This is a genomic window from Mesorhizobium sp. M1273 (assembly GCF_040318195.1).
Lineage (GTDB): Bacteria > Pseudomonadota > Alphaproteobacteria > Rhizobiales > Rhizobiaceae > Mesorhizobium.
Genome location: NZ_JAMYLV010000023.1, coordinates 1 through 55,518, shown reverse-complemented (window position 1 = coordinate 55,518; position 55,518 = coordinate 1). Strand labels below are relative to the sequence as shown.

At 61.4% G+C, this 55,518-nt stretch carries 55 protein-coding genes and 5 pseudogenes (1 of these 60 only partly in view); 31 read left to right on the top strand and 29 right to left on the bottom strand.

All coding sequences use genetic code 11. The features are described 5' to 3' along the window. Nucleotides 1-120: the beginning of an AbrB/MazE/SpoVT family DNA-binding domain-containing protein gene (locus tag NKH30_RS22380; protein WP_352981059.1), read on the bottom strand. Its footprint begins 147 nt before the window's first position; the window shows 120 of its 267 coding nt (coding positions 1-120); its start codon is at nucleotides 118-120; the stop codon falls past the left edge of the window. Between the two features lie 545 nt (nucleotides 121-665). Here NKH30_RS22380 and NKH30_RS22375 point away from each other — a divergent pair. From NKH30_RS22375 to NKH30_RS22350, 6 genes are all read left to right on the top strand, one after another. Beyond that, nucleotides 666-1,505 carry a succinate dehydrogenase/fumarate reductase transmembrane subunit gene (locus NKH30_RS22375; protein WP_352686130.1) on the top strand — a complete coding sequence of 280 codons (840 nt, stop codon included), beginning with the start codon at nucleotides 666-668 and terminating at the stop codon, nucleotides 1,503-1,505. 641 nt (nucleotides 1,506-2,146) lie between these two features. Further along, nucleotides 2,147-3,193, top strand: a complete 1,047-nt coding sequence (locus NKH30_RS22370) for an NAD(P)-dependent alcohol dehydrogenase (protein ID WP_352981058.1) — start codon at nucleotides 2,147-2,149, stop codon at nucleotides 3,191-3,193. 186 nt (nucleotides 3,194-3,379) lie between these two features. Further along, nucleotides 3,380-3,580 (top strand): CsbD family protein, encoded by a 201-nt coding sequence (locus NKH30_RS22365; RefSeq protein WP_023719429.1) that lies wholly within the window; start codon nucleotides 3,380-3,382, stop codon nucleotides 3,578-3,580. Nucleotides 3,581-4,244: 664 nt separating this feature from the next. Next, a complete protein-coding gene (locus NKH30_RS22360) occupies nucleotides 4,245-4,613 on the top strand; it encodes a hypothetical protein (protein WP_352997082.1) in 369 nt (122 codons plus the stop codon). Between the two features lie 266 nt (nucleotides 4,614-4,879). Continuing rightward, nucleotides 4,880-5,137 carry a hypothetical protein gene (locus NKH30_RS22355; RefSeq protein WP_352589232.1) on the top strand — a complete coding sequence of 86 codons (258 nt, stop codon included), beginning with the start codon at nucleotides 4,880-4,882 and terminating at the stop codon, nucleotides 5,135-5,137. A 97-nt stretch (nucleotides 5,138-5,234) separates the two neighbouring features. Then, nucleotides 5,235-5,744 (top strand): hypothetical protein, encoded by a 510-nt coding sequence (locus NKH30_RS22350; protein ID WP_352997080.1) that lies wholly within the window; start codon nucleotides 5,235-5,237, stop codon nucleotides 5,742-5,744. A gap of 249 nt (nucleotides 5,745-5,993) precedes the next feature. Here the strand turns inward: NKH30_RS22350 and NKH30_RS22345 are convergent, their stop codons facing one another. Beyond that, on the bottom strand, nucleotides 5,994-6,293 hold the full coding sequence (locus NKH30_RS22345) for a DUF1236 domain-containing protein (protein WP_352997078.1): 300 nt from the start codon (nucleotides 6,291-6,293) through the stop codon (nucleotides 5,994-5,996). 202 nt (nucleotides 6,294-6,495) lie between these two features. On the opposite strand from NKH30_RS22345, the gene NKH30_RS22340 reads away from it, so the two are divergent. Further along, nucleotides 6,496-7,395 (top strand): DUF1236 domain-containing protein, encoded by a 900-nt coding sequence (locus NKH30_RS22340; RefSeq protein WP_352997076.1) that lies wholly within the window; start codon nucleotides 6,496-6,498, stop codon nucleotides 7,393-7,395. Between the two features lie 105 nt (nucleotides 7,396-7,500). Here NKH30_RS22340 and NKH30_RS22335 read toward each other — a convergent pair whose 3' ends face one another. Together NKH30_RS22335 and NKH30_RS22330 are read right to left on the bottom strand one after the other, a co-directional pair. Continuing rightward, nucleotides 7,501-7,743, bottom strand: a complete 243-nt coding sequence (locus tag NKH30_RS22335) for a polymerase (protein WP_352997074.1) — start codon at nucleotides 7,741-7,743, stop codon at nucleotides 7,501-7,503. Between the two features lie 188 nt (nucleotides 7,744-7,931). Then, nucleotides 7,932-8,255, bottom strand: coding sequence for a DUF4142 domain-containing protein (locus tag NKH30_RS22330; protein ID WP_352541855.1), 324 nt, complete (start codon nucleotides 8,253-8,255; stop codon nucleotides 7,932-7,934). On the opposite strand from NKH30_RS22330, the pseudogene NKH30_RS33240 reads away from it, so the two are divergent. Together NKH30_RS33240 and NKH30_RS22325 are read left to right on the top strand one after the other, a co-directional pair. Next, nucleotides 8,204-8,411, top strand: a pseudogene (locus NKH30_RS33240) (hypothetical protein); the annotation flags it as partial. The gene NKH30_RS22330 and the pseudogene NKH30_RS33240 overlap by 52 nt on opposite strands. Before the next feature lie 70 nt (nucleotides 8,412-8,481). Continuing rightward, nucleotides 8,482-8,903 (top strand): annotated as a pseudogene (locus NKH30_RS22325) (exopolysaccharide biosynthesis protein). Nucleotides 8,904-9,375: 472 nt separating this feature from the next. Here NKH30_RS22325 and NKH30_RS22320 read toward each other — a convergent pair. Next, entirely contained in the window at nucleotides 9,376-9,843 is a 468-nt protein-coding gene (locus NKH30_RS22320; RefSeq protein WP_352997072.1) for a hypothetical protein, read from the bottom strand. A gap of 1,392 nt (nucleotides 9,844-11,235) precedes the next feature. On the opposite strand from NKH30_RS22320, the gene NKH30_RS22315 reads away from it, so the two are divergent. From NKH30_RS22315 to NKH30_RS22270, 10 genes and pseudogenes are all read left to right on the top strand, one after another. After that, nucleotides 11,236-11,628, top strand: coding sequence for a hypothetical protein (locus tag NKH30_RS22315; protein ID WP_353016357.1), 393 nt, complete (start codon nucleotides 11,236-11,238; stop codon nucleotides 11,626-11,628). 587 nt (nucleotides 11,629-12,215) lie between these two features. Further along, a pseudogene (locus NKH30_RS22310) lies at nucleotides 12,216-12,913 on the top strand (ArdC family protein); the annotation flags it as partial. A gap of 553 nt (nucleotides 12,914-13,466) precedes the next feature. Further along, nucleotides 13,467-14,378, top strand: coding sequence for a carbohydrate ABC transporter permease (locus tag NKH30_RS22305; protein ID WP_352474341.1), 912 nt, complete (start codon nucleotides 13,467-13,469; stop codon nucleotides 14,376-14,378). After that, nucleotides 14,378-15,277, top strand: a complete 900-nt coding sequence (locus NKH30_RS22300) for a carbohydrate ABC transporter permease (RefSeq protein ID WP_352503255.1) — start codon at nucleotides 14,378-14,380, stop codon at nucleotides 15,275-15,277. The genes NKH30_RS22305 and NKH30_RS22300 overlap by 1 nt, the downstream gene beginning before the upstream one ends. Before the next feature lie 47 nt (nucleotides 15,278-15,324). Beyond that, entirely contained in the window at nucleotides 15,325-16,854 is a 1,530-nt protein-coding gene (locus NKH30_RS22295; RefSeq protein WP_352541853.1) for an ABC transporter substrate-binding protein, read from the top strand. Nucleotides 16,855-16,919: 65 nt separating this feature from the next. Continuing rightward, a complete protein-coding gene (locus NKH30_RS22290; RefSeq protein WP_352997070.1) occupies nucleotides 16,920-18,449 on the top strand; it encodes a xylulokinase in 1,530 nt (509 codons plus the stop codon). Next, nucleotides 18,442-19,767 carry an iron-containing alcohol dehydrogenase gene (locus NKH30_RS22285; protein ID WP_352997068.1) on the top strand — a complete coding sequence of 442 codons (1,326 nt, stop codon included), beginning with the start codon at nucleotides 18,442-18,444 and terminating at the stop codon, nucleotides 19,765-19,767. Before NKH30_RS22290 ends, NKH30_RS22285 begins: the two co-directional genes overlap by 8 nt. Nucleotides 19,768-19,844: 77 nt before the next feature. Continuing rightward, complete coding sequence (locus NKH30_RS22280) at nucleotides 19,845-20,927, top strand: ABC transporter ATP-binding protein (protein ID WP_352541850.1); 1,083 nt, start codon at nucleotides 19,845-19,847, stop codon at nucleotides 20,925-20,927. Then, nucleotides 20,928-21,983 (top strand): hypothetical protein, encoded by a 1,056-nt coding sequence (locus NKH30_RS22275; RefSeq protein ID WP_352997066.1) that lies wholly within the window; start codon nucleotides 20,928-20,930, stop codon nucleotides 21,981-21,983. It abuts the gene before it with no gap. A gap of 97 nt (nucleotides 21,984-22,080) precedes the next feature. After that, on the top strand, nucleotides 22,081-23,079 hold the full coding sequence (locus NKH30_RS22270) for a sugar-binding transcriptional regulator (protein ID WP_352541848.1): 999 nt from the start codon (nucleotides 22,081-22,083) through the stop codon (nucleotides 23,077-23,079). Between the two features lie 52 nt (nucleotides 23,080-23,131). Here NKH30_RS22270 and NKH30_RS22265 read toward each other — a convergent pair whose 3' ends face one another. From NKH30_RS22265 to NKH30_RS22245, 5 genes are all read right to left on the bottom strand, one after another. Further along, nucleotides 23,132-23,863: an ATP-binding cassette domain-containing protein gene (locus NKH30_RS22265; RefSeq protein ID WP_254819755.1), complete on the bottom strand. Its 732-nt coding sequence runs from the start codon at nucleotides 23,861-23,863 to the stop codon at nucleotides 23,132-23,134. Between the two features lie 2 nt (nucleotides 23,864-23,865). Next, nucleotides 23,866-24,846, bottom strand: coding sequence for an ABC transporter permease (locus tag NKH30_RS22260; RefSeq protein ID WP_352503300.1), 981 nt, complete (start codon nucleotides 24,844-24,846; stop codon nucleotides 23,866-23,868). A gap of 195 nt (nucleotides 24,847-25,041) precedes the next feature. Beyond that, nucleotides 25,042-26,025, bottom strand: coding sequence for a sugar ABC transporter substrate-binding protein (locus tag NKH30_RS22255; RefSeq protein WP_502895713.1), 984 nt, complete (start codon nucleotides 26,023-26,025; stop codon nucleotides 25,042-25,044). A gap of 39 nt (nucleotides 26,026-26,064) precedes the next feature. Next, a complete protein-coding gene (locus NKH30_RS22250) occupies nucleotides 26,065-27,270 on the bottom strand; it encodes a mandelate racemase/muconate lactonizing enzyme family protein (RefSeq protein ID WP_352541846.1) in 1,206 nt (401 codons plus the stop codon). 14 nt (nucleotides 27,271-27,284) lie between these two features. Further along, nucleotides 27,285-28,004, bottom strand: coding sequence for a FadR/GntR family transcriptional regulator (locus NKH30_RS22245; protein ID WP_352503247.1), 720 nt, complete (start codon nucleotides 28,002-28,004; stop codon nucleotides 27,285-27,287). Between the two features lie 366 nt (nucleotides 28,005-28,370). Between NKH30_RS22245 and NKH30_RS22240 the strand changes: the two genes are divergently transcribed. Next, a complete protein-coding gene (locus tag NKH30_RS22240; protein ID WP_352818841.1) occupies nucleotides 28,371-29,360 on the top strand; it encodes a Tim44 domain-containing protein in 990 nt (329 codons plus the stop codon). Between the two features lie 86 nt (nucleotides 29,361-29,446). Here the strand turns inward: NKH30_RS22240 and NKH30_RS22235 are convergent, their stop codons facing one another. The 4 genes from NKH30_RS22235 to NKH30_RS22220 all read right to left on the bottom strand — a co-directional run bounded on the left by NKH30_RS22235 (nucleotide 29,447) and on the right by NKH30_RS22220 (nucleotide 32,983). Further along, nucleotides 29,447-30,538: an AI-2E family transporter gene (locus NKH30_RS22235; protein WP_352997063.1), complete on the bottom strand. Its 1,092-nt coding sequence runs from the start codon at nucleotides 30,536-30,538 to the stop codon at nucleotides 29,447-29,449. Between the two features lie 225 nt (nucleotides 30,539-30,763). Further along, entirely contained in the window at nucleotides 30,764-31,177 is a 414-nt protein-coding gene (locus NKH30_RS22230) for a type II toxin-antitoxin system VapC family toxin (protein WP_352997061.1), read from the bottom strand. After that, complete coding sequence (locus NKH30_RS22225) at nucleotides 31,174-31,422, bottom strand: plasmid stabilization protein (RefSeq protein WP_352455498.1); 249 nt, start codon at nucleotides 31,420-31,422, stop codon at nucleotides 31,174-31,176. Before NKH30_RS22225 ends, NKH30_RS22230 begins: the two co-directional genes overlap by 4 nt. A gap of 418 nt (nucleotides 31,423-31,840) precedes the next feature. Next, nucleotides 31,841-32,983, bottom strand: a complete 1,143-nt coding sequence (locus tag NKH30_RS22220; RefSeq protein ID WP_352997059.1) for a Fic family protein — start codon at nucleotides 32,981-32,983, stop codon at nucleotides 31,841-31,843. A gap of 204 nt (nucleotides 32,984-33,187) precedes the next feature. Here NKH30_RS22220 and NKH30_RS22215 point away from each other — a divergent pair, with 204 nt between their 5' ends. Next, nucleotides 33,188-33,418, top strand: coding sequence for a hypothetical protein (locus NKH30_RS22215; protein WP_502904314.1), 231 nt, complete (start codon nucleotides 33,188-33,190; stop codon nucleotides 33,416-33,418). A gap of 354 nt (nucleotides 33,419-33,772) precedes the next feature. Next, entirely contained in the window at nucleotides 33,773-34,561 is a 789-nt protein-coding gene (gene xth, locus NKH30_RS22210) for an exodeoxyribonuclease III (protein WP_352541842.1), read from the top strand. A gap of 74 nt (nucleotides 34,562-34,635) precedes the next feature. Here the strand turns inward: xth and ligD are convergent, their stop codons facing one another. Continuing rightward, nucleotides 34,636-36,408 (bottom strand): DNA ligase D, encoded by a 1,773-nt coding sequence (ligD, locus tag NKH30_RS22205; protein WP_352997057.1) that lies wholly within the window; start codon nucleotides 36,406-36,408, stop codon nucleotides 34,636-34,638. 627 nt (nucleotides 36,409-37,035) lie between these two features. Here ligD and NKH30_RS22200 point away from each other — a divergent pair. Beyond that, on the top strand, nucleotides 37,036-38,964 hold the full coding sequence (locus NKH30_RS22200) for an adenylate/guanylate cyclase domain-containing protein (protein WP_352818779.1): 1,929 nt from the start codon (nucleotides 37,036-37,038) through the stop codon (nucleotides 38,962-38,964). A gap of 246 nt (nucleotides 38,965-39,210) precedes the next feature. On the opposite strand, the gene NKH30_RS22195 is transcribed toward NKH30_RS22200, so the two are convergent. From NKH30_RS22195 to NKH30_RS22155, 9 genes are all read right to left on the bottom strand, one after another. After that, on the bottom strand, nucleotides 39,211-39,384 hold the full coding sequence (locus NKH30_RS22195) for a hypothetical protein (RefSeq protein ID WP_352541839.1): 174 nt from the start codon (nucleotides 39,382-39,384) through the stop codon (nucleotides 39,211-39,213). A 23-nt stretch (nucleotides 39,385-39,407) separates the two neighbouring features. After that, entirely contained in the window at nucleotides 39,408-39,797 is a 390-nt protein-coding gene (locus NKH30_RS22190) for a hypothetical protein (RefSeq protein ID WP_352541838.1), read from the bottom strand. Nucleotides 39,798-39,929: 132 nt separating this feature from the next. After that, nucleotides 39,930-41,045 carry an ABC transporter substrate-binding protein gene (locus NKH30_RS22185; RefSeq protein ID WP_352997055.1) on the bottom strand — a complete coding sequence of 372 codons (1,116 nt, stop codon included), beginning with the start codon at nucleotides 41,043-41,045 and terminating at the stop codon, nucleotides 39,930-39,932. Nucleotides 41,046-41,118: 73 nt separating this feature from the next. Continuing rightward, entirely contained in the window at nucleotides 41,119-42,054 is a 936-nt protein-coding gene (locus NKH30_RS22180; protein ID WP_352541836.1) for an SMP-30/gluconolactonase/LRE family protein, read from the bottom strand. Nucleotides 42,055-42,076: 22 nt separating this feature from the next. Beyond that, on the bottom strand, nucleotides 42,077-43,132 hold the full coding sequence (locus NKH30_RS22175; RefSeq protein ID WP_352818785.1) for an ABC transporter permease: 1,056 nt from the start codon (nucleotides 43,130-43,132) through the stop codon (nucleotides 42,077-42,079). A 19-nt stretch (nucleotides 43,133-43,151) separates the two neighbouring features. After that, nucleotides 43,152-44,648 carry a sugar ABC transporter ATP-binding protein gene (locus NKH30_RS22170; protein WP_352541834.1) on the bottom strand — a complete coding sequence of 499 codons (1,497 nt, stop codon included), beginning with the start codon at nucleotides 44,646-44,648 and terminating at the stop codon, nucleotides 43,152-43,154. A gap of 80 nt (nucleotides 44,649-44,728) precedes the next feature. Beyond that, nucleotides 44,729-45,613 carry an NAD(P)-dependent oxidoreductase gene (locus NKH30_RS22165; RefSeq protein WP_352541833.1) on the bottom strand — a complete coding sequence of 295 codons (885 nt, stop codon included), beginning with the start codon at nucleotides 45,611-45,613 and terminating at the stop codon, nucleotides 44,729-44,731. Further along, the gene (locus NKH30_RS22160; RefSeq protein WP_352818790.1) at nucleotides 45,610-46,188 is read right to left on the bottom strand and encodes a gluconokinase; all 579 of its coding nucleotides are present in this window, start codon (nucleotides 46,186-46,188) and stop codon (nucleotides 45,610-45,612) included. Before NKH30_RS22160 ends, NKH30_RS22165 begins: the two co-directional genes overlap by 4 nt. After that, the gene (locus NKH30_RS22155; protein ID WP_352541909.1) at nucleotides 46,157-46,969 is read right to left on the bottom strand and encodes an SDR family oxidoreductase; all 813 of its coding nucleotides are present in this window, start codon (nucleotides 46,967-46,969) and stop codon (nucleotides 46,157-46,159) included. Before NKH30_RS22155 ends, NKH30_RS22160 begins: the two co-directional genes overlap by 32 nt. Before the next feature lie 99 nt (nucleotides 46,970-47,068). Here NKH30_RS22155 and NKH30_RS22150 point away from each other — a divergent pair, with 99 nt between their 5' ends. Both NKH30_RS22150 and NKH30_RS22145 read left to right on the top strand, forming a co-directional pair. Continuing rightward, on the top strand, nucleotides 47,069-47,989 hold the full coding sequence (locus tag NKH30_RS22150) for a 2-hydroxyacid dehydrogenase (protein WP_352541908.1): 921 nt from the start codon (nucleotides 47,069-47,071) through the stop codon (nucleotides 47,987-47,989). Nucleotides 47,990-48,003: 14 nt separating this feature from the next. After that, nucleotides 48,004-49,035, top strand: coding sequence for an L-idonate 5-dehydrogenase (locus tag NKH30_RS22145; RefSeq protein WP_352997052.1), 1,032 nt, complete (start codon nucleotides 48,004-48,006; stop codon nucleotides 49,033-49,035). Nucleotides 49,036-49,075: 40 nt separating this feature from the next. Here NKH30_RS22145 and NKH30_RS22140 read toward each other — a convergent pair whose 3' ends face one another. From NKH30_RS22140 to NKH30_RS22125, 4 genes and pseudogenes are all read right to left on the bottom strand, one after another. Then, nucleotides 49,076-49,489, bottom strand: a complete 414-nt coding sequence (locus NKH30_RS22140) for a heme-binding protein (RefSeq protein ID WP_352818795.1) — start codon at nucleotides 49,487-49,489, stop codon at nucleotides 49,076-49,078. A gap of 44 nt (nucleotides 49,490-49,533) precedes the next feature. Next, nucleotides 49,534-50,526 carry a LacI family DNA-binding transcriptional regulator gene (locus NKH30_RS22135; RefSeq protein ID WP_352474894.1) on the bottom strand — a complete coding sequence of 331 codons (993 nt, stop codon included), beginning with the start codon at nucleotides 50,524-50,526 and terminating at the stop codon, nucleotides 49,534-49,536. Between the two features lie 668 nt (nucleotides 50,527-51,194). Next, nucleotides 51,195-51,371 (bottom strand): helix-turn-helix domain-containing protein, encoded by a 177-nt coding sequence (locus tag NKH30_RS22130; protein WP_352541829.1) that lies wholly within the window; start codon nucleotides 51,369-51,371, stop codon nucleotides 51,195-51,197. A gap of 59 nt (nucleotides 51,372-51,430) precedes the next feature. Continuing rightward, a pseudogene (locus tag NKH30_RS22125) lies at nucleotides 51,431-52,402 on the bottom strand (ParB N-terminal domain-containing protein); the annotation flags it as partial. 337 nt (nucleotides 52,403-52,739) lie between these two features. Here NKH30_RS22125 and NKH30_RS22120 point away from each other — a divergent pair. From NKH30_RS22120 to NKH30_RS22095, 6 genes and pseudogenes are all read left to right on the top strand, one after another. Continuing rightward, the gene (locus NKH30_RS22120) at nucleotides 52,740-53,042 is read left to right on the top strand and encodes a BrnT family toxin (protein ID WP_352818797.1); all 303 of its coding nucleotides are present in this window, start codon (nucleotides 52,740-52,742) and stop codon (nucleotides 53,040-53,042) included. Further along, nucleotides 53,026-53,298, top strand: coding sequence for a BrnA antitoxin family protein (locus NKH30_RS22115; RefSeq protein ID WP_352474883.1), 273 nt, complete (start codon nucleotides 53,026-53,028; stop codon nucleotides 53,296-53,298). Before NKH30_RS22120 ends, NKH30_RS22115 begins: the two co-directional genes overlap by 17 nt. Continuing rightward, nucleotides 53,279-54,046: an ATPase domain-containing protein gene (locus NKH30_RS22110; protein WP_352818800.1), complete on the top strand. Its 768-nt coding sequence runs from the start codon at nucleotides 53,279-53,281 to the stop codon at nucleotides 54,044-54,046. Before NKH30_RS22115 ends, NKH30_RS22110 begins: the two co-directional genes overlap by 20 nt. A 25-nt stretch (nucleotides 54,047-54,071) precedes the next feature. After that, on the top strand, nucleotides 54,072-54,593 hold the full coding sequence (locus NKH30_RS22105; RefSeq protein WP_352818802.1) for a PAS domain-containing protein: 522 nt from the start codon (nucleotides 54,072-54,074) through the stop codon (nucleotides 54,591-54,593). Then, entirely contained in the window at nucleotides 54,542-54,913 is a 372-nt protein-coding gene (locus NKH30_RS22100; RefSeq protein WP_352818805.1) for a hypothetical protein, read from the top strand. Before NKH30_RS22105 ends, NKH30_RS22100 begins: the two co-directional genes overlap by 52 nt. A 137-nt stretch (nucleotides 54,914-55,050) precedes the next feature. Further along, nucleotides 55,051-55,206: pseudogene (locus NKH30_RS22095) on the top strand (hypothetical protein); the annotation flags it as partial. 13 nt (nucleotides 55,207-55,219) lie between these two features. On the opposite strand, the gene NKH30_RS22090 reads toward NKH30_RS22095, so the two are convergent. Next, on the bottom strand, nucleotides 55,220-55,417 hold the full coding sequence (locus NKH30_RS22090) for a hypothetical protein (protein ID WP_352997050.1): 198 nt from the start codon (nucleotides 55,415-55,417) through the stop codon (nucleotides 55,220-55,222). Between the last annotated feature and the right edge of the window lie 101 nt (nucleotides 55,418-55,518).

The window sequence follows — 55,518 nt, the reverse complement described above, 5'->3', positions numbered from 1 at the left end:
CGCCCGACCGTCGGGCAGCAGATCAAGCTCGATCTTCTCGCCCGGTTTGATGCCCAGATGTTGCAGCACGTCCTTGCGGAACGTCACCTGTCCCCTTGTCGTCACTGTCAACGTTGTCATGTTAAACATTCCTGTTCATCGCGATAAGACAATGCAAATCTGCATTATTATCAATGCAAATGGTCGGGGCCAAGCTTGGCGTCCATGCGGCGACTGAATCGCGACCAGCGCTCTGCCAGAGCGAAGTCGCCAAACATCACCTGGAGGTCAGCATGCAAGCCAACACCACGGCCGCTATCCGCGTCGATCTTGCCGCAATGTTTGTCTCGTTAGAACTGTCTCGTTAAAAATGGCTCGTCACTTCGCTTCGGCTGGTGTCGGGAATGGCGCGACCGCCGCCGGGAAGCGAGGAAAGGCAGCGTCAAGTTCGAGCCAGAGATTAACAAGAACGAAGCCATCGCCGCATTGGCGTCTGCCTGCGTGGGTATGGACGGATTCACTCATGCGCAATATGAATTATGAATGGAGATGAGGCCTGCCGTGGCGCTCACATTTTCGCCGTGTCGCTGAGGCAGGTGACGCTCGTTCAATGACGCTGCGCAGGGCGGGTTGGCCTTCTGGTCTAACGCCGCCGGCAGAAGTGTCGATATCAGGGGATCTGGTCAATGACCGACAACAAGCCAGACGTTACCAAGGATTGGCAAGCGACGCAGGGCCAGAAGTCCTCCGCCACACGTCTTCGCCTTTTCGCCGCACTCTCGTGGGTCGTCGCCATTGGCGGCGAGATCTACGGAATTATGCTGCTTCGCCAGAACAAGTTCGACCAGGGACACCTGCCGCTGGTCATCGGCCTTCTGGTCGGCATCGCGATTTTCGCAATCGCCGGCAACTTGCTATGGAAGGCGGCCAACAGGCACGATCCGGCTCGTGCATCCGACGCGGCCAGGTTCTTCTTCCAAAACCAGCTCGGCGCAATCATCACGCTGATTGCCTTCCTCCCGCTGGTTTTCCTGATCCTCACCGACAAAAACATGGATCCGCGGACCAAGAAGGTTGCCGGCGGCGTCGGCGCTGCGCTGGCCGTGCTCGCGACGGTCATGGGGATCAGTTTCAAACCCCCGTCGGTCGAACAGTACACCCAGGATATGAACGCATGCGCAGCCCAGATCAAGTCGGGGCAGCCCACCACGGCCTGTTCGCCCGATGTCGCCGCTCAGGCGCAGGCGATTGCAACGGACACCGCCGCCGTGGCGGCGGCGACGCGGGACGCGAGCCACCCCGCCGGTCAGGATGTCGTCTACTGGATCGCGCCCGAAAACGGAGCCGCGAAGTCCAGCGAGCCGCATGTTTTCCACCTCTGCGCAGGCGTGAGCCCGCTGAAGGACAAGACTGTGAATAGTGGCTCCGTGACGGAGGCCTACGCACAGAACGCCGTCCGCATCACGAAGCAGATCGATATGGAACAGAAGCAGTGCGGGTTCACCGCCACAACCAGCACCAACTGAACCCGTTTGCACTCGATCGGGTCCAGCCGTTGGTCTTGTCGAGAAGGATGGCGCGTAAGCGCAGGCTCAGTATTGACTCGCCGAAGCAACGCCAAACCGGGATCGCCCGGCTGGCCAATATTGTCCAGCTGCAAACTTATCCCCGGCGGGCAATGACCTGGCGTCTTACGCACGGCAGCTTCCGGCCTGAGCGCTTCGAATGAAGAATGACGTTAATGAAGCGCATAGCCGCCGGCAGCATTATGGGCGGGAAGCGAACCGGGAACTTCTTGCGTTCACCTGGTGGGCCGCATCGACCAGAAGCGGATTGGGCAAGCGTTCCATGGCATGTAGCGTCGGGTGTCGCGCACCTGCTGGACCCCTGTTGATGACTGGCCGATGCCGGTCTTCTGGCTTGGAGGCTGGGGAGTGGGGAGTCTCGGGGCGAACGACTATTTCATTCCGCCGAGGGCATTCGGCAGCGGCATGGCCGGCCTTCAAAGTCCTTTGGCCGGGAAGTTCGTACGAATAGTCGGAATCAGGCAACCCCCCTGTTTTCCGAGCTGGATTTTGAAGCTGTGAATGAGCGGCTATGATGAACGCGCCGAGTGCAAGTAAGGTCACGAAGGCCCCTACAATAAGCTTTAGAGGAGACTACGTCGATGACGAACGTGCGCGCCCTTGTCCTTGAACGCCAGCACGAACTCAAGCTGCGTGACATCGATCTGCCACAGACCGTCGGCCCGGGCGAAGTTCGCATCAAGATCCATACGGTGGGCATCTGCGGCTCCGACGTGCACTACTATACGCATGGCCGCATCGGCCCATTCGTGGTCGAAGCGCCGATGGTCTTGGGCCATGAAGCCGCCGGCACCGTCGTCGAAACGGGGGAACGCGTCGAGCATCTGAAGGTCGGCGACCGCGTCTGCATGGAGCCGGGTATCCCCGATCCCAATTCGCGGGCGAGCCGGCTCGGCCTCTACAACATCGATCCAGCGGTCAGGTTCTGGGCAACGCCGCCGATCCACGGCGTGCTGACGCCCTATGTCGTCCACCCCGCCAACTACACTTTCAAACTGCCCGACAATGTCAGCTTCGCCGAAGGCGCCATGGTGGAGCCCTTCGCTGTCGGCATGCAGGCGGCTGCCAAAGCAAAGATCGCGCCGGGCGACACGGCGGTGGTGATTGGCGCAGGGCCAATCGGCACGATGGTGGCGATCGCGGCGCTCGCCGGCGGCTGCGCCCGCGCCGTTGTTGCAGATCTCGCCCAACCCAAGCTCGACATCGCCGGCGGCTATCAAGGCGTGATCCCGATCAACGTCCGCGACAGGAACCTGGCGGCGGAGGTAAAGCGCCTGACCGATGGCTGGGGCGCCGACGTGGTGTTTGAATGCTCGGGCTCGTCCAAGGCATGGGAGACCCTGCTCGATCTGCCGCGGCCCGGTGGCGCGGTAGTGGTCGTCGGCCTGCCGGTGGCGCCGATCGCATTCGATGTCGCCACCGCCTCGACCAAGGAAGTCCGCATCGAGACTGTGTTCCGATATGCCCACCAATATGAGCGGGCAATCGCGCTGATGGGGTCGGGCCGGGTCGACCTAAAGCCACTCATTTCGGCGACCTTCCCCTTCGAAGATTCCATCAACGCCTTCGACCGCGCAGTCGAAGCCCGGCCGGCGGACGTAAAGCTTCAGATTCTGTTGCCGGATTAAGGCGAGTTCCAAAGCCCCCGGGCTGTCCTCCCGATCTCCTCGATGCGTTGCGTAGGCTTCCGGGCTTGTAGCAAGGGCATTGGCAACCCAGTTTTTGTTGGCATCAACCGAGCCTATCGCCTGAGCGGTTTCTCCTGAAAGGTGGCTTTCAACAACGCGAGCTGGCGCGCAAGCAAGGAGGAACACATGAACTGGGATCAAATCAAGGGAAAATGGACGCAGTTCAAAGGCAAGGCGAAAGAGCAGTGGGGTGACCTCACCGACGATGATCTTGATCGGATCGAGGGCAACCGGGACCAGCTCTTGGGGCGTATCCAGGAGCGATATGGCATCGCCAAGGAAGAGGCAGAGCGCCAGGTTGATAACTGGTCCAGAAGCATCAGCTGAGCCTTGGACGCAACGCCGTCTTCTGCCCCCACCGGGGTGAAACTTTGCGTCGCCCGCCGTGCCGACTGGTGCGGTGGGCTCTTTCGAGAGGCCCCGCGAGGAACCTTTAGCCGTATCTAATATTCTACTTGCGTGGCGGGCTTCGCCCCGGCGTGCGCCCCGCCCGGAGGCGAAGGAGCGTAATGATGAACAACATTATCTGGCTGGTCGGCGCGATCGTGATCGTAATCGCCATTTTGAGCTTTTTGGGTCTGCGATAGCATCTGAACCCTCTCTTCGAGCCGGCGACCGTCCCCGCTCGGCATGGCCTCAGCGCGCCCAAGCAGGTCAGACTTAGGTCCCAAGCAAGATACTCCAGGATTGGACCGAAGCCCCGGCTGAGGAACGTAGCCGGCTGGCTTACGTTGTGGTGAGCTTTGGCGCGACGAAGATGCGTCCGGGCGGAAGAGTTCAAGCCAGGGAGGAGAGGCCCGACGCTCCGAACGGGCGTCGGGCCTGGGCGTAAATGCAAACAATCAGCAGACTGTTCAATTCCCATGCCCAGGCAGCACGTGCTGTGGCCAGGCTTCAGGCTGCCGGGATTCGTCGCCGGCAAATCAGCGTGGTCGGATCTTACAACGACAATGATGAACCGATCAGCGTTGCTGGATATTACGACGATGAGATGAGCGCTCTCTGGCGGGGTGCGATTGCTGGTGCCGCACTTGGCGCCACGGCTGGTCTGTTGGCCGGCTTCAGCGCTTTTGGAGCTCAAGACGTTGATCCTGCGGGGATGACCGGCATGGCCCTGGTCGGTGCGGCGTGGGGCGGCTTTGCCGGCGTGCTTCTCGGAACTTTCGCCAATTCTGCCCAGAAGCCGCGCAAGCCGAAGATCGCTGAGGGTGTCGTACTGGTGATGGCCCGCGTCGATGAAAGGCAGGCCGGCGCCGCGCATACGGTGCTCCGGAGTTTCGCGGAGATGCCTTCCGGGCCGATGAAGAGGAGCGCTTTGCCAAGTTCAAGCCGGCTCCGCGTCCGATCTGGTGCCCGATGAAGTTTGTTTCGCGAAACGGCAATTCAAACCGGAGGCGCCCGACGAAAGCTTGGCAAACCAACACTTTGGAAGCATGCGGGCTACTTGCCGTCGTGTTGTCCTTTATTATTACCGTTCTGTTGGTTGGTCTCATCCTTGGCTGAACCCATGCCCCTGCCACCGGCGACACTATGCCGGGCAATTGGCGAAGGTTGTGGCCAGTTCGAAGGATTAAACCATTCGTGCTAAGCGTTAATAGGTTATCGGCAAAAGTAGAGGGCGATCACGTGGACAAACGGGCTGAAGGAGACGCGGAGAAATTGGCTCGAGGCGAGTTCGAGCTCAAAGCCGAACGATATGGTGTGAACGCCTTTCTTCTCGTTGTCGAACTTGTAAATCTGCTGGAAAAGCGCGGAACGATCAGCAGCGACGACGTCGCGAAAATCGCCGAAGCCGCCGCACTTGCCGTTGCCGCATCCAGCGAACCCGACGTGAACAGCATCAATCTGTTGCAGGCCATCGCTGCCGCACGCCGGCCCAAATAGGCTTATATCAAATCCGCCAGCAATCGGCGCCAACCGAGGCGTGGACTACCGAGATCAAAGGGACGGATGCGGAGGGCAAGCGTGTCGAGGACAACGCGTGAACAGTCGCTCCCGATTTATTCCTGGCCTTTTCTGTACTCAATCTCTGAAACCACCCACCCTGCCGGTTGCCGCCACCGATGCACATGCCAGCGTGCCAATGCGCACGACGAGTGCGCTGGTGCGGCGAAGCTTGCGCAGCTACCGCGTGCTCATGCACCGCAGCCTAAGCCTGATGTTGATTACTCAGCCGGTTGAGTTCAGCAGGTACAAACGTCCGCTTGTAGAATGTCCTTCTTGCCCATTAATGCAGACGCTCTACCTCGTCCCGATGATTTGGGCTGCCGCTGGAAGGTTCTGCGATGCCGGCGAAGTCGCCAATCCACCGCCGATGCACGACCTGGTCATTCTGCGGCTGGTCAAAGAAACGGGGATCACCGTCGAACAGGCGCGCGATCTCATCAACCTATTGGGCACCCTCAACTGGGACTCGCTCTTGCGAGAAGCCCGATTCCTTACCAGCGCCGCTGAGGCGATAGGCACTCAGTCACGGATATTGAAATATTGAAAGCGCCACAAAATCCGCTAATCTCAACTGCGGTCGCCTTTGCTTGCCACGGGGTGACCACCTAGCCTAACCCCGCTCCGGCCAAAGCGTCCCCCGCCCTCGCCCCAACGCCGGAGCGGGGCTTTGGTTACCCTGGGCCTTGTCATGCGCATCGTGGTCCTTGCCACGATGGCCAGTAGCCACGGTGTCGGTGCGGTACTTCATTGTCGCTCAACGTCGCCGCATGTCCCTTCAAAGCGACGCGCTTGTTCACTGGATGACCTTCACGATCCTGCGTGTGCCTGGATCGACCAGGACGGTCTGGTTGTCGACGACGACGTAGCGGTATTTGACGTTGGGGACTTCATGAAGCTCGACGGTATCAGGCAGGGTCGAGCCGACATTGAGCTCCACGCCGGGGAGCTGGACGGACGCCAGAGGCTGCTTTTTCACATACTCGCGTACGATCGTCTCCTGCTGCGGTTCGATGACCACATCCTGGGCGGCAGCGGCGCCAATACCCGCAAGCAGCAAAAACCCAGCCGCGGCTGTGGAAAGATGCATTCTCATGATTGTCTCCTTTCCTCGTGAGCCACCTCTGCGCTGCGCTGCGTCATGCCGTTCGCAGCGGGGTGACTAGGCCGGTAACGCTATCGGGTGGAGCTAGTTCCGCCGATCGGATCGCTTGCCGTTTCGCTCCATTAGTTTGGAACAAACTTTTTTAGCCGCAGTTTTGCGGGGTGAAGGGAAGCATTTTCCAAGGAGATCTCTCATGAAAGGCGTTCTGATCACCAGCATGTTAGCAATCAGCGTCAGCTGCGGGGCCGCACTTGCCCAGACGCAGCAGTCGACCGACGACCAGTCCGGCGCCAATTGTGCAGCCGGCACTGCCAATTGCCAGAACGGCGCCAAGATGGGCGAGCAGGCTCAGGGCAAGGCCGCCACCACCACTGATCAACAGGCGCAGGGCAAACCGAAGCTGAAGACCGGCGAGCAGGCACAGGGCAATGCTGGCGCTACGACTGACCAGCAAGCCCAAGGCAAACCGAAACTGAAGACCGATCAGCAAGCCCAAGGCAAGGCTGGCGCCACCACTGACCAGCAGGCCACGGGCAACACGAAGATGACGACCGAGGAGCAAGCCCAGGGCAAGGCTGGAACCACCACCACCGAGCAGGCTCAGGGCAGCTCCAAGATAAAGCCCAATCAGCAGGCTCAGGGCAAGGCTGGAACCACCACAACCACCGAGCAAGCTCAGGGCAAGGCTGGCGCCACGACTGAACAACAGGCCACGGGCAGCACCAAGATGAAGACCGACGAGCAGGCTCAGGGCAAGGCCGGGACCACGACCACCGAGCAGACCCAAGGCAATGCCTCGACGCAGACGCAGGACCAGAGTTCGACCGCTTCCATCAGCAATGTGACCGTTGAACAGAAGACCCAGATTACCCAGGTCATCAAGGAAACGAACGTCCAACCCGTTTCCAATGTCGATTTCGACATCTCCGTCGGCGTCGAGGTTCCGCGAAAGAAGGTCCGGCTGCATCGTCTGCCGGCGCGCATCGTCAAGATCGTTCCGGCTTATGAAAATTACGAGTATTTCGTGCTCGCTGACGGCCGGATCGTCATCGTCGACCCGAATACCTACAAGATCGTGATTATCCTGACCTAGTCGTGGCCAGACGGTCTACCGTGGGTTGATTCACTAAAAAAGCCCGCCGCGCAGCTCGGGCGGCGGGCTTTTCCGTACCCAGCTCCAGCGTCTGCAAATCGCAAATCAAGGTCCGTCCTCGGGGCGAGGAGTGAGCATGGTCTGATCGACGGTCTCGGGCAGGCAGGGACTGGGCAGGCAGCTTGTTCGGACTGACGCGGTGGTCATGGCATCGATATCCGTGACCAGCACCATTCTCGCGTAGTGCCGCGGCCACAGCGGCTCTCCAAACAGGACGAAGACGCCGCCAATCATCAGCGTCACCAACAAGAGTGCCGTTGCGTTTGCAAATATCTCGCCGTAGCGCATGGTAACCTGTCCTGGCCGGAAATCGATTCAGCCTGTGACAGCGGCAATCGGGACGGTGCCGAAACCCAGCTCTACTGCCCTTGGCGCCTCGCGAATGCCGCCTCCCGTTGGATCCTCTCGGGAATAAGCCAGGTGAATAACGGCACTCTCGGTACTTTGTTCCCGGGTCCCGACGACAGCCGCTCCCTTCATGCCGGACGTTTCCGTTTGCGAAGCCGCTGGCGGTCGTCGCCATTGATGCGCGGCAGCGAGATCCTTGACGTGACGTTCGTGCATCTGCAGCACTGGCAGCGTCTTTTTGGCAACTCCTTCATTTCAGCCGGATCGTCGCCGGAATTTGCGTAAGCGGAAAACAGCGCCACCGCTTCCTTATGCGCCTGGGTCTGCATGTCGATATATTTCGATTGGAAGCTGTCACCACTGGCCTCCTTGAGTTGGTCGGAGAGCGCGCGAAGCTTCCGTGGAGATCGTTCGCCAGTCTCAGAACTGCCTGACGTCTCAGGACCCGCCACTCATCGAGCGCGCCGCCGGCGACTACGGCTGGGCGGCGGTCCACCGCCATCAATATAGCGATTGGCCGTACGGCGCCGGCGGAGCTTCTGGATAGCCAGGACCCGCAATGCGCAGCCCTTGTCCGGGCTCTGAACAGAGCCGGCGAGGATGCGTGAGGACCGGCTGCGTGGGTGAGATGTCCGAGCCATCCCAGCGTTGACGCCGATCCCGGGGCCGTTCGGCACGGTGTTCGGCAGCGGGCTCGCGCTGGTCCCGCTCCAGATCGTCGCGGGCAGCCGGAGGGTCTGGTTGCCCGCCATCATCAGAGAGCGCCAGTTTTCGCCTGTGGCGTTCGGTCTTATGGTCCGTCATTCGGTGCCGATGATCAGCCGGGTGGAGAAAGTGGTGCGCACCGGTCGGCTGCAGATCCTGACGGGCCCGACGGTGCAGACCCGCTCGGCGTTCCGGTCTTCCTGCTCGCTGTCGTTATCGCGCTGCTGATTCCCTTCGGCAATATCCTGCCGGTGCTCTCACTGGTAGTCTTGGCCGTCGCATTGATGGAATGCGACGGTCTCGTAACCCTGATTGGACTGCTGCTCGCCTCGACGTCGTTTGTCGCGACTGCGGCTCTGCTTGTTGTTGTGGCATCAGCGGTCCCGACGTCCTAAGCGCGGGATTGCGAGATCACGGGCGCGTCGTCAGGCATTGAGTCCGAGACCCGCCGCTCACTGACGGCCCAGGCCTGCTCTTCGACATTTTCATCTGCCTCAAGTCTGCGCCGCAACTCCCTTATCACGGGGTGCACTGGAGGTGCGAACCAAAGGATTGCTATGGAATTTAGAGAAGGACTTCCTCTGCGACCAGCTTCCGGTCGGGAGCTGGTAAACTTTTTGACCATCGGCCCTAAACAGAGGACCGTAACATCCCCATCTCCTCGGCTGCGCCGCGGTCGCGGTGAGGGATAGGCGCCCAGCCTGGTTCGGTTTCGCCGTTGCGGAGCCACGGAAACGGCAGATTCCCTCACGTTGGCGGTGCGGCGGTGGAACGGGGCGACCGAGAACCGCTGTTGCCGTTAAATCTCAGTCTTCGCTGCAGGCCAACGCGATCAACGTCCACACATATTTCTGAAAGTCTCAGGCTTTAGCAGCCTTCCGCCCGTAGCGATCGCACCATTCGCACGACGACGGGATCGTAGGCGATTTTTTCGGATCTGCTGTAGTTCATTATAAAGAGCGCCGCACCGTCATTGCAGACGGCAATGACGCGTACGTAGCGGATTTGCCCGTCCCTGATACCGGAATAACTGGCCCACGTCGGCTTAACGCGCCGATAGGTCACTTTCCAGCCCGCCTTTTCATCCTCGACAATTCGATGCTCTATTTCGGCGCGGAAACTGGCCTTTCCGAGCCTTGCGCCCCAAACAGCAAGAAAGGCCTCGTTTTTGCCCTGAAAAGCTGCTCCCTGGTCGGAACGCTGAGTTAAAACAAAGCCGGGGGGCGCATCGAATACAAAGCCAAACTGCTTAATGCCGAAGGGCTGCCACTCTTGCGCATAAAGAAGCGTGGTGGAAAATAACAACGAGACCAAGCTAAGCAGCAAGCGGAACATGGCGCTTAATTAGGGTCGAGTAATATACCGTCCATACCCTGCCGGAGTTTTTTGCCAAGCCGACCTAGCATCGGCAAGCTGGCTTAGTCGCAGACGCCGGCGGCGCCGCTCGACACGGCTGCTTAACCCGACTTGGCTCCAAACTCGTACTCGGGCGATCACCTTGGCCCGATGAGGCGCCGTTAGTGAGCTGCCGCTGGCCAGCGCCGCCGCACGCAATCGATGGCAAGATTTTGTGGCCGCAGTTGGTCGGCAATCCAAGGCTTACGAATCCTCGCGTCCAATCCCTGTGCAGATTCCCACTGGAACCAATGCGACCGGGTCCGGTTAACAATCGAAGGGGCCCCTCGGATCTTGAATGATGGTCGATCTTTTGAACATCGAGCTGCCTAAAGCCAGGCAGCGCGTGAAACGAGCGGAGCTGTCTCTCCAGCGTGCGACCGAAATGCTGGACAAAGACTGCGGCGTCGGCATTAACATCGCGCTGTGCGACAGGATTAGGTCTGCACAACGTCGACTGGCCGAGGCCAGAGAACGTCTGGTCAAGATAGATTCCACCTGCACGGACTGCGGTCTGACGCTGAACATCCGGCCGCTTGGCGGAGCATCGCAACAGCCGCAAATTTCCGCGCGATGCGCGATCAGGGCCACTGGTATTCCAGAGCTTCCATGCGTCCACAACCGACGGTTGGAGCGTAAAGGACGAACTCGGCACCGAAATGTCAGGTCGTCCCCCGGTCGCTACCGGCAGCAACAAGGTGGTACCGGAAGTTGTTGCCGATGCGTCGTCGAAATAGCGACCCTGGCGGATGCGGCCCGGAACGCGGCAAAGGTCTCCGGCGGAACGCTGTCAAACTCGGTATGCCTTGGCGCTGGCTACAAACCAGACCGAGAGGATTCTTCTTTCCGGATCAGACCCCGTTTTGCGTATGGAGGTGGAGGGCATGACGGCAACTCGGGTCGAGACGGTCAACGAGCGGAGAGGCAGTCGCGTTCCTTGTCTCCGTCCCTCAGCAATCGGCGCAAACGCCGAACATGGAGCTGGCGCTCCTGCGAGGAAGCGGAAAGAGATCGGAGGGTCGTCTGCGGATGCTGCAGCCGCCCACGCGCCCGCTCAAGGCTTAGTTTCTTCCTGGGGAGGAGCTTGTGGGTCAGGACAATCAGGGACGACGGAGTGGTACGCTTCGTTGGCAGAACGACCGCTTGATCGCAGCCACCTGGAACAGCGTCGAAATCGCAATCATCACCAATATCATCTGTCTCGTGCTTGGTTCGGTCTCACCTTGATTGTCGCCGCGCACGCCGCGGCGCGTTGGAGGATGTCATTGGGATTCCTGTGTGAAAAGATCCGGGTAGGATTGCCGATTGGGCCTGTGCGCCCATAGTCACGGCATGAAGGCGGAGTATGTTGAACTGGTTTTGTTGGAGCAATCACTTGCCAATACAGGCGGTATGAATCGGGCGTTTTCCGACCGAGTGGATGACATCGCGGAGAAAACTGGCGGATCTGTCTTGTTCGACGTTCGCGTGGACGGCGATTCTCGCATTCAGAGGATGGCGGCGATTGGGTACGGCGCAAACGACACCGTGGTAGCAATCATGATGGATAAAAACGGACAACTTAGATCCGCGCCGGTGGACGCAGACAACGACTTTCTGGTGGCCGAACTAACCGTGTGGAGTTCGCTGCCGATGGCAGAGCAGGCCTCTGCCAACTACCACGGCGCGGCAGAGAGCTTGCTTGCGAAGCTTCGCAAATCGGGCCGTTTCGACCGGTCTACCTGATCTTTCTCAAAGTCGGATGGCGGTGGCGTGATGGCGAGACACACGGTAGCGCGTCGTGTGGGTCATGTCCCACGAGTCTGAATGTCCCACGAGTCTGAACCAAAAAGAATGTTTGATGTCAAGCTCTTTACCGCGTCGGTGGCCCGCAAGGGCGAATTGGGACCTACAAGTTCAGCAATGATGGGCAAATTGTCCGCGTCGGTCTGAACGGGTCGACGGCACATGGACGATGCCGTCCGAATCGGTGACATAGCGCTCGCAGCGAGCCCGGATTGACCAGTTCGAGGTACGCGGGCTGATACGAGGCATCGATCACCCGCTGCAGGGTCAGATCGCTAGCGAGCGTCGCGCCGTACACGGTGGAGGCCAAGCCCGTGGCTGTGCCAAGCCCCCGTGGGCACGCTGGGGAAGCATGCCGTAGGGGCCGTCAATATAGGCGCTGCCGCGTGGCGCGCCGCTGCGACCGTGCCTGCTGGCAGGTATAGCTGCCTGCCGTCGCATAGGCCGTGGAGCCTGCATCGTCACCGTATCCAGCCATGCCGATCCTCACTTTGCAACATTCAGGTTCCGCCCACGTTGAGTTCGGCTCAGGCTGCGAGGAAAACACCTGGATGACCTACCGGCAGGCGCAGGACTTCGGTGGTCAAGCCCGTAAGGGCGAAAAAGGCACCCTCGTCGTCAAATATGGCACGTTCACGCCGAAGCATCACGACGATGACGAAGACCGCGCGATTCCATATCTGAAGGGCTACACCGTCTTCAATATTGAGCAGATCGAGAACATACCGGATCGCTTCTTCAGCCCCGCCGAGGAGCTCTCGGCAATCCGGCTCCGCACATCGAGGCCCTCGAGAGCTTCGTCCAGAACATCGGCGCAAGCGTCAGCTACGGTGGTGCCAAAGCTTGCTACCGGCCCAGCATCAACGACATCCTCATGCCTGACCGCGGGCGTTTCGACAGCGAGGTTCACCTTTACTCGACTTTGCTAGACGAGGTTTCGCATTGGTCCGGCGCAAAGCATCGCCTGGACCGCGATCTGACGGGCAGGTTCGGCAGTGAAGGCTACGCCGTGGAGGAGCTTGTTGCGGAGCTCGCGGCATCGTTCCTGTGTGCCGACCTGGGCGTGGCGCATGATCCACGCGACAACACAGCCGCCTATCTGGCGAGCTGGCTCGCCGTCCTTAAGAGTGACAAGAGAGCCATCATCACGGCCGCTGCGAAGGCGCAGGCCGCTGCCGAGTATCTCACAATGCTGCAGCCGGCCGTCGGACTGGAAGCCGCGTAATGAGATGGGGTGTCCGGAGGCCGGCGGTGGACTTCGGCGCCATCATAGCAATCGATCCTTCATCGTTCCACCTGGCGCCATTTGGTTGTCCGCTGACAACCGCTGCTCTGTCTGAGGTGTTCTCCTGCATTCCCTGTGAGTTGTCCGCGGACAACTAAGCTCGAAACGGCATCAGGGTTAAGCATTTGTAAATTCGTAACGAAAAGGGTCTTATTGTAACTGCGCAGTTTATCGCATCTTAGCGCTAATTGCGCAGTTCGAGGGCCAAGGATGTTGCAGCCAAAATTGGCGGCGGCCCTGAGCGCGTTTGAGGCTGGTGCACGGCATTTGCCGGCGGCGTTTCCTCCAAAACAACTCCATACTCGGCGATCACGCATCCTCTGGGACCACGAGCAAATCCCTTGAGCCTGACTGAACCGACACTTGACAAATCGGCGGCCGTCCGACACGTTCTTAACAAAAGGCACAACAAACTTACAAAAGTTCAAGTTGGCACAATCTGGCCGATAGGGAGAGGGCCGATGCGTCTGTGTGACCGAGCGGAGATTTGCGCGTGAGCACGGTGACCGTGACCCGCGAAGCGCCCAGATGGGCCCTTCCCCGGTTCATGACGGCCGAGCATCCTTTCCCCTGGCTCGCGCCGATCACGGTGATGCTTCTCGTTTTCGGCATCTATCCCCTCGCCTATTCGGTCTGGCTGTCGCTTCACAAACGCAATGTCGTTTCCCGTCAGCTCGACTTCGCCGGGCTCCACCAATGGACGCGCGCCTTCTCGGATGCGCGTATGTGGCATTCGCTGGAAACCACGCTGATCTACACCTTCGTCGCGCTTGCGGTTCAGCTTGCGCTCGGCATCCTCATCGCGCTTCTGCTTGACACCGATCGCAAAGGTTACGGCGTGCTGCGGGCGCTGATGACACTGCCGCTGGTGGTGCCGCCTGCGGTGACCGGAATGATGTTCCTGCTGATGCAGGACGGCTCTTTCGGCGTCCTGTCGTTCTACCTCTATGCCCTCGACCTGATCTCGCCGGCACAGCCGATCCTGACGCAGCCCGGAACCGCATTGGCGGCGATCCTGCTGGCGGACATATGGCAATGGACGCCGTTCATGGTGCTCATCATCCTGGCAGGGCTCAGGGCGCTGCCGAAGGAACCTTTCGAGGCAGCCGCGATCGACGGTGCCAACGGCATCCAGACGTTCTTGCGGCTCACATTGCCGATGCTGCGCAAGGTGATAGCGGTCGCGGTGCTGATCCGCGGCGTCGATCTCTTTCGCATCTACGACTACGTCTACATCATCACCGCCGGCGGGCCAGGCACGGCCACCGAGACGCTTTCGTTCTACGCTGGCCGTATCTACTTCACCGGAGACTTCCCCTATGCCGCGACCCTGTCGCTGATCGTGCTCGTCGTCTTGATCGTCGTGTCGAATCTCTTCGTCAGGCTGTTCAAGGTGAGGTTCTGATGGAGTCGTCGCGCGCCCAAACGATCGCCCGCGACGTGCTCGCCGTCCTGGTGGTGGCGATCTTCATGTTCCCCATCGCGTGGTGGGCGCTGTCGTCTATCAAACCCTATTCGGCGATCTTCGACCGCAGCGGACCGGTCTACGTCGGTTTCACACCGACGCCGGACAATTACCGCGTGACGTTGCTTGGCGTCTCACGCGTCGACATCGGCATGGAACAGGGCGGCGAGGCGGCCGGGGTGATCAAGGGTGGCGCCAGTTCATACGATTCCCGCCAGTCGTTGCTCGACAGCGCCATCATAGCCGTCGGATCTACGGCGCTGACGCTGCTGCTGGCCACCCTGGCCGCCTATTGCCTGTCGCGAATGCAGTTCAGCGGCCAGCAGTCCTTCCTGTTCTGGATTCTTTCGCAGCGCTTCATGCCGCCAATCGCGATCGTCATTCCAATCGTTTTCATGTTCCGCGATCTCGGCTTGCGCGATACCTATACGGGCCTCGTCCTCGTTCACAGTTTGATCAACCTGCCGCTGGCGGTTCTGCTTTTGAAGTCGTTCTTCGACGATGTTCCGCGCGAGGTTGATGAGGCGGCGCTTATTGACGGCGCGACGCGCTGGCAGACGTTCCGACGCGTGGTCCTTCCCATGGTCAAGGGCGGCATCGCTGCGACGGCCGTGCTGTGTTTCATCTTTTCGTGGACCGAGTTCCTGCTCTCACTGTTCCTGACAACGTCGATCCGCACTGTGCCGGTGAAGATCTCGACCTTTGTCACCTCGACCGCGACCGAGTGGGGCTACATCACAGCGCTCGGCACGTCCGCGATCATACCCAGCTTCATCTTTATCCTGCTGGTTCAACGGCATCTGGTCCGCGGCCTCACCCTCGGATCGCTGAAGGAGTGAGGCGCTGACGAGAAGAACGACGACAAAAACGCAATGGAGGAACGATCATGAGCTTCAGTGAACACGACAAGAAGACATTCGTAGCCGATACCTGCAATGACTTTACGGCGCGCCGGATAACCAAACGCGACTTCATGAGGAAGATGGCGCTCGCCGGTGTCGGCTTTTCCGCCTTCGGATCGGCCATGCTAGGTGGTGGCCGCACCAGTCGGGGGATGCTGGGCCTCGGGGTTGAAGAAGCCCGCGCCCAGGACGCCGATATGCTGAAGTGGCTGGCCGACGTCGGCAAACCATATGCCGGCACCAAAATCCGCTACACGTCGGAAGCGACGCCGCCAACGATTGTTGCCAACCAGCTTGTCGCGGGTGAATTCACCAAGGCAACCGGCATTGAGGTGGAAGTCGAGATCGTGCCGCTGGAGCAGGTTCTCGCCAAGGCGACGCAAGACGTACAGGGCCAGCTTGGCACCTATGACGTCTACTATCTCGACCAGTCCTGGATGGCGACGTTTGCCCAGGATGTCGTCGATCCGCGCGAGTATTACGACCAGAACAAAGAACTGGCGATGCCGAACTTCGACTGGGACGATTTCTCCAAGCCGTTGGTCGACGGCATCGCCATGTACAACGGCAAACAGTGTGGAATTCCATTCGATATTCCGATCTTCATCCTGATGTACCGCAAGGATCTTTTCGACAAACACAACATTGCGCTGCCGACAGACCTCGACGCCTACCTCAAGGCCGTCCAGGCGCTTACAGAGGCAGAAAAAAGCAACGGAATCTTCGGCACCGCGTGCCAGGCGAAGTCCGGCCACTATTCGCTGGAATGCGACTGGACCTTCGCATTGTGGGGCCATGGCGGTTCTGTCTTCAACAAGGACAAGAAGTTTGTCGGCAATGACGAGCGCGGCGTGGCCGGGCTCAAATTCTATCAGGAGCTGGTCAAGAACTCGCCGCCGTCGGCGACGACTTGGACCTGGGACGGCCAAGGACAGGCCCTGACACAGGGACAAGCCGCCATGGCAATCACCTGGGGCGAGGATTTCCCCGGCTTCGATGCCAAGGATTCCAAGGTCAAAGGCCTGTTCGAGGCCCTGCCCGCGCCCAAGGAAGTTCCTGGTCGTCGCGCCGCTGCCGATTGCGGCTTCAACGAAATCCCGGCCGTCGGCCACCAGGGCGGCTCGACGATCTCGCTGTCGCAATATTCCAAGAACAAGGAAGCGGCATGGCTGTTCATGCAGTGGGTCTGCTCGAAGGATGTCATGGCGCGGGTATCGACGCTCGGCGGCGGCGCCTCGCCGATGCGCAATTCCTCTTTTACAGATCCTCGGGTCAAGGCGAAGGCTGTTGTCGGCCCCGGAACGACACGCCATTTCGACGCGATCAAATACACGATCGACAATCAGATGGGATCTGAGCCGGACATGCCGATCTGGGCGGATCTGTCGAACAACGACATTCCGGTTGAGCTCGGCAAGTTGCTTACGGGCCAAGACTATGGCGGCGATGCCAAGGCGTGCCTCGATGCCATTGCCGGCATTGTCGACGGCAAAGTCAAGGACGCCGGTCTTTAGCGGCTGGTCGGTGATTTGGGCGAAGGCGGCTTCGGCCGCCCTCGCCGGTTGGCAACGTGGCGGCAATGGTTCCTGATCTCGTCATCGGCATTGATTCCTCGACCTCGGCAACCAAGGCGATCGCCTGGGACCGCAATGGTCTGGCCGTGGCCGAAGGTCGTGCACCGCTTGCAATGTCCAACCCGCGTTCGGGCTATTTCGAGCAGGATCCGGCCGAGTGGTGGACCTCGACGGTCGCAGCGCTGCGCGCCGTGACGTCAACGGTTTCGCCGGCACGCATTGCCGCCCTCGCGATTGCCAACCAGCGCGAGAGCTTCGGACTTTTCGACGAGCAAGGCGAAGCGGTTGGGCCGGCGACGCTCTGGCTCGATGAGCGCGCCCGTGGCAAAGCACGCCGCTTCGGCGAGAGTTTCGGCGCGGCACGCGTCCACGCAATATCCGGCAAGCCGCTGGACGTCATTCCTTGCCTTTACCGCATGATCTGGTTTCGCGAGCAAGAGCCCGAGATTTTTGCCCGCGTGGAGCGGATGGCCGAAGTCCACAGCTATCTGGTCTTTCGCTTGAGCGGCCGGTGGGTGACGTCCACCGCATCCGCCGACCCGATGGGCATACTCGATATGCGGGCTATGGACTGGTCGAACGATATACTGGAGGCAGCGGGCGTCGCCCGGCGCATGATGCCGGATCTGGCGCGGCCCGGCACCGTTCTGGGCCAACTGACGTCGCAAGCGGCCATTTCGACGGGCCTGCGCGAGGGCACGCCGATCGTCGCCGGCGGCGGCGACGGTCAATGCGCCGGCACGGGCGCTGGTGTGTTGCAGCCGCGATGCGCTTACATCAACCTCGGCACGGCGGTCGTCTCCGGCAGCTTCGGCACGGACTACGTCCACGACCAGGCCTTCCGCACCGAAACGGCGGTCGCCGATAATGGCTACATCTACGAGACGTGCCTTCGCGCCGGCACTTTTCTTGTCGACTGGATGGCGCGCGAAATGCTTGGCGTCGATCTGCATGGCGCAAGCGATGCGCTGGAGGCGCTCGAGGCCGAAGCCGCTGCCAGCCCGATCGGCGCAGGCGGCATAATGCTCCTGCCCTACTGGCAGGGCGTCATGGACCCGCACTGGGATAGTGCGGCCCGTGGTGTGATTGCCGGGCTTTCGGGCTCGAGCCGCCGCGGCGACATCTATCGCGCCGTGCTCGAAGGCATAGCGCTGCATCAGGCCGCGACAAGTCAGCGGGCGGCTGCGGCTGCCGCCCAGACCATCGACCAGTTCATAGCCATCGGCGGAGGAGCGAAGTCCGACCTGTGGATGCAGATTCTGGCGGATGCACTCGATCGTCCAATAAAGCGTTCGACGACCGTCGAAGCCTCCTCGCTAGGCGCGGCGATGGCGGCGGCAAAGGGGGTGGGCTGGTTTTCCACGATCGCCGAAGCGTCGCTCGCAATGGCCAGCGAGCCGGCCAAAACCTTCGAACCGGACACGAAACGGGCCGCGCTCTACGCCGAACTTCTTGCGATCCATGCTGATCTTTGGCCAACGCTTGCAGCCTGGAACCAACGCCTCGCGGCCTTCATGGAGGCCGATCATGGCTGAAGCGACCAACTGGAGCGCGTTGATCGAGGACGTTGTCGCTGGACGCTGGACAGATCCCAAGACAGGCGCGGCCGCGGTCCTGCCGTTCCAGACCATCGAATTGCTGGAGACGACGGAAGGCCGCGAGGCGGATCTCGTTGCGCCGCTGAAGCTAGGCAGCCGCATCGCCGTGGTCTCCGATATCAACACCGTCGATGTGATGGGCAGGCGCGTCGCGAAGGCGCTGCGTGCCATCGCCGACATCGACGAAATCGTGCTGCCTGACGGCCTCGACTGTGATGAGGCGACGATCCAGATGGTCAGGGAGAAGACACGTCACGCCGAAGGGGTCGTGGCCGTCGGGTCGGGCGTCCTCAATGACAGCTGCAAGCATGCAACCTTCCTCGACGAGCGACCCTATGCCGTCTTCGGCACGGCCGCCTCGATGAATGGCTACGGCGCCTCGACAGCGTCGGTGACCTTGGCCTCCGGGCTCAAGATCTCGCTGCCTTCACACGCGCCCCGGGGCATCTTCCTGGACCTTGGCGTGTCGGCCGCAGCGCCCGCCTGGCTCAGCGCCGCCGGGCTTGGCGACAGCCTCTGCCGCTCCACGGCCCAGATCGACTGGTGGGCTTCGCATCGGCTGTTCGACACTTACTATTCCGAGGTGCCCTACCTGCTGCAGGCGGGCGATGAGGAGCCGATGCTGGCCCATGCGCCTGGCCTTGCCAGGCATGACGTCACCGCTGTCGGGCATCTCCAGCGCGTCTTGACGCTGTGCTCGATGGGCGTGTGCTTTGCCGGCGTTTCCCATCCGGGGTCCATGGGAGAGCACCAGATTTCCCATTGGGTCGACATGTTCGCGCAAGACCATCATCCCGGCACCACGCACGGCCAGCAGGTCGGGGTTGCCTCGCTGGTCATGGCGCGTCTGCAAGCGCGGCTGCTGGACATGAAAGAGCCGCCGCAGGTGAAGCCGACCGCCATCGACGAAGCGGCGATGCTGGCCCGCTATGGCGCGCAGCTTGGACCACTTTGCATTGCCGAGATGAAGAAAACGGCACTCGACGCCAGCCAGTCGGAAATCTTCAACCGCAGGCTTGCGGAAATCTGGCCGGCGCTGCGCCAGGAGGTTCGGCCCATGGCAATGCCGGTCGCCCGCATGGAGGCAGCACTCAAGGCTGCGGGAGGGCCGGTCACCGGCGCGGAACTAGGGCTGCCGCGCGCGCTTTGGCACGACGCCATTCGCTATTCGCGAGAAATCCGCGGCCGATGGTCCTTTGTCAACCTGGCCGCCGATGCGGGACTCTTGGAAGAGTTTCTGGAGAGCGAATGGTGAGAGCGCATCCGATCGCCAATCGCTCGCATGGCGAAAATGAGATCCAACCGGCAAGGGCAATCGAAGGGTAGCAATTTATGGCGTCTGTCACCATCAGCAACATAAAGAAGGACTATGGCGCCCTCTCGATTATCGACGGACTCGATCTCTCGATCGAGGATGGCCAGTTCGTCGTTTTGCTGGGGCCGTCCGGCTGCGGCAAGTCCACTCTGTTGCGCATGATAGCCGGTCTCGAGCCCATCACGTCCGGTGAGATCGCCATAGGCGACAGGGTCGTCAACATGCTCCATCCCAAAGACCGCAATATCGCGATGGTCTTCCAGAATTACGCGCTTTACGCGCACATGACCGTCTTCGACAACATGGCCTTTTCCATGCAGTTGAAGAAGCGCCCCAACGAAGAAATCAAACAGAAGGTCGGGTGGGCGGCATCGATCCTCAACCTGACACCCTATCTGGAACGGTATCCCCGCCAGCTTTCGGGCGGCCAGCGGCAGCGCGTCGCCATGGGTCGCGCCATCGTGCGGGACCCAACTGTGTTCCTGTTCGACGAACCGCTGTCCAATCTCGATGCCAAGCTGCGGGTGCAGATGCGCACCGAAATCAAGGAGCTCCACCAGCGGCTGAAGACCACCACCGTCTATGTCACGCATGACCAGATCGAGGCCATGACCATGGCCGATGTCATCGTCATTATGCGCGACGGCCATATCGAGCAGATCGGGCGCCCGCTCGATGTCTACGATCGCCCGGCAAACCTCTTCGTCGCCTCCTTCATCGGCTCGCCCGCAATGAACATGTTCCATGGCGAGGTGGCTTCCGAGCGCGACGCCTGGGTGGTGCGGACCGACGAGCTATCCCTCCCGCTGCCGCCAGGGGCTGCGGTCCGGCCCGGCCAAAAGGTGATCTACGGCATTCGCCCCGAACATCTTCGACCAGTGGCCGACGGGCGCGGCATTCCAGCGAGGATTACGGTTGTCGAGCCGACTGGCCCCGAAATCCACATCTTTGCCAGCATGGGCAACACCGCGATCTGCTCGGTGCTGCATGACCGCATGGAGGTCTCTCCTGGAGCTGTGATCCATGTGGAGCCGGCGCCTGAGCGAATCCACCTGTTCGACGAAGGCAGCGGCGAGCGGCTGGACAAGGGAAGAAGCTGAATGGCGCGGATCGTTATCCTCGGCGCCGGCGTCATGGGCTCTGCCATGACGCTTCCGGCCGCTCACGCTGGTAACCGCATCACTCTTGTCGGGACCCATCTCGATGAGGAGATCGTCGGCTCCGTGGCCAGCACAAGTCATCACCCACGCCTCAACATCAATCTGCCTGATGTGGTAACCGCCTGTTCCTGGACCGAATTCGGGGCGGCGATGAACGATGGACCCGATCTGCTTGTACTCGGCGTCTCGTCGGCCGGCATTCCTTGGGCGATCGACCGCATTGCAGAAAGCATCAAGTCGCCCGTGCCGATACTGATGATTACGAAAGGGCTTGCGGCAAGCGACGAAGGCGTGGAAATCCTGCCACATCTGCTTGCCCGCGAGATCGAGCAACGCACTGGCTTGTCGGTCCCGGTGATGGCCGTCGGCGGACCGTGCATTGCCGGCGAACTGGCGGCGCAGCGCGACACCTCTGTGATCATGGCCGGGCATGATCCCGACCAGGTCGCCGCGGCGTCCCGCATTCTGCGCGCGCCTTTCTATCATGCGCGATCGTCACCCGATCTCGTTGGGGTCGAGATCTGCGCCGCTTTCAAGAATTTCTACACACTCGCCGTTGGGGCTCCCGTCGGGCTGCTCGAGCGCGACGGCAAGGCGCCCAATGGCGCACTCATGCACAACCTGGCCTCGTCACTTTTCTCGCAGTCCCTCGCCGAGATGGCGATTCTGGTCGAAGCCCTGGGTGGAAAGGTCGAAACAGTGCTGGGGCTGGCCGGCTCCGGCGATCTTTACGTGACCTGCCAGGCGGGCCGTAACGGTCGCATGGGGCGCCTGCTCGGCCGCGGCCTGCCCTATTCCGTGGCGAAGCGCGAACATATGAGTTCAGACACGGTCGAGGGCGCGCAACTGGCGCTGGACCTTGGTCCGACTTTGAAGAATATGATGGCCCGGGGTGTACTTCCCCACGATCGCCTGCCGCTGACGAGCGCCATCATCGACGCAATTTGCCATGATGCTCCGCTGGTTTTGTCCTTCGACCGCTATCATCGAGGCTAGCGGAGCCGGGAAACTCGATTGATGCCTCATATCGATGAGCACATGGCTCCGCCGAGCCGCTCTGGACCCGCTGCCGCGGAGTGGACAGGATGATCTGATGGAGAAACCAGCGCGAAAGAAACGCGATGGCCGCCAAGCCGTAACGAGTTCCGTCACGGCCGATCGCGAGGAAGGGCTGCTCGTGCGCGCCGCCTGGCTTGCTTATGTCGGTGACCTGACGCAGGCGCAAATCGCCAAGTCTCTTGGCCTGACCCGCCTTCGCGTCAACCGGATGCTGGCGCATGCCCGTCAGCGCGGGATCGTTCAGATTCGCATCAATTCCAAGGTGGCGAACTGCATCGAGCTGGAGCACCGGCTGCGGGACGCCTATGGCGTTTCCGACCCAATCGTGGTTCCGACACCGCCCGATCCTACCCTGGTGCCACAGGTGATCGCAGCCGCTGCCGGTGAAGCCCTGTCGCATAGAATCCGTGACGGGATATCGGTGGGCGTGGGATGGGGACGCACGCTCCAGCTTAGTCTGCGCTCAGTGACCGTGCGCCCCGTCAAAGGCATGTCGGTCGTTTCCCTGCTTGGCGGGCTCACGCGTGGATCGGCGATCAACATCTATGAAATCGCCTCGCGGCTCGCGGCGCTCTTCGACGCGGAATGCTACTACATCGCGGCACCGGTGTTCACGGATACGGAGGCCACGCGCGATCTGCTTATGCGCCAGTCCATTCTGGAAGACGCCTTCACCCACGCCCGCGACGTTGACGCCGCTTTCGTTTCGGTGGGCGCGGTGCACAAAGACGCCACCATCTTTCGGATCGGACTGGTAGGAGACAATGATCTCAGATCGCTCCAAAAAGCCGGAGCCGTCGGCGATATCTGCGGTCACTGGATCGGCGCCGACGGACAACTCGTCGATCACCCGCTAAACAGCCGTGTCATCGGCCTCGCCCCCGAACATCTGCGCGACGTCGACACTGTGATCCTGCCCTCCGGCGGCCTCGACAAGGTTCCGGTGCTGCGCGCCGTGTTGCGTCTGGGAGTCGTCGATGTGCTGATCACCGACGAGAAAACCGCCGAGGCGATCCTTGCGGAAAAGCCGTAGCGCAGACTGACCTCTACCAGCCGAACGGCTCGCCAGTGACCGCTTCTTCGCGTCACAGAACCTCGTGGATTTCCTCGATCGAAGTCTCGCCGATCCGCTTGTCGAGAACGATCTCGCCGCGCGCCATCGCCACGACCCGGTCACAGCATTCGAAAACATGATGCATGTTGTGGCTGATGAAGACGCTGGTGATGTTCTGGGCCTTGAGGGCGCGAACGAAGCCGATCACCTTTCGCGTCTCCTTGACCGAGAGATGATTGGTCGGCTCGTCGAGGATCATGACTTTCGACTTGAAGTGCATGGCCCGGGCGATCGCCACGCCTTGGCGCTGGCCGCCCGACAGTTCGCCGACCAGCGCGTCGGGCGACCTCAGATGCAGATCGACGTCGGCGATCGCTTTGACGCTTTCGTCACGCATGCGCTTCTGGTCCAGGATGCCGATGCCGAAAACCGAGCCCTTCACCGGTTCGCGTCCGATGAAAACGTTGCGTGCGATGGTCATGGTCGGGACCATCGAATTGTACTGGTAGATCGTCTCGATACCGCGATCCATGGCGTCGCGCGGGTTCGAGAAGCGGACCGGTTCACCTTCGATCCTGATCTCGCCGCCATCGGGCTTTTGGGTGCCTGACAGGATGTTGATCAGCGTCGATTTGCCGGCGCCGTTATCGCCGACAAGGCCCAGCGCCTCGTCTGGATAAATGTCCAGAGTGACGTTCTTCAAGGCGTGGACGCCGGAATACCATTTCTGGAGCCCCTTGATCGCGATGATGGGTGCCGCCATGATCAGGTCTCCACCTTCATTGCCCTGCCCCGCTTTCGAAGCCAGGCGTTCACGACGACCGCGAAGATAGTCAGGAAGCCGATTGCCATCTTGAACCAGTTGGCGTCAACCTGGCTCAGCACCAGTCCGTTGTCGATGACGCGGATCAGGGCAGCCCCGATGATGCCGCCGAAGATAGTGCCAATGCCGCCAGTCAGCGAGGCGCCACCGATGACGGCAGCCGACACGGCTTGCAACTCCAGCCCCTCGCCGATCGAAGGCAGCGGCGCGCCAAGCCGCATCACCTGAATAGTGCCGGCAAAGCCGGCGAGCACCGAACAGATCATGAAGCAGGCGACCTTCACCCGGGCCGTCGGGATGCCCATCGATTGCGCGGCGGGCAGAAAGCCGCCGGTGGCGCGCACCCAGTTGCCGAAATTCGTGCGCGACAGAAGCACCGTCACCAGGATTGCCACGGCGAGAAACCAGAAGAACGACATGCGAAAGAGGTCGCCCGGCCCCACATAGATCGTAAACAGCCATTTCGGCAGAGCGTTGGCCGGGATGACAGGAGGGAAGCCACCGGAGATTACCACCGTCAGCGAACGCGCGATGAACAGCATGCCAAGCGTGGTGATGAAGCTTGGTATCGCGAAACGAATCGTTATGAACCCGTTGAAGAAGCCAATCAGGGCGGCGATCGCGAGCCCGGCGGCAAAGGCCGGCGCGAACGGCACGCCTGCCGCCAGCATCACCGCCATGGTCATCGGGGTCAGCGCAAATACCGAGCCTACCGAAAGATCAAACTCGCCGCATATCATCAGCAGGGTCACGCCGATCGCGACCAGCCCCATTTCAGGCAGCAGCCCAAGCATTCCGCGCACGTTCTGTGTGTTCAGAAATACGCCGTTCGAGCGAATCTGAAAGACGAGGAGAAGGAGGAGCAGGAACACGACCGCCGCAAGCTCAGGCTTCTCCAGATAAATCTTCATCAAGCGCTTCATCATTCGCTCCGGCTTGGGATTGTTTGCGCTGGCTTGTCGCATCGGCAAGGGGATGGCGGCAGTTTGTCGGCTACCGCCCCTGACATGGGAGATGCCGTTGGAGGATGGGACGGAGCCGACGCCCAAAGCCGTGCTGCCTGGCCCTCCCCTTGCCCCCTCCGCGTAAAGAACGAGGAGAGGACGCTGGCTTCGCGCCTACCGCACGCCTTGTGCGGCCAGTTCCTTGAGCTTCGGCACGTCTTCCTTGACGATGATGCCCTTGCCGGTGTCGATGTCTGCTGGCAGCAGACCGACGTTCTTGGCGAGATAGGCTTCCATCACCGGCATGAAGCCCTGCATGTAGGGCTGCTGGTCGACCTGAACCTGGATGTAACCCGCTTCCATCTGTTGCAGGACTTCCGAGACGATGTCGAAGCCGCCCATCAGCACCTTGCCCGGCTCGATCCCGCGATCGATCAGGACCTGGGCCACGTAGGCATGCCAAAGGCCGGTGTCGAAATACACCGTGGTGTCCGGGTGGGCAGAGAGATAGGCGCCAACACGATCGGCGACGACGGCGCCATCTGTGCCGGTGTCGAGCCGTTCAATGACCACTTCGCGTCCGGCATTCGCCGCCTTGTATTCCTCAAGGAACTTCATGACGCCGGCAGCGCGCTGTTCCGACCAGTTCTGACCGGGCGCGGAGACGCCGACGAGCGCCCTGATCTTGCCTTCCTTGGGGAAGAACTCGGACATCTTCTTGCCGAGTTCGTAGCCGGCGGGAATGAAGCCCTGGCCGATGAAGGCCTGGCGGGCATTGCCGGCTGCACCCTCGGTGTCGTCGACGTTGGACGCGATGACCGTGACGCCGGCAGCGCGGGCGTCGGCGATGATCTGGTCGAAGGCATTGTTGTCGACGATCGAGGTGATCAGCGCGTCCGGTTTTGCCGCGAGTGCCGCCTGCATGTTGGCCGACTGTTGCTCGATCGAACCTTCGGTCTGCGTGAAGACCATCTGGCAATTGGCCTGGATCTTGGCGCAGGCGTCGTCAAAGCCCTTCTTCACCGCCTGCCAGAACGGGTTCGACGCCGACGAATGATGCGTGAAGACGATGTTCATCGGCTCCTGTGCGCGTGAGCCGATTGCCGAGCCTCCAGCCAGTACTGCTGCCAAGGCTGCCGAGATAAGTAGCTTCTTCATGGTTCTCCTCCTCCGTAGAAAGCTGCTTCAGGTTCATTTTCAGAGAGTAGATGCCTCGCTCACCCGTCGAAGCGCCGTGAAGGCGCGATCGATCTCCGGGTTCAGTTCCATGCCGAGGCCCGGTCCGGGAGGCACGGTGATCATGCCGTTCTTCACCTGCGGCAAAGCGGTCACAAGGTCGCGGTACCAGGTCTTGTAAAAGGCCCTGACACTCTCCTGGACAAGCGCGTTCGGCGCATTCAGCGACAGGTGGGTCGATGCGCCGAGCACCACTGGACCTGTGCAGTCGTGTGGCGCGACCGGCAGGTGCCATGCTTCAGCCATGGCAGCGATCTTGCGCGCCTCCGAGAGCCCGCCGCACCAGCTGATATCAAGCATGATGACACCGGCCGCTCCGGTTTCGAGAAGGTCGCGGAAGGCCCACCGGGAACCGAGCGTTTCCGAAGCCGATATCGGCGCCAGCGAAGCCTCGGCATAGCGTTTCAGGCTGGACAGGCTGTCCATCCTGATTGGATCTTCGTGCCAGAAGGTCTTGTGGGGGGCAAGCTCGCGAGCGATCTGCATGGCCGGCAGCAGCTGCCACATTGAATGGAATTCAACCATGATGTCCATCTTGTCGCCGACCGCATTCCGGATTTTCTCGAACGGCGCCAGCGCGGAATTCAAGTCGGGCTGCGATATATACTGGCCGCGCGTTTTCTCGGCGGCCATGTCGAAGGGCCAGATCTTCATGGCCGTGATGCCTTCCTCCAACAACGAATGCGCCAGTTCGTCGGCGCGGTGAAGGAAGCCGTTCAGATCATCATAGGCGTCGCCAGGCTTATCGAGCCCGTAGTTGGCCGTCGTCTGCCCGGTGGCCTTCTTGATGTATTCGGTTCCGGCACAGGTGTTGTAGGTCCTGATCTCGTGCCTGGTGAACCCGCCGAGGAGTTGTGCGATCGGCTGACCCGTCGCCTTTCCGAACAGATCCCAAAGCGCGATGTCGAAAGCGGAATTGCCCCTGACTTCCGCGCCCGTCGATCGGAAACCGAGATAGCCGACGAGGTCGGCGGCAAGCAGGTCGATCTGCAAGGGGTCGCGCCCGATCACGCACGGCGCGACATATTCGTGCAGATAGGTCTCGACGGTTTCAGCCATGAAAAAGGTCTCGCCGAGTCCGACGAGGCCTTCGTCCGTGTGAACCAGGACCCACAGAAGGTTCGGCCGCTCCTTGAGCCGCAGTGTTTCCAGTTTCGTGATCTTCATTGCGCCCCTGCTCCTCAGGCGATGCCGGCCGCCAGTAGGGCCTTGACGCTCTCGTCAAAATGCCTCGCCATCAGGTCACGCGCCGACTGGGGATCACCGGTCTCGATTGCTTCGGCGAGGTCGATATGGATCTGGATCATCGCCAACTGCTCGGCATCCGAAGGGCGGGTCCGCCAGCCGATCGGCCAGGTCTGGCGCGATACGCGCTCGAACGCGCCGACGATGAGGCTGAAAACCGGATTCTTCGCAGCCTTGGCGATTTCGAGGTGAAAGGCGAGATCGTGCTCCATGACCTGTTCCGGCCGCTGGAAATTCTCGAGCATGGCGAGCGCGTGCGTCCTGATCCTTTCCACTTCGTCGGCTGTTCTGCGCAAGGCCGCCAGCATGGCGGTGCGGGTCTCAATCGTGCGGCGCACGTCATAGATTTGCTGCACCGTGATCTGCTCGGTGTGGACGCCATGCTCGATCACCAGTGACATCGCGCCATAATCCAGCTCGGCGACGGTAGCCCGTCTGCCCGCCCTCAGGTCGATAAGCCGCATGGCGGCGAGCGAGCTGAAGGCCTCGCGAACCACGGTACGCGAGACGCTCAATTGTCTCGAAAGCGCGGCCTCGCTGGGCAGCCGGTCGCCGGGCCCGAGCTCATGCGCGCGGATATGGCGCGTGATCTCGCCGATCGTATTGCTGACCAGGCTCGCTGCGTCGGAATGTTTTGCGGATACGGCCGTGCTCACGCAATCTCCCGTTCAGGAGTGGGCAAACCTGTATGGCAGGTTTTCCAGATATGTTGATAGTACATAGGAAAGCTGTAAGTCAATCGAGTCTTCGCCGGGAGACCTCGGCATCATCGCCGGGGACATCGATGACCAGAGGCTTGCATGAGCGATGCTGTTGACGCGACCGATGCCGGTCGGCCGGGTGCGGGAGCCTGCGTGGTCGAACAGCGATCATCGCGCTTGGGTAGGGCAGACATTCTCGTCGTGAACACCGGCGGGCGGCCGACCATGCCGCCCGAAAATATCTCGACGGACGATTCACTGCTATTTCGATCGACGCACCCCATATGAGCGGAAAGAGTGTCACTTGAGGACTTGCCTATGCTGATTTCGCGTTGGGGACGGTTTGCAGTTTTGTTTGTGGGGTTGTTCCTGGCATTTTCCATGGTCGCTGTGGATCACGCCGATGCGCGCCGTGGCGGCAGCTTCGGCAGTCGCGGCATGCGCACTTTCCAGCCGGTCCCGCCGACCAGAGTTGCGCCGCAACCGGCCGCACCGGTCGAGCGCTCGATGACGCCCAATGCGGCCACGAACAATGCGGCCCGTCAGCCGCAGGCATTCCAGCGCCCGGGCTTCTTCAACGGCCTCGGCGGATCGATGATACGTGGGCTGCTTCTCGGCGGTTTGATCGGCGTTCTTCTGGGTCATGGGTTCGGCGGCTTGGCCGGCATGTTGGGTCTTTTGCTCCAAGTACTGCTGTTCGGCGGCGCGATCATGCTGGCGATCCGCTTTTTCCGCTCGCAGGCGGCGCAAAACCCGGCACCCGCTATGGCCGGTGCCTCGCGAGGCACCGGGACCTTTGGGCGAAGCGCTGCAGCCCGGCCTGACCCGAGCAACACCGCAGCGTTCCCCATTCCAGGCATTGGGTCAGGATATGGCGGAACGAACCAAGACAATGCTTCCGATGAGATCACACTCACCCAAACCGACCTCGACACGTTCCAGCAACGGCTGACGGAAGTTCAGGAGGCATTCGGGCGCGAAGATCATGCTGCATTGCGCCGGTTGGTGACATCCGAGATGGTGTCCTATCTGTCCGAGGAACTTGCCGACAATGCCAAAAAGGGCGTCAGGAACGACGTGTCGGACGTCAGCCTGCTGGAGGCCGATATTGCGGAAAGTTGGCGGGAGGGTGATCGCGACTACGCGACGGCTGCTTTGCGCTATGAGTCTCGCGACGTGACCCGCGACCGCATCAGCGGCAAGGTCGTTGAGGGCGGGGCCGATCAGCCGACGGAGACGGTCGAACTGTGGACCTTTACGCGGCAGAACGGCGGTGACTGGAAGGTTGCCGCAATACAGCAGCCTGGCTGATGTGCTTGCCTTCGTTGAGATCTCTGCCCAGAGGTTGTTCAGGTTTCGCGCTACCACTCGAAGACCAGCGCCCTTTTCGCGCTTGATCAATCCGTCACGGACTGATGCGGTAGCTCACCAGCGCGCGCCGGCGTCGGCCGGTCGGTCAATCGAGTCTTTAGCACGTCGATGAGGCTGATTGTGATGGCGATCACCGCAGGTCCGAGGACAAGGCCGGATGCTCCGAACAAGACGATGCCGCCGACCGCGCCGATAAAGGCCACCACCGTGTGGAGGCGCAACCGATTCCCGACAAGCATCGGATAGAGCAGATTGTCGATGCCGCCGACGATGACGCCGCCCCAGACGGTCAATATCGCTGCGCTGGCCCAAGCTCCCTCCAGTGCGAGATAGACCGCTGCGGGCACCCAGATCACAAACGCCCCGAGCACGGGCACGATGGCAAGAAGTCCCATGACAAGGCCCCAAAAGACTGGCGTCGGCAGGCCGAGCCACCAGAACATCAGGCCACCCAATGTTCCCTGGACGGCGGCGACGAACACGGTGCCGAGCAGTGTTGCATGGACGGTCTCCGCAAAGCGAGACAAGATGTAGGCTGTCTCCGGAGCGCGCAGGGGCGAAAGGCCCGCGACGGCTTGCAGGCCATGTTGGCGGTCGCGCAGAAAATAGAACAGAAGATAAAATGTCAGGCCGAACATCGCGACTTGATAGATGGAGCCACGCAATAGCGATGTGCTTTGTCCCGTCAGCCATTGCACGAATGCGGCGACTGAGCCGGCCGGATCGAATTGGTTCTCGATCCATTGGGCAATGGCCGAAAGCGTGGGATAGCCAGACATGAAGCCGACTGCGTCCCAACCGCGGATGACCTCCTCCAGATAAGTCGCTCCGTTTACCGCCTCGCGAACGAGCTGTTGTGCGACGAGCGCCAGCGGCAGGCCGACGGCGATCGCCGCGACGCTTACCGATATCAGCGCTGCCAGGTTTCGATTTCCGACCCGTCTCTCAACCCACCGGTGAGCCGGAGACAGAATAATTGCCCGGACGAGCGCCCAGGTCAATGCCGGCAAAAAAGGCCACGCCAGCAGATAACAGACATATAGACCGATCGCCGTCGCTGCCAGGACGCCGAGCAATTTCAATTGTTTCACATCCGGCATCTGTTTCAGATCGGGCATCTCTCGCCGTCTCGCAAGCTCAGCGAGCCTAATGGTTTTCCCGAAGAAAAGGCAGGTCGGTTGCCGTACCCGGTCAGGCTGCCGCTGAGGCGCTTCGAGTGACCTTCAGGGGATTTTGACGACATGCAAATTGACCTGATATCGCTCGCCTGCGCTTTGACGGCCTTTCAGCCCGTCTTTGACAGGCAGATGGGGCTTGAACAAAAGCGACGACAGGAAAACGCTTCAGAACTCCCACGGAGATGTCAGAACGAGTCCTGCCGTCTCGAAGTCAGTCAGATTGCGCGTGGCGAGGCGGCCCCCGTTTACTCGAGCGATCGCCGCGATCATGCCATCGGGTGCCGACATGCCGCGTCCCTGGCGAGCAGCAGCACCCATAATTTCCCCATAAACCAGCGCAGCCTCTTCTGTCAGACCGAAGATGCGGTCTGCGAAACGCCGGCGCCAGTCCGACAACCCTTGCTCCAGCCGTTCGGCACGTTGATCCGGTCTTATCTTCTGGATGCCGAACGCGATCTCGGCAATCGTCACGGTTGGAAGCGCGAGTTCGGCATCGTATCGGATCAGCCAGGCAATGACCGCCTCGTCTGGGGTCTCTTTCAACGTTTCGGAAACGACGTTCGTATCGACAAAGATCAAAGCTCGACGCCTCGATTCGGCCGGCGACTCTCACGGATCACCGCCTCAAGGTCGATGTCTGTGCCGGATTGCGCTGAAAGCCGCGGGTAGAAGGCAGAAGCAGGCTCACGACCGGCCTCGCGGACCTCGTAAGATTCGAGGGCGCGCTCGACCACCTCCGCAATCGAGCGGTTTTCACGACGGGCAAGCCGGTGTGCAAGATCACGCGCCTTGGCGCTGCGGACTGAGAGTTGTGGCTCGGCCATATCGGACTCCTTGGCACCCATTGTATAGGCTCATTTCGCCTGCTAGCAAGATGGCATCTGATGGCTTGATGTCAAAACCGATGTTGCAGCGAGTTGCGGCTGCGCAGAAATAGGAGATAAAAGGCCTAGCGTCGGTTGCCGTACGGGTTGTGGTGCTGTCAGGATGGCGAAACCAGAAGGCGTTGGGTGCCTAGGCAAAGCCAAAGCGCGATTCAGGGGTTTTGCAGCCTATCAAACCGCTCGCTGGGGCTTCAATGGCGGCTATCAAGGCGGAAAGTTCGTCAATGACTGGCCCTAACGGCTTGCGACCGAACCCGATGGACCAGTGCCGAGCGACAAACGGCATAGACGCATTCTCCGAACCAATCGAGCGGGCCAATCATGCTTTGGGCGCGCGCTGTCGGCTCGCGCTCCTGTTTCAACGATGTCGCCGAGGCGCGCGATCCGGCCCATCATCCAATCCTGCCAGCGAATAGCTCGTGCTTCGCCCACCGGCTTCATCTCTCACGAGTATCCCTTGCGCCAGGAGATCATTGATATCGCGCAAGGCCGTGTCAGGTGAGGTGTTGGTCAGCACTGCCCATTTCGAGGAGGTGAGCTTGCCTTCGAAGCCGTCCAGGAGCCGATTGACGACTTTGCGCTGGCGTTCGCTTAGAGGTCGTTGGACCATCTCCTCCCAAAAACGGGCCTTTCGCAGCACATTGGCCAAAATCTCCTCGGCCCCGCTGAAGGCGCGGTCGAGGCAGCTTAGAAACCATTGCAGCCAAGGGGTGATGTCGAGACTGCCCTTCTGCGTCCGTTGGAGGATCGCGTAGTAGTCCTTCCGCTCCGCCCGGATTTGCGCGGACATGCTATAGAACCGCTGAGCGCTGCCCTCCGATCGCGCCAACATCATGTCGGCGATCGCGCGGGCGATACGGCCGTTGCCATCCTCGAAGGGATGGATGGTGACGAACCATAGATGGGCGACCCCCGCCTTCAGAACGGGATCAAGCGGCGCGTAACCGTTGAACCAGTCGATGAACGAGGCCATTTCAAGCTCAAGCCGGGCCGCTGCTGGAGCTTCATAGTGGACTTTCTCCCGACCGATGGGACCTGAGACGACCTGCATCGGACCAGAGGCTTCATGCCGCCACGCACCGACGATAATCTTCGTCATGCCGCTGCGACCCGTCGGAAACAGGGCCGCATGCCAGGCGAACAACCGCTCATCCGTAAGTAGCGCCTGATAGTTCTGAGTTGCGTCGAGCATCATCTCGACCACGCCCTCGACATCGCGGTCGACCGGCGCCAGTGCGCCAATATTCATGCCCAGTCGGCGGGCGATGGACGACCGCACCTGTTCCTTGTCGAGAATTTCACCCTCAATTTCGCTGGATTTGAGAACGTCCTCCGTTAGGGTCTGAAGCATCGCCTCGGCACGCAATTCGAAGCCTAGCGCCTCCATCCGCCCCAGCAGCCGGCCCTGCCGATGGCGCACCGTCGCCAGTTGATCGGCAAGGTCCTGGCTGCGCCACTCGAACTGCGGCCAGTTTTCAAGCTCGTAGATATAGGTCGCCATATTCTCCGCACTTTTTGCGTCGAATATGGGCCTCAATCGTCGTATATGCAAGATCATTTGCCGCAATTTATGCGGTGAATAGACCAGCTAAACACCGCATGGTCACGGCTTATTATTCCTCTTGTCGGCTTCTTCTCTCAAAGACCTCCCATTTTGACGCTATATCTCCTCAGGTTATGAGGCATTTTGCGGCTAGGCAGTGAGATGGCACTGGTCCAGTACTCCGACAATGGCTTCTTCGCTCCGCGCACGATTGCCGACGCCTTTCGCACGACGAGCGACGAAGTCGGTCGAACTGCCGGGCTGGGCAAGGATGCCGTCCAGCACAAGCAGCGGGTCCGGTCGGACAAGACCATGGCCGATGTGGTCCACAAGGTCGAGCCGTGCTTCGGTTCAACCCTTCGCAAGATCGCCCGCCTTGCCGCTACGAATTGAGAGCTGTGGCTCGGCCATATAGGATTCCTTCGCAGCATTACTTAAACCCACTGGACCCAAGGCGGTCGCCCTCAATCAGCAGTAGACCTGCCCAAGCTCCACCCGTCCGTGCGTTGCGGCCGCCCTAACGCCGGATTGTGCGCGCCGCATCTACCGCTCGCGACTTCGTCTACGACGCTCCCGACGACCAGCTCCTGCGCTCATTGCGCCATCTGGCACGCGGAAAGGCTCGCTGAAACCGCTCGACCGCCATTCTAGAAAGACGACTGACAAGGCCTCCCTTTGGCGGCATGATGCAAGCATAACATCTGAGCCTTCCATGCTCAAATCGCCGAGGGTTGTTGAGAACTTCGGATGACCCGTATCGCAACCTTTAACGTCAACGGCGTGAACGGTCGCCTGCCCTTGCTCATCAAGTGGCTGGGTCAGACCGACTATGACATCGTGTGCCTTCAAGAACTGAAGACTTCGGACGAGAAATTTCCCGCGGAAGCCGTCAGGAACGCCGGTTATGGCGCGATCTGGCACGGGCAAAAGTCCTACAACGGTGTAGCTATACTCGCACGGGGAAAGGAGCCCCTGGAGCGTCGACGCGGCCTGCCGGGTGACCCTGACGATACTCACAGCCGGTATATCGAGGCAGAGGTGGATGGGATCGTCGTGGGGTGCATCTACCTGCCCAACGGCAATCCAGCGCCCGGCCCGAAATTCGACTATAAGCTCCGCTGGTTCGACCGTCTGATCAGCTACGGCCAGCTACTGCTCAAAGAGGGGATCACAAGCGTTCTGTGCGGCGACTACAACGTCGTGCCAACGCCGATCGATGCGGTGGTGCCGAGACGTTGGACGGGCGACGCAGTCTACTTTCCGGAGAGCAGGCAGGCCTACGCCGAAATGCTAGACAATGGCTGGATGGATGCCGTCCGCTGCATTCATCCGGAGAAAGGCATCTACACGTACTGGAACTTCTCCTACCGAGGCGGTTATGATCGGAGTTCCGGCCTGCGGATGGACCACCTCCTCGTCAGCCCATCACTTTCGAACAGATTACGTGACGCGGGCGTGGACGCTGACCTGCGAGGCTGGGAAAAGCCGAGTGATCATGTGCCCGCCTGGATAGAGATCGACCCGGCCGGCAATTAGTTGACATGATCGAATGTTCGGCGGAATCGCCGGGCGTCTTCGCCCACTGCTAATAGAATGCGCTGCGAGATTGCTCACGCTGCTTTTCTAGCAGCCGCCCTAAACGGACGGTCAATGGTGAACGCATCTGGACGGATGGCTGCCTCGACCTGGCTCCAGGTCACGGGACGGGCGATTGGGAAGCCGGGTCGCGCTCGTGGGGAGAAGGCGCCGACCGCCGTGTTGCCGCGCCCATTGCGAAGGTAGTCGATGAAGATGCGGCCCTTTCGGGCTGCCGGCGCGGCGGAGAGCAGATAGCGATCAGGATGGGCTTCAGCGAGGCGCTTGGCGAACGATCGGGCAAGGAGCCGGGCATTGTCGTGCGTGATCTTCGTCTCAAGTGGGGCCATCAGGTGAATTCCCTTGCCGCCCGTCACCTTCGGCCAGCTCTGCAGACCTTCCGCTTCCATGATGTCGCGGAGCGTTAGCGCGGTCTCGATCACTTTGTCCCACTCGACCCCCTCGCCCGGATCAAGGTCCAGAACGACCCGGTCGGCATGTTCGATGTCGTCAACAGCAGCGTTCCAGGGATGCAGCTCTACCGCATCCATCTCGACCAGCCCCAGCAAGCCGGCAAGGTCGTCCACCCACACGCGCACACCTTCGCCACCCTCGCGCTTTTGAACGCGCAACTGATGCACTGCTGCGGGGATCTTCGGCAGCGCGCCCTTGTGGTAGAAAGTTGCCCCGAGAGCATGGCGGACCAGCTTCAGCGGTCGGTGGCCGAGATGGACGAGTGCGTAATCGGCAACCCTCTGCCAGTAGCGCGCAAGCTCTTCCTTGGAGGGCGAGACCGCGTCGGGCAGCAGTTGCAGGATGTTCTCCCTGGCAATGCCATGTTCCTGGGCTGGTCCACGTCGCTTTGATGGCGCCGGAGGCTTGGCCGGGATCGCGACCAGGTCTTCTCGCAGACCCTTGAATACTGCCTCACGCAACACGCCGCGATCAGTGACGCCGCTGAACTGTACCTCGGCCAGCACCTCTGGTCTGACCCACGTCGCCTTCGGCTTCACGATGGGCTCTGACAGAGGCGACTTGCTGATGATCAGCGGGTCGAGCCGCTCTCGAACCAGTTGAGCAACGCTCAAGGTGTAGCCGCTGCGGGCCTTCCCGGCATAGAGCAGTCGGTCGCCCTCGCGGCGACCGATGTAGAGGGATGCGATGCGGCGCGGGTGAGCGCCCAGCTTCTCGACAAATGCCACGATGGGGAAAGTGTCGCTCTTGATGCACTTCACCTTGAGCCAACTGGTCTGGACCCCTGAGCGGTAGGTGGCATCGGTGCGCTTGGAGACGATGCCCTCCAACCCCATACGGCAGGCATGTTCAAATACGTCCGTGCCGCCCAACTCCAGATGTTCGGCGTAGGTCAATGTCGGGGCTGAGTTCTTCAGCAGCTTCTCTAGGGCTGCCTTACGCCTTACCAGCGGCTGCTGCCGCAGATCGCGCCCGTTGAGGTGCAGCAGGTCGAATGCGTAGAAGATGAGCCTCGGCGAGTCTGGGCTGCCCAACTCCCGTTCCAACGCTTGGTAGTCCGGCAGGCCAGTGTCGCCGAGAACGACAGCCTCCCCGTCGATGATCGCCGCCTTCACCGGCAAGTCCGCCGCCGCTTGAACAATTCGTCGGTATCGGTGCGACCAGTCGTAGCCACGGCGCGTGAAGGCTCTCGCTTTGCCGCCCTCAATGATCAGTTCGGTGCGGTAGCCGTCGTACTTGATCTCATGAAGCCATTCGCCGCCCTCGGGCGCATTCTCGACCAGCGTCGGCGACTGGAACTCAACGAAAGAAAGCCCGTCTGTGGCGTTACGCATGCACCCTCCGACGGCGAGTCAAGACGCAGAGCAGCAATAGGTTCCGGGGCATTTTAGCGAAATTGTATGTTGGGGCAGTTTATGGTTCCGTTGGAATTAGCATCAATTATCAAGCCGCGCACATAGCAAGCACTGGCGCGAGCTGGAGGCGGATTTGCTATGGCTCGATCTGCCGCCAGCCAAAATGCAATGACAATAGCCAGCGGCTTGGGAGGCTTGCGTGGCGCGGATCGTAGTCGCACCGCAATTGCACCGCCGTGTAGTCGTAGTCGAGGTGTCGGGGTCCGCCGAGCATCCTGATCTGATGTGCATCCTGACATGGACTCTCCTTCCATGGCTGCATCGGGGCAAGCGGCAATTTCTGTCCTCACCAAAGGTCCGCTTTGTGAATAGCCGTTCATTGCGGCTGCCATGGATGAGCAACGGTCGGGTGGAAGCCTCACATTGCTGCGATCGATCTGAACCGGAACGGGCGCGCCATGAACAGAAATTGAGAAACATCTTCCGAAGTGGACATTCGGGTGATGCGCTGGGCACGGAAGCAACGAGGCTCGTGCATTCGGGGCGCGCCCTCTTTAAAGCCGTCACGGGGCTTGCAATTCGGTGGCGCATTGCGACACTTGTTGCATGAGCACGTCCGCACAACCAGTGCGTCTGGCCCGCCCCGAAAAGAAGCGGCGTCGCATCCCTATTGCGGTCATCATGGCGTTGAGTTTTGGCAGCCTCGTATTCCTGTCGGTCGGGGGCGTGCTCGCGTTGTCGGTCGGCGCCAATTTTCGCAACACGTTCGACTTGCTCGGCGCCCAGTCGACACTCCTGATCGATGCGATGGAGGACTCGCTGCGCGCAGAGATGGGGGACGCCGAGAACGCGGTCGACGGCATCGCGCAGCTGTATGCCCAGGGCGAGTTCCAGATCGACGACGAGGCGATGTCTGCAGCCGTTGCCGGTGCTCTGGCTACCGCCTCGGGGGTCGAGGCGATGCTGATCTGCACCCCCGACCTGGTCTGCCGCGGCGCCGCGCGCTCAGTCGAAAACAACGTTGCAACGGGCGCCATCGAGCATTTTCCGGCCAAGCCCGAGAAGTCGCCCCAAGTCCGCGCCGCCCTCGAACAACGCAGACGGGTCGGCGGCAGGCAATGGGGGGCATTCGTAGCCAACGAGTTCGGCCTGTACGCGCATGTCTCAGTGCCGCTGGCACGTGATGGCGTGACGCAGGCCTGGGTGATCGCGGCGGTCGAATTGCAGAAACTGTCCGATATCACGCGGGAGCTATCATCGCGATTTGGCACGCATGCCTTCATTCTCGATGGCGAAGACCGCGTGCTCGCCGACCAAAGGCTGGCCGATCCCGACGCTCTGAAGAACGGCGTCCTGCCGCTGACGCCGCTGGCCACGTATGGCGATCCGGTATTGGCCGCCTATAGCGCGCGGAAGGTAGAGCGGGATTTCGACACGCGCCGCGCCCGCGACATAGAAATCGCCGAGATCGACCGCAGCGTGGACAATGCGTCCGAGTGGAGCGGCGACGCCACCTACATCGCCATCACCCGCAAGATCGCAGGCTATGGCGACAAGCCCTGGACGCTCGGCGCGTATTTCGAGACCAGTCAGATCAGCAAGGAGATCGAGCGCGTGTTGGGATCGGCCCTGCTCGGTGTTGGGGCGATGGCCGTGGCGGTCATCGTCGCGATCCTGCTTGGGAGGCGCCTGTCGCGACCGATCCAGGCGATCGCCGGCCAGGCCATGCGCGTTGCCGATTTCGATCTCGACGGCGTGACTCCGCTGCCGCGCAGCAGGGTTCTGGAGTTGGACAACCAGGCTTCGGCCTTCAACGCCATGCTGATCGGTCTGCGTGCATTCTCGACCTATATTCCGCGCTCGCTGGTGGCCAAGCTGGTGCGCACCGGAGAGGTCGGCATCGCCGAACCGCGCGAAGCGGTCGTCACCGTCATGTTTACCGACATCGTCGGGTTCACCACGCTGTCGGAGCAGATGGACGCCGCAGCCGCGGCCAGGCTGCTGAACCACCACTTCGCGATCCTGTGTGGCGCGGTCGATGCACATGGCGGTACGGTCGACAAGTTCCTGGGCGACGGCATGCTGGCGTTCTTCGGCGCGCCGGATCGTCTGAAGGGCCATGCCGCCGCGGCCGTCCGCGCCGCCGCGGCGATCCGCGAGGAGCTGGACAAGGACAATCTGGAAGCGGCTGGCAAAGGCCGGCCTCCGCTTCACGTCCGCATCGGCATCCACACGGGCTCCGTCATCGTCGGCAATATCGGCGCATCCGATCGCGTGAACTACACAATCGTCGGCGACACCGTGAACATCAGCCAGCGGCTTCAGGAACTCGGCAAGTTGCTCGCACCAGATGCCGCGACCGCCATCGCGATTTCCGGCGAGACTGTTTCGCGGCTCGACGAAAAGTTCGAAACGATCCCGGCGGGCAAGCACAGGTTGCGCGGGCGCGGCGAAGCGACGGAAGTCTTTCAGCTTCACAAAGTCGCGACGTCAGCACCGCCCCGTGTGGACGTTCGCCACGCCCAAGCAGGCTAGGGCCATGCCGCTTCCCTGCCGCTGATCGGCGGCTTGGAGAAGCCCGCGCGAATGCTGGTTCCGGCTAATGCCGACTTCCAAAAAGAGAATTCGGCTCCGCAAGGTCTCGAAAGGGTCATCGGCGTGAATTCGTCCTGCGCGAACGACCTTCCCCTCGGGGTCGCTCAAAGACTCCCATCTTGCGGACCAACCTCACCAAGGCGTCTGGGCTAAAAGGTCCCGCTCGAAGCCGGCTGCCGGTGTTGGTCAGGATGATGTCGCTGGCGACAGCACCTCTTCGAGCAGGGCTGTTGTAATGGCAAGGCTATCAGCAGTCATCTCCTCGTAGTCTGGCATGATCATGAGCTGTGCGATCGTCCGTCTGACGAACTCCGGATTCAGCTCTGCAAGCCGCTCCCTTGTTCGAGCGACACGATCCACGCCGGGCCCCGACCACGATGAAGTCAATCTCGCCCAGGCCCTCGAACGCGAATTTCTGAAACCTCGTCCCGTCGCCGTAATCGAGCGGTTGGAAACTCGTTCGCTTCGAAAACATGGTGATGCACACGGCCGGTGAACATCTTGAGCAGCTCTCCGGTCACATCGCGGCTCTGAAAGCGAACGTCGGACTGCAGCGCCTTGTTGCAGGCGTCCATGTCGGGATAACGGATGGCGAGCGCCATGGCATAGACGGGGGCGCCCTCATCCCGTGCCGTGCCATCCAGAACGCGCACCTCCTCGGCTCCAGGAAATTGCGTCCACAACGGCACTAGCCTTTCCCTGACAAAGCGCCGGAATTCGCTCTCGCGTCCGGGGTGGATTTCGCCTTCGAACAGGGCGTAGCGAATGATCATGGCGAGGGTTTCCTGATTTTCTGCGCTTGGGATGGCCGCCGGCCGGCAAGGGCAGGTCGCGGTGCAATTCGTGGATTTGTCGTGCGAATGAGATGCGGGCGCATCGCGTATTGCGCCCGCATCGCCGGGCTCCTACTTGCCCCAGATCTTCTTGTATGCGTCGCGGTAGCCATTGCCGGGGTCGAATGCGTTCTTCGGCCCGCCGTCGAACTCGACATTGTCGGCCGTCACCACATGCAGCGGCGACAGATAGCCCGACCATTTTTCGCCAGCGATGGCGCGGTTCAGCTCGTCGACCAATTGCCAGCCCTGCAAGTTGAGCGGTTCGGCAACGGTCACCTTCTGGAACTGACCGGCGCGAATGCGCTGATAGGCCGATTCCGAACCGTCGCCTGCGGCGACATTGATCGGCGCGTCGGTACCGGCTTTGCCGGCGGCGGCAAGTGAGGGTCCCATGAAGTCGAAATAGAGGTCGTTGATCGCCAGTGAATGCGTCCAGGTATCGCCGTACTTCTGCAGCAGCGAAGTGGTCAGCTGCGGCATGCGCTGGGAGGTCTCGGCGATCGGCGTGTCGACATATTCGAGCACCTTGCCGCCCAGCCGCTCGATCTCCGCCTTCATCTTGTCTGCCTTGGCGATGGCGATGGCGTAGGTCGAATCGGTGAAGATAACGACGCCGGGCTTGCCCTTGGCATCGGCGTAGGCCCAGTCGGCCGCGGCCGTGGAGACTTGCATGGCATCCGTCGACACGTTGGCGAACACGCCGCTTTTCTCGTCGGGCCCGATCACCGGTCCGGCATGCCAGGAGACCAACGGGATACCTGCGGCCTTGGCCTGTTCCAGCGCCGGCGCCTGCTCGACCGCGTCAAAACCGTTGATGACGATGCCATTCGGCTTCAACGCCATGGCTTGGCCGAAGGCAGCGGTGCGGCCGCCGATCGAGCCGGCGCCGTCAATCACCTTGACCTCCCAGCCGATCGCCTTGGCTGCTTCCTCGACGCCGTTGGTGACGCCCAGGATGCCGCCGTTCTTGAGGTCGCCGGCGAGCACGACGATCGTCTTGCCTTGCTGCGCCTTCGGACCGGTGGTCGGGCCATCCCAGGCCGTGACCTTCTGCGCATATTTCTGGACGACCGCCATGGCGTCGGCTGTGGCGTCCGCCCGTGCCTGGCCGGCGAACAGGACAGGAGCAGCGATTGTCATGGCCATCAAGGCTACGGATGATTTCAGGAATGTTCTGCGTTGCATGTTGGTACCTCCCTTGGTTTCTAGAAATTGCATGATCTTTCAAACTCGGCTTTCGATTGGAGTTGGCGACATGTCACCGGCTGATGTCGCCCGCCACCGGACCAACACCGGCCGGATGTGCGTTGACGTAGATGGCGTAGAGGGATGTCTGAGCGGTGATGTAGAGGCGGTTGCGCTTGGGACCGCCGAAACAGACATTGGAAACGAGCTCGGGAACCAGGATACGGCCGATCAGGGTTCCGTCCGGTGCATGGACGCGCACCGAGTCGGCGCTGGAGGCCCAGATGTTGCCGTCGCGACCGACGCGAAAACCATCGAAGAGGCCAGCCCCGCACTCGGCGAAGATGCCGCCTGCACGCGCCGACCGGCCATCGACGGCAAGGTCATAGGCCTTGATCGCGCGCGGCAGGCCGGGCACATGGCTGGCGCCGCTCTCCGAGACATAGAGGATCGTCTCGTCGGGCGAAAAAGCCAGGCCGTTCGGCTGCACCATGTCGGTGACAACGGCGCTCACCTCACCCGAAAGCTCGTCGAACCGGTAGACATGGGAGCCGCCGATCTCCGCTCTGGCGATCTTGCCCTCGTAGTGGCTTTCGATGCCGTAGACCGGGTCGGTGAACCAGATCGTACCGTCGGATTTGACCACCACGTCATTGGGTGAATTGAACCGCTTGCCTGCAACGGTTTCGACAAGCGTCTTCCAACGCCCGTCATGCTCGAGCCGGGAGACACGGCGCCCGCCATGCTCGCAAGCAACGACGCGGCCTTCGCGGTCGAGGGTGTGGCCGTTCTGATTGTTGCAGTGCGTTTCGAAGACACTTACCGAGCCGTCGCCTTCGTCGTAGCGCAGCAGCCGATCGTTCGGGATGTCCGACCACAGCAAATGCCTTGCGGCGGGGACATACACCGGTCCTTCCGCCCAACGGCTACCGGTCCATAGCCGTTCGAGCTTGGCATGCCCGATCATCAGCTTGCCGAACCGATCGTCGAGAATCTCGTAGTCGCTCATCCCAGGTCCCCGAGGCTCGACGTCACTTCGAGCGCTGCGCGACGGTCTTGGTCCTGGCTCTTTGCGCCGCGCCGCGCTTGCGCTGGGCGTAGCCGGCAATGCCTATGGCGACGAGCAGCGTCACGCCATTGAACAATGGCTCGACGAAGAACGAGCCGCCGAACTGCTGAATGCCGGAAATGCCGACCGCAAGGATGATGACGCCGGTCATCGTGCCCCAGACATTGACACGCCCGGGTTTGATCGTGGTCGAGCCAAGAAAGGCACCGACCAGAGCCGGCAGGAGATACTCCAATCCGACGCTGGCCTGGCCAATACGCAGCTTGGAGGCGAGAAGCACGCCCGTCAGCGCCGTCAGGAACCCCGACGAGATGAACGCCCCGATGACGAAACGGCGCACCGGAATGCCATTGAGAGCAGCCGCCTTCGGGTTGGCGCCGATGGCATAGACATAGCGGCCGATCGGCAGATATTCGAGAATAATCCACAGTGCGACGGCGATGCCCAGCACGTAGAGGCCGGTGATCGGCAGCCCGAACACCATCGTGCCGTTGAGCGCGTAGAAGCCGTTGGGCAAAACGCCGACAACCTGCCGGCCGCCAGTGTGCCAAAGCGCCAAGGAATAGAGCACGGTGCCGGTGCCCAGCGTGGCGATGAAAGAGTCGATGCGGGCGACTTCGACCAGCAGGCCGTTGAGGAAGCCGGTCGCGGCGCCGAGAACCAGCACAATCATCACTGCCAGCGGCCACGGAATGCCGAACATGGTTTGCAGACTGATGGCCAGGATGTGCCACAGCACAATTCCGTAGCCGACGGTGAGGTCGATCCGTCCCGACGCCATCGGGATCATCGCCGCCAGCGACAACAGCGCAATAATCGCCTTGTCGGAGATGATCGAGCGCAGGTTAAGCAGCGTCGGGAACGTGTTCGGCAGCAGGATCGAGAACAAAAGGATCAGCAACACCGTCAGGATCACCAGCCCGTAGACCGGTAGCAGCCGGATGACCTTCTGCCCCATGGACAAATCAGCCATCTCGCCGCGGGTCGGTTCGAGGGCGCTGGATTCGATCGATTGCATGAGTTCGCTCCCAGAAAGATCAGGCGGCTTCGGAAGCCGATGCCGCGGTGATCACGGCGGATGTGGTGAGGTCTTTGCCGGTGAGTTCGCGAACGATCTGTCCTCGCGAAAACACCAAAGCGCGGTGGCAGATGTGGGCAATCTCCTCGAAATCGGTCGACACCACGACGACGGCGAGGCCGGCTTCAAGCGCGCGGCCGATCAGCCGGTAGACCTCAGCCTTGGCGCCGACATCGACGCCGGCCGTCGGATCCTCGGCGATCAGCAACGTACGCCCGGTGTGCAGCCAGCGCCCGACGACCACCTTCTGCTGATTGCCGCCAGAAAGGGCTTCGATCGGCAGATTCGGGTCGTTGGGGCGCAGCCCGACGGAACTGCCGATCGCCTGCGCTAGCGCAGCCTCTTTATGAGGCGCGAGGAAGGAAAACAGGCCGCGCTTGCCGGCGCCGGGATTGAGGAAACTGTTCTCACGGATCGACAAGGATCCAGCGATTGATTCTTCGGTCCTGTCACGCGCGATCAGGCCGATGCCGGACGACATCGCCGCGATCGGGCTGGACAGGTCCGGCACAGCCCCGCGGATCGTCACCGTGCCGGAAAAGGCCTGGCAGCCAAACAGCGCCCGGCCAACCAGTTCCTGCCCGGCGCCGCGCAGGCCGACCAGGCCGAGCAACTCACCCTTGCGAACGTCGAAAGACACCGGGCCGGCACCGGCGCAGACAAGGTCGCGCACGGCGCAGATCGTCTCGCCGGCCTGCGTCTCTGCCTTGCTGAAAACCTGGCTGACCGGACGGCCGACGATCATCTCGACCAGTTCGTCCGGTTTCGTATCGGCGACCTTCTTCTGGCCGACCAGCCTGCCGTCGCGCAGCACGGCGACGCGATCGGCGATGCGAAAAATTTCATCCAGGCGATGCGAGACATAGATCATGCCGACGCCGCGTTGCTTGAGCGGACGGATGGCGTCGAACAGCCGCTCGACCTCGTCGGCGGGAAGACTGGCCGTCGGCTCGTCGAGCACCAGCACATCGGCCTCGGTAGCCAAGGCGCGAGCGATGGCGACCAGCGATTTTTCGGTGCGCGTCAGATCTTGAACGCGTGTCGTCGGGTCGAAGTCACAGCCGACCAGCTTTAACGCCTCATGCGCCCTCGCCTCGGTCGATCGCCAGTCGATCAGCCCGGAGCGCAGCGAAAAGCCTTGGGCCAAGCCGACATTCTCGCCGACCGTCATCCATTCGATGAGACCGAGATCCTGGTGAATGAAGGCGACGGGCTGGCGCTGGTTCGGCCGCGGCGGGCGATGATGGTAGGGCTCGCCGCGAAACAGGATTTGGCCGCCATCCGGCCGATAGATGCCGGCGAGCGTCTTTATCAGCGTCGACTTGCCGGCGCCATTCTCGCCGAGCAGCGCCAGGATCTCGCCCTTGTGCAGATCAAGCGTCACGTCGGAGAGCGCGCGGGTGCCGCCGAACTCCTTGGTAATTGACTTGAACTCGATCAGTTTTTGCTCGGTCACAATGCGTTCCTCCCGAGATAAAATTATGTTATCGATAACATTTCTAAGCGTCAAGCATCAAAGAAAATATGGCCAACGGATCAGTTGGTCTTGCCGTCGAGCAGACGCATCATTTCGGCCGAATCCCTTGGCCCCAGTCCTGCGGTGCAGAGCAGGCGATGGATCTCGACCACCTGCCCGGTCATCGGCATCGGCGTCTTGGTTTTGAGGGCAAAGGATTGCAGCGAATCCAGGTCCTTCAGCATGTTGTCGATGCGGCCGGTCGGCGAAAAATCGCGGGCAGCGAATTTTGCCATGAACTCCTGCATGATGCTGGAATCGGCCCGCCCGCCCTTGAGTGCCGCCGGAATTGCCTTCGGATCGACGCCGCCGGCTTCGGCAAGCTTCACCGCTTCGGCGACGGCCTGGAACAGAACTGCGCAGAAAAGCTGGTTGATCAGCTTGGTGGTCTGCCCTGCCCCGCTCGGCCCCATCAGCGTGTAGTTGGCGCAGAGATGCCGCATCACCGTGCGGGCTTGTTCGAAATCAGCCGCCTCGCCGCCCGCCATGACGGTCAGTCGGCCGGCCAGCGCGCCGGGAACGCCGCCCGAAAGCGGGCAGTCGAGCCATTTCATGCCGGTCTCGGCAGACAGCTTCCTGGCCATCTGCGCGGTGTCGACGGGATCGATCGAAGACATGTCGATCAGCAGCTTTTCGGGCGACGCAGCGGCCGCGACACCGGCATCGCCGAACACCACGGAACGCACGATGTCGGCATGGTTCAGACTGAGGATGACGAAGCTGCTCGTCCGCGTTGCTTCGGCAACAGACGCGACGGCAACCGCACCCTTTGCAGTCAGCGCGGCGACCTTGGCCTTGTCCAGATCGAATACCGTCACGGCTTGCCCAGTCTCGATCAGACGGGTGGCGATCGCCGACCCCATGATGCCGGCGCCGACAACGGCGACTTTTGCTGGTTGCGTCATCTCAACGTGCCTTTTTCCTTGATCCTGGCGGGGGCGACCCCAAATGCACCCAGACCCTCCAACACTCTATCGGCGATCGTGTCCACATGCGCGTCGATGTCCACTGTGACCACCAGCGGTTCGTCGCCTGGATTTTCCAGTGTGGCGAACTGGCTGTTAAGCAGAGCGGGTGGAAAGAAGTGGCCGCCGCGCTCGGCGAGCCTGGCTTGCAGCACCGCACGTGACCCGTGCAAAAATACGAAAAGCACCGGCCCGCTAGCACCATGGCGAAGGCGATCGCGATAGGACTTCTTCAGCGCCGAGCAACTCGCGACGAGCCCACGTCCTTCTTGATGTGCATGGCGCAAGGCTGCGCCCAACAGGTCCAGCCAAGGCCAACGATCCTCGTCGGTAAGCGGAATGCCCGCCGACATTTTTTCGACATTGCCACGCGGGTGCAGCACGTCGCCTTCGACAAAAGCAAGCCCTAGACGAGCCGCGATAGCGACGCCAATGCTGGTCTTGCCGCAGCCGCTGACACCCATCACAACGATGGGCCAGGACTTAGAGGCAGGTTGTGATGCCGCCATCGACATAGAGCGTGTGTCCATTGACAAAGGATGAGGCCGGTCCAGCTAGAAAGATCGCCGCGCCGACCAGTTCGCCGACATCGCCCCAACGACCCGCCGGTGTTCGGTTGGTCAACCAGGCTGAAAACTCGGGATTGTCGACCAGCGCCTGGTTGAGCGGCGTCTTGAAGTAACCCGGCGCAATGGAATTGATCTGCAAGCCATGCTTCGCCCAATCGGCACACATGCCGCGCGTCAGGTTGCGCACAGCGCCTTTCGTGGCCGTATAGGGCGCGATGTTCGTCCGTGCCAGTTCGCTTTGCACCGAGGCGATATTGACGATCTTGCCGCGCTGCCGCGGGATCATGTGCCGCGCCACCGCTTGCCCGACGAAGAACACGCTGGAGATGTTGGTGCGCAAGAGTTCCTCCCATTTGTCAGCGGGGAAATCCTCGAGCGGCATTCGGAACTGCATGCCGGCATTGTTGATAAGGACATCGATGGCGCCGATCGTCGCCTCGATCTGCGCGACGCCGTTCGCCACCGCAGCATGATCGGTGACGTCGAAGACGGCGCTATGGACCTTGTGTCCCTTCGCTGTCAGTGAATCCGCAGCCGTTTTCATTTTTTCGGCGCTGCGTCCGTTGAGCACGATTTCGGCGCCGTGCTGCGCCAACCCCTCGGCCAGCGCCAGGCCGATCCCTTGCCCCGAGCCGGTGACCAGCGCCCGCATGCCGTTCAAATCAAACAACGAACTGCCCAAACGCTCCTCCCGAGCAAGCTTTCCTGAAGCGGCCGCGATTTCCATCACCCCGCCGCCAGTCGCTATTGACATGAATGTTATCGATAACATAGTCAATGGGAAAAATGGACTCGCACAGGAGATGATGCCGTGACCGACATTTTGATGACAGGTCCCTATCCGGATTGGGACATGGCAGATCTTGAGGCGAAGTATCGCGTCCACAAACTTTGGCAGTCCGAGGACAAGGACGCGTTGCTCTCAAGCCACGCCGGCGCGATCCGCGCCATCGCTACGCGCGGCGAGCTTGGCGCAAGTGCTGCGCTGATGGGAAAGCTGCCGCAGCTCGAGATCGTTTCCTGCTACGGCGTGGGCACCGACGCCATCGACCTTGCCTATGCCAGGGCGAACGGCATTCGTGTCACCAATACACCAGATGTGCTGACCGAGGACGTAGCCGATATCGGCATCGGGCTGCTGCTCGCCGTGGCGCGAAAAATCCCGCAGGCCGACGCCTACGTACGCGATGGAAGCTGGCGCAAGGGCAATATGGGGCTGGTCACGCGTGTCTGTGGAAAAAGGCTGGGCATTGTCGGCATGGGCCGCGTCGGTGCGGCGGTGGCGAAGCGCGCCGCTGCATTCGACTGCACGATTTCCTATTTCGACAACCGCAAGCGCGACGATCTTCCTTATGCTTTTGTCGGCGATCTGGTCGAACTGGCGCGCGACAGCGAATTTCTGATCGTAACGCTCGCCGGCGGCGAAAGCACAAAACACATGATTAATGCGTCGATCCTGGCAGCGCTCGGAGCAGACGGTATCGTCATAAATATTTCGCGCGGCAGCACGATCGACGAGACCGCGTTGCTCGCGGCCCTGGAATCCAGTGCCATCAAGGGTGCCGGGCTCGACGTGTTCTGGAACGAGCCAACCATCGACGAGCGCTTCCTGAAGCTTACCAACGTCGTGCTGCAACCGCACCACGCCAGCGGCACGGTGGAGACCCGCAAGGCCATGGGTCAGCTCGTTCGCGATAATCTCGCGGCCCATTTCGGCGGACAGACCTTGCTGACACCGGTCGTCTGAGAAGGGATCACATCATGAAGTCGATCGTCATCCACGCGGCAAAAGACCTGCGGATCGAGGAGACCGATCCGGGCTCCCCTGGCGCCGGACAGGTCGAGATCGCGGTCGAGGCTGGCGGCATCTGCGGCTCGGACCTGCATTATTACAACCATGGCGGCTTCGGCGCGATCCGCCTTCGTGAACCCATGATTCTTGGCCATGAGGTTGCGGGCACGGTGCGGGCCCTCGGCGACGGCATCTCCACACTTGCGGTTGGCGATCGCGTGGCGATCTCGCCCAGCCGGCCCTGCAATGCCTGTCGCTACTGCCTGCAAGGCATGCAGAACCAGTGCCTCGACATGCGCTTCTATGGCAGCGCCATGCCGATGCCGCACATCCAGGGGGCGTTCCGCCAGCGCCTAGTCGCCGAGGCGTGGCAGTGCCACAGAATAGCCGACCACATCTCCATCAACGAAGCCGCTTTCGCCGAGCCCTTCGCGGTGACGCTGCATGCCATGAACCGCGCTGGCTCGCTGCTCGGCAAGCGGGTTCTGGTCACCGGCTGCGGGCCGATCGGCGCGCTTTGCATCCTCGCCGCACGAGCCGACGGCGCGCGCGAGATCGTCGCCACCGATGTCATGGACGGCGTGCTGGCGAAGGCCCTGGAGATCGGTGCCGACCGGACGATCAATGTCGCGACAAACAGCGAAGAGCTCGCCGCCTACAATGTCGACAAGGGTAGTTTCGACATGATGTTCGAGGCCTCCGGCAATGAACGCGCGGTGCGTGCAGGGCTCGATGTCCTGAAGCCACGCGGCGTGCTCGTGCAGCTCGGTCTCGGCGGCGATCTGTCAATCCCGCAGAACCTCATCGTCGCGAAAGAGATCGAGATGCGGGGCACTTTCCGTTTCCACGAGGAGTTTGCGCTCGCCGTCGACCTGATCAATCGCCGCCGGGTGGATGTCAAACCGCTACTGACAGGCATCTATGCTCTCGACGAGGCGGTCGCGGCTTTCGACATCGCTGGTGACCGAAACAAATCCATGAAGGTTCAGATAGCGTTCTGAAGATCCTTCGGTTGCGCTGGAGGCGCATCGGCACATCGCATTAAATCACGTCGGCGCCAACCGCCGCCAAGGCGGCGTGTGCCACATCGAAATCCTGCTCGCCGGTTCCGACCCGACGCCGATGCCGCCCGCAAGGCGTCTGCCGAAGCGGATCGGCAAGCCCCCGGGCAAATTGGTCACGTCGCCCTGCGATGCGATACCGGCTGAGAGCGCCACTTCGAACGCCATGCCGCCAGTAGCGGCGTTTATTGACGCCGCGGGTGCACGCCTTCGCCTGCGCCGTACGCATGCTGAGGAACCGCGCGCCATCCATGCGCAGGCTGGCGAGGACTTCGCCGCTCGCATCGACGACCACGAGACATTGCGGCACGCCCATCGTGACGGCGCGCGCTGCTCCGGCTGCAACGGCTTTCAAAGCACCGTCATGCGTGAGGGTGATGGTCTCGCGAAACATCGCTGCTGGGCTGCCCTTCGCTGCGTTTGAATCGATGCAGGAACTCAGGTGCTTTCGCGCTCGACGACGCGATAGCTTGTGAGGACGATTTCTTCGCCGTGTCGTTTCTCGTCGCCTCGGATCACCTGGATCAATCTGCGGGCGGCCTGTTGCCCGATGCCGTAGCAGTCGACATTCACGGTGGTGATGCCGGGATGGCAAAAGGCGGCTACCTCGTAGTCGCCGAAGCCGGCAATGGCGATGTCCTGCGGGATCCGCATGCCCCGGCGCTTGCATTCCATCAGTGCGCCGAAGGCCGAAAGGTCCGAAACGCAGAGTACGGCTTGCGTGTCCGGCCAGCGCTCCAGCATGCTGACGACGGCCTGGCCTCCCTGCTCGATGGATATCGGCGGCACGCCAAAGGAAACGAGGCGCCCGGTTGGCAGGCCGAGCTCCTCAATGGCTCTGACAAAGCCTTCGCGCCGTTGGCTGCCGCGCGTGTCGCGCGAGGTCGTGCCACCGATGTAACCGAATTTATTGTAGCCTTTTCTGGCCAGCGTCTTGACGAGAAGTCCCATCGCCTCTTCATTGGAGAATCCGACCACCTGATCGATGGGTTTCGCCGGCAACTCCCAGGTTTCGACTACAGGGATGCCCGCGTTTTTAAGAAGCCGGCGGGCGCGCTCCGTATGGGCGCCGCCGGTCAGAATGATGCCTTCGGGCCGCCGACGGAGCATCGCTTCGATCAGCTTTTCCTCCTTCTCGACCGTATAGTCGGTGTAGCCGAGCAGAAGCTGGAGTCCCGTGCTCTCCAGTTCATCCGTTATGCCGCGCGCCGTATCGGCGAAGTTGGAATTGTTGAGTGATGGAACCATCGCGGCAACAAATCCAGTCTTGCGCGAGGACAGGCTGCCGGCCGATTGGTCGAGCACGTAGCCGAGGTCGTTGACCGCGACCATGATCTTTTCCCGCGTCGCCTTGGAAACGAGGCTGCCCTCTTTCAGGGCGCGTGAAACCGTCATGGTGGACACACCTGCCCGCCGCGCCACGTCGACCATCGTCGGGGCGTGGCTCTCGCCCGGTCTCGATGAGGCGGCCTTGGCCATCATGCCGCTCCACCAGCCGGCAGCGATGTGCCCAACCAAAACGCTGGACACTCGGGCACAAGCTCTCTGCGGCGTCCGGCATCGCTCATGAACCACCCGTTGGAATCAACTTCACGCAAGGCATGTTATCGATACCATATCAAAAGACAACAGCCACATACGGCCCAAGCGTCAACATGGTCATGAGCACCGGTTTGGGCCGCGATCACACTTTGGCTCTCCTGCCGACGACGATTGCCGAATGAGGTCCGCCCGACAGGACCGGACACCGTTTCTTCGATGCCTGCCGGGCGTGGGTGCGCCAGCTCTGTCAGCCAGCCCATAGCGAGCAAGTCGACGGTGTAGGCGACGGGATCAGGAGCAGCAGGGCAGGAACGCCCGCCATTGGGATGCCGGCACCACACGATAGACCGCCTTCATGTAGTTGGCGCTCCCGAGCAGATAGATCGCCGGTCCGCCAGTGAGGATCAGGACTTAGGTTAGGCCGTCTTGAGCGGATCATGGGAATGCGCCAGCACCAGATCGTTGCCGACGGCGGCGGCGATGACCCCGCCGACCAGGATCCCGTGGGCATAACGAAGCCTATCTGCCGAATTATCCGAGCAGCCGGCGCACCATGCTCAGCCGTCGAACACATTGGGCTGATCTGTCCCCTGCCACCAATGAATCAGGGCGATCCGGTTCTTCGCCTTCGAAATCCGGAACAGCCGTTCGAGCAAGGTCTTCACCGTCGCCGGCGAGATATCGAGATCCTTGGCGATCTGTTTGTTGGTCATGCCTTTGTTGACCAGCATCATGATCTCGGCCTGTCGCGGAGAAAGCCTGGGCGGCATGGGCGAACCTTCGAGCACCGCCGCGAGCCGCCGGCGTCTTCCGCACCCTTGCCCTTGGGCTTCCTGGCCTCGGGCATGCGGAAGTGGACCGTCTTCACCTTGCCCTCGCGGTCAAGATACATCGCTGTGTGGTCCGACTTCTTGGGCGTACTGTAGACGCGTTCGGCCTTGGGCGGCAGCTTCACCTCGCCCCAATTGTTGGTCTCGACGATGACGCCCTTCTTGGGCAGGTTCTGCGTCATCCACTCCTGCTAGGCCCCCAGGAAGGCGTCCACGTCGGTGGTGTAGCGGCTGTCCTGGTCGGCCGGGGCGAACAGATCCTCGACCCAGGCGATGCCATAGGCCTCTCGCAGATCGTCGCCGAAGCTGGCGTCGCGCGCATACATGCGGGTCTTGGCGAGGCCGTTGGCGACAGCCCACCACGAGACCTGGGGATCGCCCTTGGTCGGCTTATGTGCCTTCCAGACCTCCTTCTGCTCCTCGAGCGAGGCGGCCGCGATGGTGCGGAGCTGGCGCTCGTCGGGCATGTCGCCCTTGGCCATATGATCCAGCATCGCCGGCAGCACATTGGCGAGCAGGCGCAGCTTCTTGATCTGGCGCACCGACTGGGCGAGCGCGATGCCGATCGCCTCTTCGGTCCAGCCGAGCGCCACGAGACGCTCGATGGCGCGCCACTGGTCAACGGGGTTAAGCTGCTCATGCGCGATCGTGGTGACCAGCGAACGCATGGCGCCGCCATCCTCGGCGCAGGGAACGACGATAACGGCGACTTCCTCGAGGCCGGCGGTAATCGCCTGCTTGACGCGACGGTGGCCCTCGTCGATGACGAAGCCGTTGCCGCCATCGGTTTCTGCGGCGACGACGGGCGGCTGCACGATGCCAACAGCCTTGATCGTCGCCAGCAGCAGCGCGTCGGCCTGCGGGCTGGACTTGGAACGGCGCGCCTTGTCGGGATTGTCCTTGAGCGAGCGCGGATCAACGAATTTCAGTTCCATAGGAATTCTCCTTGGAGGGTTGCAGATGCGGCCTTTCACCGGTCCTTTCTCGTCTTCCTTCCGAAGACATCCCCCTGCCCCCGGAGCCGGCGGGCCGGTGCAACTGCCTGGTGAGCATCCCTGCCCGGCAGGACAAGCGGGGCTTTCAGCCCTGCGCCGGACGACGCGGCCGGGATTGCGAGGCTGGCGGTTGAGCGTCAGCGCCACCGGTCTGGCCGATCAGCGAGGGGGTTTTCCTTGCCTCCATTTCCTCTCCCTATGCTGTCCAAATCTGCTGGGCGGAGCGCTCACGCCTGACGGAGCTTGAAATCGGCGTATATTATGGCAATATACATCGATGATCGAATGGGAACGGATTGCCGGCTTCGACTGGGATGCGGGCAATGCCCGCAAGAGCATCGACAAGCACGACGTCAGCCAGGCCGAGGCGGAACAGGTGTTCTTCAACGAGCCGTTGCTGACCGTTCCCTACGCAAAGCACAGCGCCATCGAGCAACGAATTCATGCTCTCGGGCGCACCGATGATGGAAGGCTGCTGCACATCACCTTCACGCTTCGGGACAAGGAGACCAAGATCCGGGTGATTTCCGCCCGGGATATGAGCCGCAAGGAGCGAGGCTACTATGACCAAGACAGCTAAGCCGGTTCCGACCTTTGCATCGGAGGCCGAGGAGCGCGCCTTCTGGGAGTCCAACGACTCCAGTGAGCATGTCGATTGGAGCAAGGCAGAGCGGGTCCGCCTGCCCAACCTCAAGCCGTCGTCGACCTCGATCTCGTTGCGGCTGCCCAATAGCCTGCTCGAACGGATCAAGGTCGCGGCGAACAAGCGCGACGTGCCCTATCAGTCCCTTATCAAGACCTGGCTGTCCGAGAAAATTGACGCCTCTCGAGGCTAAGGAGGCCGGCCTTAAGCCGCCTCTACCTCTCCCGATAACGAGCGGCAATGCCGATCTTGACAGGATGACGAGCGGGGGCTTCTTCCGCGACAGCGTTACGCTGGTCAGCGGCGCGACCGGCACCGGCAAGACGCTGCTGGTGACCAATTTCCTGGCCGGTGGCGTCGCGGCCGGCGAACGCTCCTTACTGGTTGGCTACGAAGAAAGCCGCGGTCAGCTCATTCGCAACGCGCGCAGTTGGGGTGTCGATTTCGAGACGATGGAAGCGGAAGGCGGGCTCAAGGTCGTCTGTCTCTATCCGGAGGCGCAAAGCCTTCCCGACCATCTGCTGATGATCCGTCAATTGGTCGAGGAATTCAAACCGGATCGGCTTGCCATCGACAGCCTTTCCGCGCTCGAACGCATTGCGCCGGAGACCGGCTTTCGCGAGTTCCTGATCAGCCTCACATCCTTCGTCAAGAAACGGGAAATCGCTGGACTTTGCACCGCCACGGACAAGTCGCTGGTCGGCGGCCATTCGGCGAGCGAACAGCACATCTCGACGCTGACCGACTCCTTCATCCTTTTGCGCTACATTCAGAAAGCACAGTTCATGTATCGCGGCCTCATGGTGCTGAAGATGCGCGGCAGCGAACACGACAAGCAGATCAGACGCTTCACGATCGATGGCGGCGGAATGCATCTCGGCCAGCCGATAGAGGGCGCGCCGGATGTCTTCGGCGGTTCCGCGACGAACGATTCGTCATAGTCATACCTGTGAGGAGGCCAGAACGATGACGCGGAGCGCGGCGGAAATTTCCGACCTGACCGATGATCCGCAGCTGACCAGCATCAGCCAGCTCAGTTTCCGTCTCCTGATCGAGAACACGGCCGACGGTGTCCTCGTCGTCGATCTTTCGGGAGCGGTTCTCTACGCGAATCCGGCCGCGGCCCGCATTTTCGGGCATCCGCTCGAAGAGCTTCTTCATGTTCCCCTCGGGCGGCCCGTCGTCTCGGGAGAAACCGCAGAAATCACCGTGGCCCGTCCGGGCAGCAAGGCGGCCGAGGTCGAGATGCGCGTCGTCGAGGTGACCTGGGATGGCAAACCTGCCCTGCTCGCCAGCCTTCGCGACGTGTCCGCGCGCCCCGCGCAGGAAGAACGCCAGTTGCAGTCGCAAAAACTCGAAGCCATCGGTCGCATCGCAGCCGGCATCGTTCATGGCTTCAACAATCTGATCGCCTCTTCGAATCCGGCCTCCGGCAGTTGGCAAAGCAGCTTGCGGAGAATCCCGCCGATCCGAAAATCGGTACGCTGATCGAGGAGATGCTGAAGCGCACGCGAAATGGCGGCGCGCTGACGCAGCAGTTGCTCGCCTTCTCCCGGCGTCAGTTCCTGGAGCCCGAAAAGGTCGATCTCAACCAACATATTGGATCGCTCACCGCTCTGCTGGAGCGGACCTTCGGCCGCGACATCAGGATCGAGCGTCATCTCGATCCAGCGCTCGGTCCGGTTCTCATCGACGCCAATCAGCTCGACGTCGCCATTCTCAACCTGGCGGTCAACGCCAGGCACGCAATGACAGACTACGGCAGGTTCACGATCGAGACGAGTGACGCGCCTGACGATCTGATCTGAAAGGATTGGCGGCGTTGTTCGTTCGCTTGACGCTGAGCGACACCGGCCACGGCATGGACAAGCAAGTTCTCGCCTAGGTCTTCGAGCCCTTCTTCACGACAAAAGGCAATGGCGAGGGAACAGGGCTCGGACTCAGCCGAGTCTACGGCTTCGTCAAACAGTTCGGCGGGCACATCCGCATCGATAGCCAGGTGGGCAAAGGGACCAGCGTGCATTGTTCCAATGTTTGCTCACGCTGTGATGCCAACAGGGCAAGCTCTTGCGGCAGGGTGCCGCAAGGTCGCGACGAATGAACGCCGGCCCAGTTCAACCCGCGCGACGTCGGTCAAAGCTGGGGGGATCGATCTCCATCAAGCGGTCTGCGGCCTCGACCGCAGTTCGTATCCTGCTGCACAGCGCGAGATTTTCGGCCAGCATCTCTTCAGTGCGTTGAAGCGCGAGCTCGGTCCGGTGGATGCGCTGCCTGGCATTGGCAACTTCCGATGTCAAAATATCGGCCGCCATCCCGTGGCCGTGGGGTTCCATAGTGTCCATGGGTTTCTAATACATGGGGGGCGATATCGTTCCCTGATGTCGGGCGAAACGGCGGGCCGCAGAAAAGCGCG

What these genes read in the sequence shown, in the direction of transcription:
- NKH30_RS22115 (WP_352474883.1), top strand. Translation starts at nt 53,026, where the DNA reads ATGACCAAGACAGCTAAGCCGGTTCCGACCTTTGCATCGGAGGCCGAG.
- NKH30_RS22265 (WP_254819755.1), bottom strand. Translation starts at nt 23,863, where the DNA reads ATGGCGGCACCCATCATCGCGATCAAGGGGCTCCAGAAATGGTATTCC.
- NKH30_RS22225 (WP_352455498.1), bottom strand. Translation starts at nt 31,422, where the DNA reads ATGGCCGAGCCACAACTCTCAGTCCGCAGCGCCAAGGCGCGTGATCTT.
- NKH30_RS22160 (WP_352818790.1), bottom strand. Translation starts at nt 46,188, where the DNA reads ATGTCGATGGCGGCATCACAACCTGCCTCTAAGTCCTGGCCCATCGTT.
- NKH30_RS22260 (WP_352503300.1), bottom strand. Translation starts at nt 24,846, where the DNA reads ATGAAGCGCTTGATGAAGATTTATCTGGAGAAGCCTGAGCTTGCGGCG.
- NKH30_RS22165 (WP_352541833.1), bottom strand. Translation starts at nt 45,613, where the DNA reads ATGACGCAACCAGCAAAAGTCGCCGTTGTCGGCGCCGGCATCATGGGG.
- NKH30_RS22365 (WP_023719429.1), top strand. Translation starts at nt 3,380, where the DNA reads ATGAACTGGGATCAAATCAAGGGAAAATGGACGCAGTTCAAAGGCAAG.
- NKH30_RS22340 (WP_352997076.1), top strand. Translation starts at nt 6,496, where the DNA reads ATGAAAGGCGTTCTGATCACCAGCATGTTAGCAATCAGCGTCAGCTGC.
- NKH30_RS22270 (WP_352541848.1), top strand. Translation starts at nt 22,081, where the DNA reads ATGGAGAAACCAGCGCGAAAGAAACGCGATGGCCGCCAAGCCGTAACG.
- NKH30_RS22335 (WP_352997074.1), bottom strand. Translation starts at nt 7,743, where the DNA reads ATGCGCTACGGCGAGATATTTGCAAACGCAACGGCACTCTTGTTGGTG.
- NKH30_RS22130 (WP_352541829.1), bottom strand. Translation starts at nt 51,371, where the DNA reads ATGATGCTGGTCAACAAAGGCATGACCAACAAACAGATCGCCAAGGAT.
- NKH30_RS22255 (WP_502895713.1), bottom strand. Translation starts at nt 26,025, where the DNA reads ATGAAGAAGCTACTTATCTCGGCAGCCTTGGCAGCAGTACTGGCTGGA.
- NKH30_RS22315 (WP_353016357.1), top strand. Translation starts at nt 11,236, where the DNA reads ATGAAGGCGGAGTATGTTGAACTGGTTTTGTTGGAGCAATCACTTGCC.
- NKH30_RS22300 (WP_352503255.1), top strand. Translation starts at nt 14,378, where the DNA reads ATGGAGTCGTCGCGCGCCCAAACGATCGCCCGCGACGTGCTCGCCGTC.
- NKH30_RS22185 (WP_352997055.1), bottom strand. Translation starts at nt 41,045, where the DNA reads ATGCAACGCAGAACATTCCTGAAATCATCCGTAGCCTTGATGGCCATG.
- NKH30_RS22135 (WP_352474894.1), bottom strand. Translation starts at nt 50,526, where the DNA reads ATGGTCGACGTGGCGCGGCGGGCAGGTGTGTCCACCATGACGGTTTCA.
- xth (WP_352541842.1), top strand. Translation starts at nt 33,773, where the DNA reads ATGACCCGTATCGCAACCTTTAACGTCAACGGCGTGAACGGTCGCCTG.
- NKH30_RS22250 (WP_352541846.1), bottom strand. Translation starts at nt 27,270, where the DNA reads ATGAAGATCACGAAACTGGAAACACTGCGGCTCAAGGAGCGGCCGAAC.
- NKH30_RS22120 (WP_352818797.1), top strand. Translation starts at nt 52,740, where the DNA reads ATGATCGAATGGGAACGGATTGCCGGCTTCGACTGGGATGCGGGCAAT.
- NKH30_RS22235 (WP_352997063.1), bottom strand. Translation starts at nt 30,538, where the DNA reads ATGCCCGATCTGAAACAGATGCCGGATGTGAAACAATTGAAATTGCTC.
- NKH30_RS22295 (WP_352541853.1), top strand. Translation starts at nt 15,325, where the DNA reads ATGAGCTTCAGTGAACACGACAAGAAGACATTCGTAGCCGATACCTGC.
- NKH30_RS22150 (WP_352541908.1), top strand. Translation starts at nt 47,069, where the DNA reads ATGACAGGTCCCTATCCGGATTGGGACATGGCAGATCTTGAGGCGAAG.
- NKH30_RS22220 (WP_352997059.1), bottom strand. Translation starts at nt 32,983, where the DNA reads ATGGCGACCTATATCTACGAGCTTGAAAACTGGCCGCAGTTCGAGTGG.
- NKH30_RS22200 (WP_352818779.1), top strand. Translation starts at nt 37,036, where the DNA reads ATGAGCACGTCCGCACAACCAGTGCGTCTGGCCCGCCCCGAAAAGAAG.
- NKH30_RS22140 (WP_352818795.1), bottom strand. Translation starts at nt 49,489, where the DNA reads ATGTTTCGCGAGACCATCACCCTCACGCATGACGGTGCTTTGAAAGCC.
- NKH30_RS22345 (WP_352997078.1), bottom strand. Translation starts at nt 6,293, where the DNA reads ATGAGAATGCATCTTTCCACAGCCGCGGCTGGGTTTTTGCTGCTTGCG.
- NKH30_RS22285 (WP_352997068.1), top strand. Translation starts at nt 18,442, where the DNA reads ATGGCTGAAGCGACCAACTGGAGCGCGTTGATCGAGGACGTTGTCGCT.
- NKH30_RS22290 (WP_352997070.1), top strand. Translation starts at nt 16,920, where the DNA reads ATGGTTCCTGATCTCGTCATCGGCATTGATTCCTCGACCTCGGCAACC.
- NKH30_RS22370 (WP_352981058.1), top strand. Translation starts at nt 2,147, where the DNA reads ATGACGAACGTGCGCGCCCTTGTCCTTGAACGCCAGCACGAACTCAAG.
- NKH30_RS22215 (WP_502904314.1), top strand. Translation starts at nt 33,188, where the DNA reads ATGGCACTGGTCCAGTACTCCGACAATGGCTTCTTCGCTCCGCGCACG.
- NKH30_RS22180 (WP_352541836.1), bottom strand. Translation starts at nt 42,054, where the DNA reads ATGAGCGACTACGAGATTCTCGACGATCGGTTCGGCAAGCTGATGATC.
- NKH30_RS22090 (WP_352997050.1), bottom strand. Translation starts at nt 55,417, where the DNA reads ATGGCGGCCGATATTTTGACATCGGAAGTTGCCAATGCCAGGCAGCGC.
- NKH30_RS22375 (WP_352686130.1), top strand. Translation starts at nt 666, where the DNA reads ATGACCGACAACAAGCCAGACGTTACCAAGGATTGGCAAGCGACGCAG.
- NKH30_RS22155 (WP_352541909.1), bottom strand. Translation starts at nt 46,969, where the DNA reads ATGGAAATCGCGGCCGCTTCAGGAAAGCTTGCTCGGGAGGAGCGTTTG.
- NKH30_RS22175 (WP_352818785.1), bottom strand. Translation starts at nt 43,132, where the DNA reads ATGCAATCGATCGAATCCAGCGCCCTCGAACCGACCCGCGGCGAGATG.
- NKH30_RS22280 (WP_352541850.1), top strand. Translation starts at nt 19,845, where the DNA reads ATGGCGTCTGTCACCATCAGCAACATAAAGAAGGACTATGGCGCCCTC.
- NKH30_RS22320 (WP_352997072.1), bottom strand. Translation starts at nt 9,843, where the DNA reads ATGTTCCGCTTGCTGCTTAGCTTGGTCTCGTTGTTATTTTCCACCACG.
- ligD (WP_352997057.1), bottom strand. Translation starts at nt 36,408, where the DNA reads ATGCGTAACGCCACAGACGGGCTTTCTTTCGTTGAGTTCCAGTCGCCG.
- NKH30_RS22275 (WP_352997066.1), top strand. Translation starts at nt 20,928, where the DNA reads ATGGCGCGGATCGTTATCCTCGGCGCCGGCGTCATGGGCTCTGCCATG.
- NKH30_RS22190 (WP_352541838.1), bottom strand. Translation starts at nt 39,797, where the DNA reads ATGATCATTCGCTACGCCCTGTTCGAAGGCGAAATCCACCCCGGACGC.
- NKH30_RS22105 (WP_352818802.1), top strand. Translation starts at nt 54,072, where the DNA reads ATGACGCGGAGCGCGGCGGAAATTTCCGACCTGACCGATGATCCGCAG.
- NKH30_RS22145 (WP_352997052.1), top strand. Translation starts at nt 48,004, where the DNA reads ATGAAGTCGATCGTCATCCACGCGGCAAAAGACCTGCGGATCGAGGAG.
- NKH30_RS22360 (WP_352997082.1), top strand. Translation starts at nt 4,245, where the DNA reads ATGAGCGCTCTCTGGCGGGGTGCGATTGCTGGTGCCGCACTTGGCGCC.